The sequence below is a fragment of the Janthinobacterium sp. GW456P genome (genome assembly GCF_002127655.1).
Classification (GTDB): Bacteria; Pseudomonadota; Gammaproteobacteria; order Burkholderiales; family Burkholderiaceae_D; genus Janthinobacterium.
The window spans coordinates 152,509-209,014 of record NZ_NEHB01000013.1 but is presented as its reverse complement, the minus strand read 5'-3'; the positions used below and the strand labels follow the sequence as shown (position 1 = coordinate 209,014).

Sequence of the window (56,506 nt, the reverse complement as noted above, 5' to 3'; positions counted from 1 at the left end):
TTTCGGCGGCTGGAAGCGCAGCCTGTTCGGCGACCACCATGCGCACGGCCCGGAAGCGGTGCGCTTTTATACGAAACAAAAGGCCGTCACCCAGCGCTGGCCCGCTTCGACGGCGGCCGGGGCCGAGTTTGCCATGCCGACCCTTAAGTAACTGCTTTCCATAAAAAAAGCTGGTTCGCTTCTTGCTTGCTGCAATGGCTGTGTTTAGCCATTGCAGATCGCTCCCATGACGTCCAGCCGTACCCAGCCTTTGCGCATCGTCGTCGTCAATACCATCGTCGAGCACGGTGTGCACGCGGATGCGGCCTTGGCTGCCCAAGTGCAGCGTGGCAATGCCTTGCGCATCGGCTTGCTGGAATCGGGCTATGATATCGTCGCCTCCCTGCCAGCCGACCTCTACCTTCCCGAGCGCATCGCGCAGCTGCAGCCTGACCTCATCATCATCGACGCCGAATCGGATGCGCGCGACGTGCTCGAGCACATCGTCATCGCCACGCGCGACGAGCGCCGCCCCATCGTATTATTTACCGAAGACGGCGCCACGGCCAGCATCGACGCGGCCATGGCGGCCGGCGTCTCCGCCTACATCGTGGCCGGCTTGCATGCCGAGCGCATCTTGCCCGTGCTGAACGTGGCCCTCGCACGCTTTCGCCAGGAAGAAAAATTGCGCGCCGAATTGCACGACACCCGGCACAAGCTGCTTGAGCGCAAGGTGATCGAACGGGCCAAGGGCTTGTTGATGACGCATCACGGCTTGACGGAAGAGCAGGCCTACCAGCGCTTGCGCAGCATGGCCATGAACAAGAAACTTAAGCTGGCGGAAATCGCCCAGCGTATCCTCGACGTGGAGGACTTGCTGGGATGAATCGTCCATTTTCTGACACATGCTGGTGCAGTGCACCATTGCGGTGCGTTTCCAGCCGCCATGAACCGGGCAGGTACAGGCACGCTCCTTGCTGCGTGAAGGTGAGATCCTTGCCCACGGTGGCATGGCAAAATAGTACTTATCGGCAAGGAATGGTATGACAGAGAAAATGGCGGACAGTGCCCAGGTGATGCGCACCCTGCAGCCGGAAAAACAGACGATACGCATCGGCTACCTGCCGCTGACCGATTGCGCCTCGCTGGTGATGGCGTCGAAGCTGGGTCTCGATGAGAAATACGGCATCAAGATCGAACTGAGCCGGGAGATGTCGTGGGCCGGCGTGCGCGACAAATTGCATAACGGCGAACTCGACGCGGCCCATGTGTTGTACGGCCTCGTGTATGGCGTGCAGATGGGCATCGGCGGGCAGCAGCGCGACATGGCCGTGTTGATGAATCTCAATCACAGCGGCCAGGCTGTCACCTTGTCGGCGGCGCTGGCGCGCGAGGGCGCCCACGATGGTCCCACCCTGGCGCGGCATATGCGCGCCACGGCGCGGCCGTTTGCGTTTGCGCATACTTTCCCGACAGGCAACCATGCGATGCTGCTGCAATACTGGCTGGCCGCGCAGGGCATCGATCCGCTGCGCGACGCGCGCGTGATGACGGTGCCGCCGTCGCAGATGGTGGCCGCCTTGCGCGCGGGCCAGATGGATGGTTTTTGCGCCGGCGAGCCGTGGGGCTACAAGGCCATCGTCGAGGGCGTGGGCGTGACGGCCATCACCAGCGGACAGATCTGGCCCGGCCATCCGGGCAAGGTGCTGGGCACCAGCGCCGCGTTTGCGCAGCAGCATCCGAACAGCTGCCGCGCCCTGATCGCCGCCGTGCTCGAGGCGGGACGCTGGATCGACGCCAGTGACGCCAACCGGCTGGCCATGGCGGCCACCTTGGCCGAGCCCGCTTACCTGAACACGCCGCAGGAAACGCTGGCGCCGCGCATCCTCGGCCATTATCAGGATGGCCTGGGCAAGACCTGGGACGAGGCGCATGGCTTGCAATTTTATGGTGATGGCGCCGTCAATTTCCCGTATCTGTCCGACGGCATGTGGTTCATGACCCAGCACCGTCGCTGGGGCTTGCTGCGCGACGAACCCGATTACCTGGCGGTGGCAAGGCAAGTCAACCGCATCGACCTGTACCGACAGGCGGCGGAGCTGACGGCCACGCCCGTACCAAAATCCCCCATGCGCAGCTCGACCCTGTGCGACGGGGTCGTCTGGGACGGCAGCGCGCCGGAAGCGTACGCGGCGGCGTTTGCCATCGGCCATTTTTTCTGACTGGAGACTGCATCATGGCGCAATGTGGAAGCGTGACTTTGGTCGGTGCCGGTCCCGGCGATCCGGACCTGTTGACAGTAAAAGCCGTGAAGGCCATCGCCAGCGCCGACGTAGTGCTGATCGACGACCTCGTCAATCCGGCCGTCCTTGCCCATGCGGCACAGGGCGTGCGCGTGGTCGAGGTGGGCAAGCGGGGTGGCTGCGCCTCCACGCCGCAAGCGTTCATCGAGCGCCTGATGCTGGCCGAGGCGCGCGCCGGCTTGCACGTGGTGCGCCTGAAAGGGGGCGACCCGTATCTGTTCGGACGCGGCGGCGAAGAGCGCGCGTATTTGCGCAGCCACGGCGTGGCCGTCGAGGTGATACCCGGCATCAGCAGCGGCCTGGCCGCGCCGTCCGGCATCGGCGTGCCGCTGACGCACCGCGCCTGGAGCCAGGGCGCCATCTTCGTCACGGGCCACGGCAAGGATAGCGCCTCGGAGCCGAACTGGGCGGCCTTGGCGCAAAGCAAGCTCACCCTCGTCATCTACATGGGCGTGGCCAGGGTGGCGGCCATCCAGGCCGGCTTGCTGGCCGGCGGCATGGCGCCCGGCACGCCCGTGGCCGTGGTGCAATCGGCCAGCCTGCCGGGCCAGCGCCAGTTGCTGAGTACTTTGCAGGAGCTGCCCGCCGACTTGCTGGCAAGCGGCCTGGGCAGCCCCAGCATCATCGTCGTGGGCGAGGTGGTGCGTTGCGCCGATGCCTGGGATGACCATGGTGCCTGGCTGGCCGCCACCGTCTGAGCCTGCCCGCGTCTAGCGGATCGGCAGGGCCACGGGACGGATGGGCGCCGCGTCGCCGCCACGGAATTTCAGCGAGGCGCCGATGAAGGCGAACTGGTACACCTTGTCGCGCGACAGCGCTTCCAGGTCGACCAGTTCCAGGATGGGCGCGCCCTGCTGCGCCAGCAGATAGGTGTGCACGGGCAGGTAATTGTGCGCCACTTCGGACGGAAACGCCTCGAAACTGAGGTTGTCCGCACCCACTACCATGGCGCCGCCGTCTTCCACGAGGAATTTCGCCGCATCGAGCGACAGGCCAGGGGGATTGGCCATGTAGGCTGGCGCCTGCTCATAGTGCTGCATGCGACCCGTGCGTATCAGCACCACGTCGCCTTTTTCCAGCGTGATCTTCTGCTGCGCCAGCGCCGCGCGCAAGTCTTGCCGCGTGACCCGGTAATTGTCGGGCAGCTGCGATAAGCCCTTGGCCACCGCCACATCGATCAGCACGCCGCGCGCGACGATGGGCGGCAGTTTTTCCGCGCCCGTCACGGTCCAGCCCCGGTCGCCCAGGTACTGCTCTTCCGTAAAACCGTTCCAGATCTTGCCGTTCAGGCCGAAGTGGTTGAGCGCGTCGATATGCGTGCCCATGTGCGCATACATGGAGACGGCCGAGCCCGTGTAACTGACGTGGCGGTTCATGGCCTCGCCCACGTGCATGGAATCGGCCACCACGTTGCCCTTCGGCGTATGCGTCATCCACATCTGGTAGGGCGGGTCGCCGGCCGCCTGCCAGCTGGGCATGCCGACATAGAAATCGACGGCCAGGTCGTAGCTCTTGCCGCCGTCGATGCGCGCGAGGATGGCGGCGCGCGAGGCCGGCGTCATCAGGTTCAGGCGGCCGATCTCGTCTTTCGGACCCCAGGGGCTGATGCCCACGTCGGGCAGGGCGGCCTGCACTGGCCCTCCCAGCAGGGCCAGCAACAGGGCGGTCAGGGTGGTGGTTGGTTTGAACATGGAGCACTCCTCATGGCAGGTAAAGAAAGAAGTTGCCATCATATTGTTTTCCATTTCAATGATAATCAGCGATAAAATAATAAGATATTCAACCAGAAGGAAAGAATGATGGATGTCCTGGCGCACATGCGCGTATTTCGCGCGGTGGTCGAGCGCGACAGTTTCAGCAAGGCGGCGCTGGAACTGAACCAGTCGGCGGCGGCCGTCAGCAAGCAGGTGCGCCAGCTGGAAGAGCGGCTCGGCACCGTGCTGCTGGTGCGCACGACGCGGCGCATGAGCTTGTCGGACGGCGGGCGTGCCTACTATCTTGAATGCTGCCGCCTGCTCGACGAGGTCGATGCGCTGGAACTGGCCACGCGCGGCTGCGCCGGCAAGGTGGCGGGGCGGTTGCGCGTGAATGCGCCGTTGTCCTTCGGCCTGAAAGTGCTGTCGCCCCTGCTGCCCGCCTTCATGGCCCGCTACCCGGAAGTGAAGCTGGAGCTGACCTTGGACGACCGCCTGCGCGACGTGGTGGGCGAGGGCTATGACGTGTCGCTGCGCATCCGCGCCGTGCTGGCCGATTCGTCGCTGGTGGCGCGGCGCCTGGGCGACGTCGAGCAGATGATTTGCGCATCGCCGGCCTACCTGGCGCGGCGCGGCACGCCGGTGCGGGCACTGGACTTGCACGGCCACGATTGCCTCGCCTACCGCCTGGCCGACAGTCCCGGCGTCTGGCAGCTGGCCGGCCCGGAAGGGGCGAGCAGCATCGTGCTGCCCGTGCGCTTTTCCGCCGACAGCAGCCTGCTGCTGGCCGATATGCTGGTGGCGGGCATCGGCGTGGGGGCGCTGCCGTCGTTCGTCGCCGCGCCGCTGCTGGCCAGCGGCGCCCTGGTGCGCGTACTGCCGTCGCACGGCATGGCCAGGCGTGGCGTGTATGCCTTGACGCCCGATGGACGCCACGTGCAGGAAAAGGTGCGCGCCTTTTGCGACTTCCTGGCCGAGGCGCTGCAGCCGGCCCAGGCACCCGGTGTTTTCCAGGGCAACCATCGAGGGTAGCGATGGCACGCTTTTTTTCTTCCACAAGCGCGTCGGGCATGAGCTTTGATAGTATCCTCGTACTTGCTGGGCGGCCAGAGCGCCGCACATTCGAGGAAACCGGAATAAGCGATCGACAATGCACACTTTGAGCAAGGGCGGGGCGGTATCGGGCTTCAGGATATGGGCGGGTGGCCTGCTGCTGGCCCTGGCGGTGGGCGGTGCCCTGTATGCGGGCGCGGCGCGCACGGTCACTGACGACGCCGAACAGCGTTTCGACAATCTCACTCATGGCGCCCAGCATAGCCTGATCACGCGCGTAAAAAGCTATTCCGACCTGCTGCGCGGCCTTGAGGCCCTGTTCCGCACCAGCGAGCACCTGACGCGCCGCCAGTTCCACGATTACGTGGCCGGCCTCGATATCGCGCGCCAGTTCCCTGCCATCGAATCGGTCAACTACGCGGCGGCAGTCCCGTCAGCACAGCGCGCCGCCTTCATTGAGGCCGTGCGCCGTGACACCAGCCTGGCGCCGCGCGGCTATCCCGCTTTCACCATCCGGCCTGCGGGCGAGCGGCTTGAATACACGGTGCTCACCTACCTGGAGCCCGATTCCCTGCTGGCCGAACGCATGGGCGTCGATATCGGCGCCAACCCGCTGGTGGCGCAGTCGCTGGCGCAGGCGCGCGACAGCGGCCAGGTGAGCGCCTCGGGGCAGGTGATCATGATCAAGGGGCCGCCCGCGCATGTGGGCCTGGGCATGCGCCTGCCCGTGTACCGCAATGGCATGCCGCAGGGCAGCGTGGCCGAGCGCCGCGCCGCCTATCAGGGTTCCGTCGGCATCGGCTTTGGCGTGGCGCAGCTGGTGCACAGCGCGCTCGAACGCAGCGCCCTGGAACCGCTGCACCTGACCCTGTACAGCACCGCCGACCCGTTGCCGGCCCAGGGCGTGCTGCGCATCGCGCCGCAGGACCGACTGCTGTTCAACGATGACGGCGACCTGGCGGCGGCGCCGCCGCAGCCAGGCAGCGATGCCGACTATTTCGACCAGGTGCTGCCCGTCGCTTACCAGGGCGGCCTGTGGAAAGCCCATTTCCGCGTGCGCAAGGCGGAGCTGTACAGCCCCTTCGACCGCTATTTTCCATGGCTGGCGCTGGGCGTCGGCGTGGCCGGCACCCTGCTCATTTACGGCTATATCTTTACCCTGTACCGGTCGCGCCGCAACGCGGTGGCGCAGCGCACCCTGCTCGATACGGTGCTCGACAGCGTCGACGCCTACGTCTACATGAAGGATGCCGACCTGCGCTACCGCTACGTGAATGCGCGCACGGCAACCATTCTCGGCCGTCCCGCGGAGCAGCTGATCGGCCGCCAGGATGGCGAGTTGATGCTCGGCGATGCGGCCGCCGCCGCGCAGCTGACGGAGCGCCAGGTCTTCGACAGCGGCGCCAAGTTCGTCGGCGAGGAGCGCTTCATCGATGCGCAGGGCCAGGTGCATCACCTGTGGAGCGTGAAGGTGCCGCTGGGCTTGCCCGGTCCCGTCACGGGCCTGATCGGCCTGTCCACCGACGTGACGGAACTGCACCGCCTGAAAGAGCAGGCCGACGCGGCCAGCCAGGCCAAGAGCGACTTCCTGTCGAACATGAGCCATGAAATCCGCACGCCGATGAACAGCATCATCGGCATGGCGCACCTGGCGCTGAAATCGGTGGCCGACGCGCGCCAGCGCGACTATCTGCAGAAAATCTTCCATTCGGGTCAGCACTTGCTGGGCCTGATCAACGACATCCTCGATTTTTCCAAGATCGAGGCGGGCAAGCTGGAGCTGGAAGTGCTGGACTTCCGTCTCGATACCCTGCTGGCGAACATCGCCAGCCAGCTGGGCGACGCGGCCGCCGTCAAGGGCCTGGCGCTGCAGTTCGATATCGCGTCCGAGCTGCCGCAGCGCTGGCGCGGCGACCCGCTGCGCCTGGAGCAGGTCTTGCTGAACCTGACCAGCAATGCCATCAAGTTCTCCGACAATGGCAGTGTCTTCTTGCGCGTGCGCCAGTCCGAGGAGCGCGCCAGCCATGCCATGCTGCGCTTCGAGGTGCAGGACCGGGGCATCGGCATGAACCAGGAAGAGGTGGCGCAGCTGTTCCGCTCCTTCCACCAGGCCGACCCGTCGACCACGCGCAAGTATGGCGGCAGCGGCCTGGGGCTGGTGATCAGCAAGCAGCTGGTGGAACTCATGGGCGGCAAGGTGGGCGTGTACAGCCAGCCGGGCCTGGGCAGCACCTTCTGGTTCACGGCGCGCCTGGAAAAAAGCGCGCAGGGGGCCGACGAACGCATCGCCGAAGTGGAGCCGGAAGTACTGGGCGTGATACGCGGCGCCTCCATCCTGCTGGTGGAAGACAACATCTTCAGCCAGCAGGTGGGCTGCGAGCTGCTGGAAGACGCCGGCGCCACCGTCTGCGTCGCCAGCAATGGCCGCGAGGCGCTGGAATTGCTGGCCCGCCAGCGCTACGACTGCGTGCTGATGGACGTGCAGATGCCGGAGATGGACGGCTTCGAGGCGACGCGCCGCATCCGCGCCGACTCGAAACTTGCCGGCCTGCTGGTGATCGCCATGACGGCCAATGCGGGCAGCGAAGACCGTGCCCGCTGCCTGGAGGCGGGCATGGATGAATTCGTGACCAAGCCGATCGCCCCGAATCTGCTGTTTCACCTGCTGGCGAAATGGTTTCGCCTGCGTGGCGGCATTGGCGGCATCGGCCGCGACAGGCTGTCGGCGGCACCGACACCGCCGCCAGCGCCGCCATCGGACGCCGCGCTGGAATCGCGCGACACGGCCATCCTCGATCTGGCCACCCTGGCGCTCACGTTCAGCAATGACGCCGTGAAGATGCGCAAATACACCCAGCTGTTTCTCGACACGGCGCGCGACGGCATCGCCGAAATGGAGCAGGCCCTGGCGCTGGAAGACCTGGGCCGCCTGGCCGACCTGGGCCACCGCAGCAAATCGTCGGCGCTGGCCGTGGGCGCGCATGCTTTCGCCGCCCTGTGCCTATCGATCGAAGGCTTGCGCCTGGGCGGCGACATGCAGCAGGCGCGCGCCTTGCTGACGGCGCTCGGGCCGGCGCTGGCGCAGGTGGCGGAACAAATTTCCATGGAATTTGCCGCCAGCGACGCCCCTTGAGGCAGGCAGCGGCGATAATATGCGTTTGACGTCTCCGGTCACCCGGTCGGAGACGCGGCAACCCATCGGATCAGCATGCATACACCCGTCACGCCCGGCCTCCTCATCCTGCATGGCAACCAGCTGGAACAGCTGCGCGCCGCCGTCTTCCAGTGGCTGCGCCAGCATCCGCTGGCGCCGCTGGAAACGGACATCTTCCTGGTGCAGTCGAACGGCGTGGCCGAATGGCTGAAGATCGCCCTCGCCGAGGAGATGAAAGTGTGCGCCGCCACGCGCATTGCGCTGCCGGCGCGCCTGCTGTGGGAAAGCTACCGGGGCATGCTGGGCCGCGAGCGCGTCCCGCGCGTGTCGCCGTTCGATAAATCCCCGCTGACCTGGCGTTTGATGCGGCTGTTGCCGTCGCTGCTGGCCGATCCGGTGTTTGCGCCGCTGCGCTACTTCCTGGCCGATGGCGATTGCGAACGCCGGCTGCAGCTGGCCGAGCGCCTGGCCGACTTGTTCGACCAGTATCAGGTCTACCGCGCCGACTGGCTGGCCGACTGGGCGGCCGGGCGCAACCAGTTGCGCACGGCGCGCGGGGAAGCCATCGTCTTGAAGGAAGACCAGCGCTGGCAGGCGCAGTTGTGGCGCGCCGTGGGCCAGGACGTCGAGGCCTTGGAGCGCGACACGGGCCGCGCCGACATCCATGACGCCTTCCTGGCGGCGATCGCCGCCGGCGACGCGCCCGCCGGCAAGCTGCCGCGCAGGGTGGTGCTGTTCGGCGTGTCGGCCTTGCCCTACCAGACCTTGCAGGCGCTGGCCGCGCTGGCGCGCCACACGCAGGTGGTGCTGGCCGTGCCCAATCCCTGCCAGTTCTACTGGGGCGACATCATCGACGGGCGCGACCTGCTGCGCGCGGAAAACAAGCGCCAGCGGCAGCGCAACGGCACCGACCTGGCGCAAATTCCGCTGGAGGAATTGCATGCGCACAGCCATCCGCTGCTGGCCAGCTGGGGCAGGCAAGGGCGCGATTTCATCCGCATGCTCGACGAATTCGACGAACACGCGCAAGCCGAAGGACGCGACGACAGCCTGCGCATCGACCTGTTCGGCGAGGAAACGGGCGAAACCCTGCTGCAGCAGGTGCAGGTGGCCATCCGCGAACTGCGCCCGCTGGCCGAGCATGCGCAAACGCCGCCCGAGGCAGGCGACCGCTCGATCGAATTTCACGTGGCGCACAGCGTACAGCGCGAAGTGGAAGTGCTGCACGACCAGTTGCTGGCCATGTTCGCGCACAGCGCCGAGACGCTCTTGCGTCCGCGCGATGTGGTGGTGATGGTGCCCGACATCGACACGTTTACGGCCGCCATCCACGCCGTCTTCGACCAGTACCGGCGCAACGACGAGCGTTTCATTCCGTTCGAGATCGGCGACGTGAAGGACCGCAGCGTCAACCCGCTGCTCGTCGCGCTCGAGTGGCTGCTGCAGCTGCCGCAGCAGCGCTGCCGCCAGAGCGAAGTGCGCGACCTGCTCGACGTGCCGGCGCTGGCCACCCGCTTTGGCCTGCAGCCGGACGACCTGGCCACCCTGGGCGCCTGGATCGAAGGGGCGGGCGTGCGCTGGGGCCTGGACCAGGAACACCGCGCCGGCCTGGGGCTGGGCGCGGCCGGGGAACAGAATGCGTGGATCTTCGGCGTGCGGCGCATGCTGCTCGGCTATGCCAGCGGCAGTGGCGCCAGCTTCGGCGGCATCGAGCCGTATGCGGAAGTGGGCGGTCTCGATGCGGCGCTGGCAGGGTCTTTGGCGCAGCTGGTCGAGGCGCTGCTGCACTGGCGCACCGTGCTGGCCGGCGCGCGCACGCCGGCCGAGTGGGGCGCGCAGGCGCGCGCGCTGCTGGCCGCTTTTTTCGACGCCGACGACGAGGGCGACCGCCTGACCCTGGCGCAGCTCGAGGGCGCCTTGCAGGGCTGGCTGGAAACCTGCGGGCATGCGGGCTTTGTCGAGCCGGTGCCGCTGTCCGTGCTGCGCGTGGCGTGGCTGGGCGCGCTGGACGAACCGACCCTGAACCACCAATTCGTCTCCGGCGGCGTCACCTTCTGCACCCTGATGCCGATGCGCGCCGTGCCGTTCCGCGTCGTCTGCCTGCTGGGCATGAACGACGGCGATTTCCCGCGCCGCGCGCAGAAGGCCGATTTCGACCTGCTGGCGCTGCCCGGCATGGCGCGCCCGGGCGACCGTTCGCGCCGCGACGACGACCGCTACCTGATGCTCGAAGCCTTGCTGGCCGCGCGCGACAAGCTGTACGTGAGCTGGGTGGGGCGCAATGTGCGCGACAATTCCGAGCAGCCGCCGTCCGTGCTGGTGTCGCAGCTGCGCGACTACCTGGCCGCCGGCTGGTCGCTGGACCGGCACCTGGCGTCGCTCACCACCGAGCACGCGCTGCAGCCGTTCAGCCGCCGCTATTTCGAAGCCGATGGCTTGCTGACCTACGCGCGCGAATGGCGCGTGGCCCACGCCGACGCGCCGCAGGCGGACGACGCGCTGGCGCTGGGGCCGTACGAGCTCGATCCCGGCACGCGCCTGAAGCTGGGCGAGCTGGCCAGCTTCCTGCGCCAGCCCGTCAAGTACTTCTTCCGCCGCCGCTTGAGCGTGTATTTCGCCGATGCGGCCATGCTGGGCGAGGATGAAGAACCGTTCGGTCTGAATGCGCTCGAGCGCTACCTGCTGGAAGACACCATGCTGGACGACGGCGGCGCCGTGGAAGAGATCGACGACGTGCGCGCCAGCCTGGAAGCGCGCGCAGAAAAACTGGCGCGCGAGGGCGTGCTGCCCATCGGCCTGATTGGCCGGCAGGTGCAGGCGCAGCTGGTCGAGGCGCTGGTGCCTGTGCGCAGCGCGTGGCTGTCCTTGCGCGCCTCGTTCCCGCTGGCGGCCGACAAGCGCGCCATCAACTTGCCGTTCGGCGAGGTGCAGATCGACGACTGGCTCGACAGACTGTGCAGCAACGGGCAAGAGACGGCCTGGCTGATGCAGATTTCCTCGAAGGTGACGGACAAGGCCGGCCAGGCGCGCGGCGACAAGCTGATGCTGATGTGGCTGCGCCAGCTGGCCGCCGCCGCCCTCGGCTTTCCCGTCACCGGCTATCTGGTGGCGCACGACGCCATCGTCAGCATGGCGCCGCTCGATCCGGCCAGTTCGCGCGACGCGCTGGCCACCCTGCTGGCGCTGTGGCGCGAAGGCATGAACCATCCGCTGCCCACAGCCTGCAAGACGGGGCTGGCGCTGGTGCAGCAGGGCGACCCGCGCGCCGTGTATGACGGCGGCTTTGATATCTCGGGCGAGCGCGATGAACTGTGCCTGGCGCGCCTGTGGCCCGAGTTTTCCGCCCTGGCCGACGAAGAGGCCTGGGAAGACTGCACGCGCGAGCTGTATGGCCCGCTGGCCGACTGGCTGCAACAACACATCACGATCGACCCGATCAGCGCGCCCGATGACGGCGCGGGAGAAGAACCATGACGAGCCATCTGCTCAACCCCCTGGCGTTTCCGCTGCACGGCTCGCGCCTGATCGAGGCGTCCGCCGGCACGGGCAAGACCTGGACCATCGCCGCGCTGTATGTGCGGCTCGTGCTGGGACACGGCGACGATGACAGCCGATTCACGCGTCCCCTGCTGCCGGCCGACATTTTGGTGATGACGTTTACGCGCGCCGCCACGCGCGAATTGTCGAACCGCGTGCGCGAGCGCCTGATCGAGGCGGCCGCGTATTTTCGTCACGAATTTGGCATTGAATCCGGCGGCGGCGACCCGTTTCTCGACGCCTTGCTCGAATCCTACCCTGACGAGAGCGAGCGGCAAAAGGCTGCGCACCGGCTGATGCTGGCCGCCGAGACGATGGATGAAGCGGCCATCTTCACCATCGATGCCTGGTGCCAGCGCATGCTGCGCGAGCACGCGTTCGACAGCGGCAGCCTGTTCGACGAAGAACTGGTCAGCGACGAGCAGGCGCTGTTCGAGGATGCGGCCCACGATTACTGGCGCCAGCAAGTCTATCCCTTGCCGCCGCAGGCGCTCGACGTGCTGCTGGCATGCTGGCCTGACGTCGGCGCGCTGAAGAAGGGCGCGCGCGAGCTGGCGCGCCGCACCGACATCATGGGCATGGCGGACGAGGAACCGTTGTCCACCCTGATCGCACGCGAACAGCGGGCGCTGGCCGCGCAGCTGGCCACCCTGAAGGCGGGCTGGGTCGAGCGCGTGGACCTGATGGCCGCCTGGATCAACGACCACCGCGCCGCCAATCCCAAGTGTTTTAACGGCGTCAAGATGAAGCCGGAGAACCTGGCGAAGTGGTTCGACGGCTTGCGCCGCTGGGCGCAGGACCCGCTCCTGCTGCTCCCCGCCATCACGGCCAAGGCGTGGGAACGATTGACGACGTTCGGCATCGAGGATGCGTTCGCCAAGAGTTTCACGGCGCAGGTGCCCGAGTGCTTCGAACATACCGAGGCGCTGGGCCGCGCCCTGGCGGCCATCACGCCGCTGGCGCACAAGCTGCACCTGCATGCGGCGGCGGCCATCGCGCGGCGCATGGATCAATTAAAACGCCAGTCGCGCCAGTTCGGCTTTGCCGACATGCTGCAGCGCCTGCACGACGCGCTGGCCGGCGAGAATGGCCCGGCCCTGCGCCAGCGCATCATCGACCAGTACCCGCTGGCGATGGTCGATGAATTCCAGGATACGGCCCCAAGCCAGTACCAGATATTCAATTCTCTGTACCGCATTGCCGACAACGATCCGGCGCTGGGCCTGTTCCTGATCGGCGACCCGAAACAGTCGATCTACGGCTTTCGCGGCGCCGACATCCAGAGCTATCTGGCGGCGCGGCGCGCCACCACGGGGCGTCACTACCAGCTGGGCACCAACTACCGTTCGACGGCGCCGCTGGTGGCGGCCGTCAACCAGCTCTTCCTGCATGCCGAGCGCGCCGAGGTGCCGCTTGGGGCCTTCCGCTACCGCAAAAACGGCGAAAACCCGCTGCCGTTCGAGGCCGTCGACGCCAAGGGGCGCGACGAGTACCTGGTGAACGCCGGCGGCCCGCTGCCGGCCCTGCTGGCCGCCTGCGCCAGCGACGAAGGGCTGCGCGGCGACAGCTACCGCGAATACTTTGCCCAGCACTGCGCCGAGCACATCGTCGCCATGCTGGGCGATGCGCAAGCGGGTTTCGACGGTTCCGACGGATTTGTGCGCCTGCGGCCGGCCGATATCGCGGTGCTCGTGCGCGACCGCAAGGAGGCGGCGGCCATCCGCCGCGCGCTGGCGCGCCGCCGGGTCGCCAGCGTCTACCTGTCCGACAAGGATTCCGTCATCGACAGCGAGGAGGCGCAAGACGTGCTGCGCTGGCTGGCGGCGCTGGCCAACCCGCTCGACGGGGGACTGGCGCGCGCCGCGTTTGCCACGCGCACCATCGGCCTGTCGCTGGGCGAGCTGGCGCGCCTGTCGAGCGATGAGCTGGAATGGGAACGCCGGGTCGAGCAATTGAAGGCCCTGCACCTGATCTGGCAGCGCCAGGGCGTGCTGGCCATGCTGCGCCGCTTCATCCACGAGCTGCAATTGCCCGCCATGCTGCTGCAGCAGACGGGCGGCGAGCGGCGCCTGACGAATCTGTTGCACCTGGCCGAACTGCTGCAATCGGCCAGCCGCCAGCTCGATGGCGAGCAGGCGCTGATACGCTGGCTGGCCGAGCAGATCGCCGGCGAAGGCGAGGGCGGCGACGAGCGCGTGCTGCGCCTGGAAAGCGATGCGGAACTGGTCAAGGTCATCACCGTGCACAAGTCCAAGGGCCTCGAATATCCGCTCGTGTATCTGCCGTTCGCCGTCACGGCGCGCAAGGTCGATAAACGCAACCGCAGCTTCTTCGACTATGCGGATGAAAAAGGCGAGCGCCGCCTCGACCTGTCCTTGTCCGACGAGGCGATGGCGGCGGTCGAAGAGGCGCGCATCGAGGAAGACTTGCGCCTGCTGTACGTCGCCCTGACGCGCGCGCGCCACTTCCTGTGGCTGGGCGTGGCCGCCCAGGCGGCGCGCAAGGCGGGCGAGAACACCTTGCACGAATCGGCGCTCGGCTACCTGCTGACGGGCGGCGACAAGCTGCCGGCGGAGCAGCTGCTGCAGCGCTGGCAGCAGGTGGCGGGCAGCTGCGACGCCATTGATGTGCGTTCCCTGGCGCAGCCCGACGCCTGCACGGTGCTCGACCGCATCGAGCGCCGCCCCGAGCTGCGTCCCGCGCCCGTGTTCGCGGGCGAGTTCGAGCGCGACTGGTCGGTGGGCAGTTTTACGTCGCTGACGCGCCAGATCGGCGCCGTGGCGGCCGCGCACGTGCCGCAGCGGGCGCTGGAAGAGACCTTGCTGGAAGATGGCACGGCTGTGGCCGTGGCCGCGCCGACGCCCATGGGCGACGCGCCGTGGCACCGCTTCCCGCGCGGTTCCGTGCCTGGCAATTTTCTGCACGAGCAGCTCGAGTGGATGGGCGGCGAAGGCTTTGACAGCGTCCACGACGACAATTTCGACACGCGCCTGGCCGCGCGCTGCGAAAGGGCGGGCTGGGGCCACCGCCAGGAGGACGCCATCGCCTGGCTCAGGGAAATCGCCGTCACGCCGCTGCCGCGGCTCGATGCATCGCTGTCGCAGCTGGACAGCACCCTGTCCGAGATGGAGTTCTGGTTCCCCAGCGAGCATTTGTCCACCGAAGCGCTGGATAAACTGTGCACGCGCTTGCTGCTCGATGGCGCGCCGCGTCCCGCGCTGCCGCGGCGCCAGCTGCATGGCATGCTGAAAGGCTTTGCCGACCTGGTCATCGAACAGGATGGGCGCTACTGGGTGCTCGACTACAAGTCGAATGCGCTGGGTGCCAACGATGCCGCCTACCACACGGCCGCGCTGGCGGCCGGCATGGCGCAGCACCGCTACGATATCCAGGGCGCCATCTATATGCTGGCCCTGCACCGGCTGTTGAAAAGCCGGCTGGGCGACGCCTACGACCCGGCCGAACACCTGGGCGGCGCCATCTTCCTGTTCCTGCGCGGTATCGCGAATGCGGACACGCATGGCTGCTACTGGCTGGCGCCGCAAGCGGCGCTGCTGGACGGCCTCGATCAATTATTGTCAGAAGAAGCGGAACATCATGCAGCATAGTGAGCAAATGAATGCCTTGTTCAGCCACGTCGACGGCGTCGCCGGGGATGGCCATCTGCGCCGCCTGAGCGCCGCCTTTGCCCGCTTCATCGCCAGCCTGGACGAGGAGGCGCCGCATGCGCCCGCCGTGGCAGTGGCGTGCGTGGTGCTGTCCGAGCTGGAAGGGCGGGGCCACAGCTGTTTGATGCTGGCTGACCTGGCGGGCGAACCGTCGCAGCTGCTGGGCTGGAGCGAGGAATTGTGGCATGCCGTGCTGGCCGTTTCCGGCCCGCTGCCGGACCGCGTCGCCGGCTGGCGCGCGCTGCTGGCCGGCGCGCCGCAGGTGTGGCAGGTGGGGACAGCCGACGTGCGCCAGCCGCTGGTGCTCGATGGCGACCGCCTGTACCTGCGCCGCTACTGGCGCGACGAAACTCTGGTCGGTGAAAAGATCGCCGCGCGCGCGCAGGATTTGACTAATCCGCCGCTGGCGCAGGTGCGGCAATGGCTCGACATCCTGTTCGACCAGCCCACGCAGGACGGTGGCCCGGACTGGCAAAAGGTGGCGTGCGCCGTCGCCTTGCGCGGCAAGGTGGCCATCATCACGGGCGGCCCGGGCACGGGCAAGACGTACACGGTGGCCAGTTTGCTGACCTTGCTGTTCGCCGTCTCGCCGCAGCCGGAGCAGCTGCGCATCGCGCTGGCCGCGCCGACGGGCAAGGCGGCCGCGCGATTAAAACAGTCGATCGACAAGGCCTTGAGCGGCCTGGCGGAAAAGGTCGGGGAAGCCTTGCCCCTGCTGGAACTGGCGCGGCGCATGGGCGCGGCGCGCACCCTGCATAGCCTGCTGGGCGCGCGGCCCGATACGCGCGCCTTTGCCCACCATGCGGGCAATCCGCTCGACGTCGACGTGTTGATCGTCGATGAAGCGTCGATGGTGCACCTGGAGATGATGGCGTCCGTGCTCGACGCCTTGCCGCCCACGGCCATACTGATTCTGCTGGGCGACAAGGACCAGCTGGCGTCCGTGGAAGCGGGCGCCGTGCTGGGCGACTTGTGCCATGACGCGCAGGCGGGCGGCTACACGGGGGACACCATCGCGTATGCGCAGGCGGCCAGCGGCGTGGCCATTCCCGCGCAGTTTGCCGGCACCGCCGGCGCGCTGGCGCAGCAGACGGTGATGCTGCGCCACAGCCACCGCTTCAGCGGCCCGATCGGCGAACTGGCCTTGGCCGTGAATGCCGGCAGGCCCGATCTGGCCAAGGCGTGCTTCGCCGGAGACAGCGGCGGCCAACTGGCGTGGAGCGTGCCGGCGCAGCAGGAAGACGTGCTGCGCCTGGCCTTGCGCGGGCGCCTCGACGCGCCGGGCGGCTACCAGCCTTACCTGGCGCTGGTGCATGCCGGCGAAGCGGCGTACGCGCGGCATGACGACTGGGTGCGCGCCGTGCTGCACGCTTTTGAAGCGTTCCGCATCCTGTGCGCCGTGCGCGAGGGAGAATGGGGCGTGGCGGGCTTGAACACGGCCATCGAGCTGCGGCTGGAAAAGGACGGGCTGATACGCCGCAGCGAATGGTATGTGGGCCGTCCCGTGATGGTCACGCGCAACGACTACGGCACGGGCGTGTTCAATGGCGACATCGGCCTGACCCTGCGCGACCCGGCGCGGCCCGGCTCCCTGCGCGTATACTTCCTGGAAGGCGAGAACGTGCGCAGCGTGCTGGCCACGCGTTTGCGCCACGTGGAAACGGCGTTCGCGATGACGGTACACAAGTCGCAGGGCTCGGAATTTCGCCACACGGTGCTGGTGCTGCCGCAGGAAGGCGGCGCCATGCTGGCGCGCGAGCTGGTCTACACGGGCATCACGCGCGCGCGCGACTTCTTTACCCTTGTCTCGCCCACGCAGGCCGTGCTGTTCGACGCGATTTTGCGCCGCACGCAGCGCGCCAGCGGGCTGAGAAGGTTGATCGGTTGATGACTTGAGGGGGGAGGTGCATTTCCGCGTGGAAATATATGTGTTGTATTCCGAATATTGACGATAATTGTTCCGTTTTTTGTGTAAAAATGCTTGCATAGGTGAAGTAGTGCAAAAGCACTGTTCACGCCAATACAATCGAAACGAGGAGTCCATCATGTTGTCTTCCCTTCGCACGCGCCTGGTGCTCATTTGCGTGGCCATCGTCGTCCTGTCCATGCTGGCCTTGTCGGTCGCCAATTACGTCACCACGCGCAGCAGCATGCTGTCGTCGTCGGACCAGCAGATGCAGCAGCTGCTGCAAAGCCAGTCCGCCGTGCTGGCGCAATGGGTCGATGGCAAGAAGAAAGTCATGGCCTCCGTCGTCATGTCGGCCGAGACGCCTGATCCGCTGCGCGCCTTCCAGATCGCGGAAAAGGCCGGCGATTTTGCGGAAGTGTTCATCGGCTACGCGGACAAGCGTTCCGTGTTTACCCATCCGGGCCGCCCGGCCGATTTCGATCCGACGGCGCGCGCCTGGTACACGGACACCGTCAAGGCGGGCGTGCCGATGCTCACGCCGCCGTACGTGGACGCGGCCAGCCACAAGCTGGTGGTGTCGTTCACGGCGCCCGTCGGCCCGAAAGAGGCGCTGCGGGGTGTGGCGGGCGCGGACGTGCTGCTCGATACGGTGATTGCCAACGTGGTGGCAATCAAGCCGACGCCGCACAGCTTTGCCTTCCTGGTCGACCAGAGCGGCACCATCATCGCGCATGCGGACAAGGAACTGAGTCTGCAGCCGGTGGCGAAACTCGATGCCGCGCTGTCGGCGGCGCAGGTCAACCGCCTGGAAAGCGCGCGCGCGAGCGAGGCCGTGCGCCTCAATGAGCGCGACGGCAAGCTGTATGTCACGCGCGTGGCGGGCACCGACTGGCTGCTGGCCGTGGTGCTCGACCAGCAGGAAGCCATGCAAGCCTTGCAGACGATGCTGACGACGGCCACCGTCACGGCCGCGCTGCTGACGGGGCTGGCGGCGCTGCTGCTGTCGCTGCTGGTGTTCAAAATGCTCAAGCGCCTGGAACTGGTGCGCGACGCGCTCGACGACATTGCCTCGGGCGAAGGCGACCTGACGCGCCGCCTCGACGCTTCCGGCGTGGATGAACTGGCGCAGATCGCGGGCGCCTTCAACCGCTTCATCGACAAGATCGCCGCCGTGCTGGTGAAGATCCGCACGGCCAGCGAATCGGTCAAAGTATCGTCGTCGGAAATCGCCGCCGGCAACCAGGACCTGTCGTCGCGCACGGAACAGCAAGCGAGCTCGCTGGAAGAAACGGCCGCCTCGATGGAGGAGCTGACGTCCACCGTCAAGCAGAACGCGGACAATGCGCGCCAGGCCAACCAGATGGCGCAATCGGCGTCCGGCGTGGCCAGCAAGGGCGGTCAAGTGGTGGCGCAGGTGGTCGACACCATGGCCTCGATCAACGATTCGTCGAAGAAGATCGTCGACATTATTTCCGTCATCGACGGCATCGCCTTCCAGACGAATATCCTGGCCTTGAATGCGGCCGTGGAAGCGGCGCGCGCGGGTGAACAAGGACGCGGTTTTGCCGTCGTGGCGACGGAAGTGCGCAGTCTGGCCCAGCGCTCCGCTGGCGCAGCGAAGGAAATCAAGCTGCTGATCGACGATTCGGTGGGCAAGGTCGACTCGGGCGCGCGCCTGGTGGACGAGGCGGGGGCGACGATGCAGGAAATCGTCGACAGCGTGCGCCGCGTCACCGACATCATGGGCGAGATCACGGCCGCCAGCGCCGAGCAAAGCTCGGGCATCGAGCAGGTGAACCAGGCGATCGCGCAAATGGACCAGGTGACGCAGCAGAATGCAGCGCTGGTGGAGGAGGCGGCCGCCGCGGCCGAAAGCCTGCAGGACCAGGCCAGCACCCTGGCGCAAGTGGTGGGCGTGTTCAAGCTCGATGACGCTCCGGTCGCCGTGCAGCCGCCGGCCAGGCCCGTGGCGCGCGCGGCCGCCGCGCCGCGCATCGCCAGCCGCCCGGTAGCGAAGGCCGCCGCCAAGCCCGAGCGCAGCGAGGAGTGGGAAACGTTCTAAGCAGCGCTCAGGCGCGCCGCGGCGCCAGGGTCGGCGCCATCTGCTTCGCCACCTCGAAAAAAGCGTTGGTGGCCGGCGTGTTCTGGCGCCGGTCGCGCACGGCCAGACCCACCTTGCGGCTGACGGGCGGGTTCAAGGGCAGGGCGACCAGTTCCGGATACTGCTCGCGCAGGCGCTGCGGCAGGGCCAGTTCGGCGACGATGGACAGGCCGTCGCCACGGCTGACCATGTCGAGGATGGTGATGACCTGGCTGATGCGGTAGGGGACATGCGGCTGCAGCCCCGCGTTGGCGAACAGCGGCTCGATCAGGCAGGCGCAGCCTGCCTCGGACATGATGAACGGCCCTTCGCACAGCTGCGCCAGGGTGATGGCCGTTTCGCCGGCCAGCGGGTGGCTGCGCGGCACCAACGCCATCATCTGGTCTTCCACCAGCGGCGCCGTGTCGAAACGCTCGTCGGGCAGCACGACGAAACCCACATCCACGCGGCGTTCGCGTATCCACTGCACCACTTCATGGTCGGCGCCTTCGTCGATGCGCAGGGCGATGCCCGGATAGCGCAGGCGGAATTGCGCCGTGATGGCGGGCAGCAGGTTCAGCGACGACGTCGGGCCGAAGGAACCGATGCGCAGGCTGCCCTGGCGCTGGCCCAGCACGTCGGCCGCTTCCTGGCGCATCGCTTCCGACAAACCGAGGATTTCGCGCGCGCGCACCAGCAGCTGGCGGCCCACGTCCGTCAGTTCGGCCGACGCCTGGTGGCGCACGATGAGGTCCACGCCCATCTCCTTTTCCAGCGCTTTTAACGCATGCGAGACGGCCGACTGGCTGATGCCCAGCTGCGCGGCGGCGGCGGAAAAACCGTGCAGTTCGGCCACCAGGGTAAAGATTTCCAGTTGCGTGAAGGTCATCGTGTGGCTTCTTTTGTGTATGAGTATTTGCTCATTATTTCATGAGTTGATATTAGTATTAATATATAAGTGTACAGCACGTACGCCACCCGCCGCGCAAGCGGCTTTACAGGAACTCCCATGTCTTCTTCCGCCGTACCTTCAGCCGCCTTGCCTGCCGCGCAATCGCCGCTCGTCTATCTGAAACTGATCTGCGTCGCCCTGTTCTGGGGCGGGACCTTTATCGCGGGCCGCGTGCTGGCGCAGCAGATGCCGCCCATGACGGCCGCCAGCGGGCGCTTCGGCGTGGCCGTGCTGCTGCTCGTGGTGCTGGCGTGGAAGCTGGAAGGGGGCTTGCCGCGCCTGGACCGCAAGCAGCTGGCGACGACGGCCGCGCTGGGCCTGACGGGCATCTTTTTATATAACCTGTGCTTCCTGGCGGCCTTGTCGCGCATGCCGGCCGGACGCACGGCGCTGTTCGTGGCCCTGAATCCCATCGTCACGGCGCTGGCCTCGGCCATGCTGTTCCGCGAACGGCTCGGATCGTTCAAGTGGCTGGGCATCATGCTGGCGTTTTGCGGCACGGCCATCGTCATCACGCGCGGCGACCTGGCCGGCGTGCTGCACGGCACGGGCGGCGGCATCGGCATGGGCGAGGTGTTCATGTTTTGCGGCATTTCCAGCTGGGCCGCCTACACCCTGATCGGCCGGGTCGCGCTGAAGGGCTTGTCGCCGATCGCCGCCACCACGTATGCGGCCATGTGGGGCCTGGCTTTCCTGCTGGTGGGGGCGGCCGTGGAATTCCCGACGGTGCCGTGGCACAGCTTTGGCTGGCAAGTCTGGGCCGCCATCGGCTACCTGGGCGTGTTCGGCACGGTGATCGGCTTCGTCTGGTATTACGAGGGCGTCAAGGCGCTGGGCCCGTCGCGCACGGCCGTCTTCAACAACCTCGTGCCCGTGTTCGGCATCGTGCTGGCGGCGGGACTCTTGGGCGAGCCGGTGCTCGCCTCGATGCTGGTGGGTGGCGCGGTGACGATAGCCGGCGTGGTGATGACCAACCGGCAAGCGAAATAATTTTGGGGGCAGACCCGTCGGGTCTGACCCCGGCAGTGAATGGGCGTTTTCTCAGCCGTGCTTATTTCGCGCGGCGGCGTTTACCAGGCTTGGCTGGCGCCTTCTTGTGCCGGCTGACGGAAGCGCGCATCACTTTCGGCTCTTCGATGCCGTTCTCGGCCGCCAGCATGCGGCGGATGTTGACGGCGTCCATGGCGCGCACGGAATTGGCGCGCGCGTTGAGCAGGATCATGGTGGCGAACTTGCCGGCCGACTTGATGCGCATGATCAGGCAGCGGCCCGCTTCATTCGTGTAGCCCGTCTTCGACAGGCCGATGTCCCAGCCCTTGGCGCCCACCAGGCGGTTCGTGTTGTGGTATTCCACGTCGCGGCCCTTGATCTGGATGATGTCCTTCGAATCGGTGGTGATGCGGCTGATTTCCGGATAGCGCGAGGCGGCCACGGCCATCTTGACGAGGTCGGCCGCCGTCGACTGGTTGTTCGGCGACAAGCCCGTCGGCTCCTCGATCACGGTCTGGCGCATGCCCAGGGCCTTGATCTTGGCGTTGACGGCCACGGCGAACGCCGTCGGGCCGCCGGGAAAGGTGCGCGCCAGCGAGGCGGCGGCGCGGTTATCGGACGACATCAGCGCCAGCTGCAGCACGTCGTGGCGGCTCAGGGTGGCGCCCACGGGCACGCGCGAGGTGCTGTGCTTGAGGGTATCGACATCCTCGCGGTCGATGCTGATCTCTTCCTGCATATTCGCCTTGGAGTCAAGCACGACCATGGCCGTCATGAGTTTGGTCAGCGAGGCGATGGGCACCACCACGTTGGAATTTTTTTCAAGCAAGACTTTGCCTGTGCCGTCTTCGACCACCAGTATCGACTGGGAACCGAAGGGCACGGCGATGGCCGCTGTTGAAAGCGTCATCAGCACCGCGGCGAATATTTTTTTGAGCATGGGATTGTATGTGGGAAAGCAGTTTTGGGGCGCCATCGTGGGCGCTGCGCGCAAATCCGGAACGGGCCGCGTGGGAACGCAGCGTGTATCTCGGAGGCAATATTTGCCAAGCTTAAACAATACCATTAAAGATCAAGCGATGTCTACGGTACAAGCGCGCCACAGGCGGCGTTGCGGGCAATTTGACAAATAAATGGGACTATTCTTGCCGTAGTGAAAATTGTTACGCACTTATTGATTTCATCTTGGAAACTTCGTATGATTTCAGCAATATTGGCAGCGAAGTTCCGGCAGGCGCCGCGCGCTTCGTCGTTGATGCCTGCCGCTTCGTGCTTCGTCGCCCCGCGCTATGCCCCGCAACAGGGGCGCCGTAGACTGCGTTCATGCCTGAATCACAGACCACGGAGAACGCATCGTGTTAAAAAAATATACGGACTGGTACCGCAGTATCGATGAGGAATCGCTGCGGGTGCTGAAACACCCGGAGATAGCGGAGCAGGTCCAGGGACGGGTGCGCCGCTACGTCGCCATGAAGCTGGTGAAGCTGACGCCGATCGAACGCCAGCAACTGCACGATTTTCTGCTCAAGTACCGCGGCGCCGGTTTTTACATCGCCGCGTTCAAGCTGATGCTGCTGTTCAGCGCCATCGGCGTCGTCCTGCACCAGCTGCTGCCGGCCCGCTTCGAATTGCTCAAGGCCCTGGTCTTCAGCAACGGCCTGGGGTTTGCGCTGGCGTGGGGCCTGGTGGGCGTCTGGTTCAATTACCGCAGTTCCGTGCGCTACAAGTTCAGGAAACTCTTGCTGATCATGTCGACCTGCGCGGCCGGGGTCGCGGCCGGCGTGCTGCTGGCCGGCTTGAGCGATACCGGCTCCATGACCATGGCCTTCGAACGACTGCTGCGCGTGGGCGGCATCGCCTTGCTCGTGGCCGGCCTGTTCTACATGGTGCCGCTGGCGGTCGTGACCACCTGGCGCAACCGGCAGTACGAAGCGCTGACGGTGCAGCTGCAGCAGGATGCCGAGCGAGAGCGCCTGGCGCGCGAACTGAGCGAATCGCAGCTGCGCCTGCTGCGCGCCCAGATCGAGCCGCATTTCCTGTTCAATACCCTGGGCGCGGTGCAGCAACTGGCCGAGCAGGGCGCGCCCAGGGCTGCGGCGCTGACGGCCGACCTGATCGCCTTCCTGCGCGCCAGCCTGGCCGAGATGCGCAGCGAGCAAGTGCCCTTGCAAAGCGAGTTCGACATGGTGGCCGCGTATCTGCGCGTGATGCAGGCGCGCATGGGCCCGCGCCTGGGCTTCAGCCTGGACTTGCCGGCCGAGCTGGCGCAGGCGACGATACCGAGCATGATCTTGCTGACCCTGGCGGAAAATGCCATCAAGCATGGTATCGAACCATCGTTGCGCGGCGGCGAGATCCGCCTGTCGGCGTTGCGGGTGGACGGCATGCTGCTCTTGCGCGTGCAGGACACGGGCATGGGCCTGCCGGCCGGCGGCGCGGACAGCGTACAGGGAGGCGGCCTGGGCCTGGAAAACGTGCGCAGCCGGCTGTTGCTGTGCGATCCATCCGCCAGCCTGACCCTGCGCGATGCCGAAGAGGGTGGCGTGATCGCTGAAATAATGTTACCCATCCAAATTGTATCCAGCCTGAAAGTACCCGCCGCATGAACCCCACCATCCTGATCGCCGAAGATGAACCGCTGATGCGCGAGCGCCTGCAAATGCTGCTGGCGCAAGCCTGGCCCGAGGCGCAAGTCGTGCTGGTGGCGGAAAACGGCAACGATGCCTGGGACGGTTTCCTCGAGCATGAGCCGGACGTGGTCTTCCTCGACATCCGCATGCCGGGCATGTCGGGCCTGGAAGTGGCCGAGCGCATCGGCAAGCGCGCCCACGTGGTGTTCGTCACGGCCTACGACCAGTACGCGGTCGACGCCTTCGACGCGGGCGCCGTCGACTACCTGTTGAAACCCGTGCAGGCCGAGCGCTTGCAGCGGGCGCTGGCCCGCCTGCGCGACAAGCTGGACGCGCAGCCGGCCGACATGGCCAACTTATTGCAGTCGCTGCGCGCCGCCTTGCCGGCCGCACCGCGCGACAAGTTGAAATGGATCAGGGCCAGCGTGGGCAAGCAGATTCGCCTGATCGACATCGACGACGTGCTGTTCTTTCAGGCCGACACCAAGTACACGCGCGTGGTGCTGGCCGGTTCCGAAGCGCTGGTGCGCACGCCGCTGAAGGATTTATTGGGCGGCCTCGATCCGGACCAGTTCTGGCAAATCCACCGCGGTACCATGGTCAACGTGAAAGCCATCGAAGCGGCCGAACGCGTCGACGCCGAGCGCATGCAGGTGCTGGTGCGCGGCAGCACGGAAAAGCTGCCCGTCAGCCGGACGTTTACCTATCTGTTCCGCGACTAGCGCTGTGCAGGCACGCGCGCCGCGCATGGCGGGGCGCGTGGGCAACGAGGCAGTGCTTACTGGATCTTGGCGATCGATACTTCCGTCGACTTGACCAAGGCGATGACTTCGCTGCCGACCTTCAAGTCCAGGTCCTTGATCGAGCGCGACGTGATCACCGAGGTGACGATGCCGTGCGGCGTTTCCACGTCCACTTCCGAGACCACGGGGCCGAAGATGATTTCCTTGATCTTGCCGCGAAACTGATTGCGTACATTCACTTCCGAGATAGCCATGATGTTTCCTTTGTGCCCGTAATACGCCATGCGGCGCGACAGGGCCAGAGTACGGCGCGCGCGCAGTTTTGACCACGAATCGATGCGCATATCAATATGCGAAAGTGTTCCGATGCACGCTGTTTTCATTCTGTCATCTTCCTCATTGTTTTTCCATCCGGGTTCTCCAGGTTTTTCTTGATGGCTGCCTCGAATACCTTTGTACACAGCGTCGTCATGGCCTGAATCGGCGCGTCGCTGCGCTCCGGCTTGTGTTCTCGTATGGCACTCATGAAATTGATGCAGTTATCGGTCATGTGGCCTTTCTCCAGCACTGCTTTCACGATCTCGACGCTGGCCCTTGCCAGGTAGCGCGCCGTGGCAGGCGAGACATTGCTGTGGCTACGTCCACCCCATGACTGCGCCGTTCCCGTGGCCGATGCATTGCTGTCGGCAAGTGCCACATCAAGTTTTTTCTCCAGAGCGTCCCTTTCTTTCTCGGCCTTGTCTACGGCCACCTGGGTAGCGGCCAGACGCGCGTCGAGTTGAGCCAGCTTCAATTGGGCGGAACTCGCTGCCTCCTGCAAGGTCTTAATTTCGGCCGTGGTTTTTTTGGGATCGGCCTTGGTGGCATCCTGCAGCGCCTGTTGTGCGTGATCGCTTGCGCTGGCTTGGGCAATGTGCGCATTGCGGACATCGTCAAGGTCGCCTTCGCGTTCGGCGAGGCGTTTCTCCGCCTTGTCAAGCTGTGCCTGGGTTGCCAGCACGCCAGCCGATGCGGCGGACTGGCCTTGTCCCGTCAATGCTGCCTGGCGCGCCACGACCGCGCCCGTCAGTTGTTCGATGGCGAGCACGCCCATTGTCAGGTCTTGCGAGCGTTCCATCAGTAGCATGGTGTCGGCAGGGTTGATCGACTTGTTTTGCGCGAATTCGCAGATACGGAACAGATGTTCACGCATCAGGGTGATCGACTGCGAATGCAAGCCGACGCTGGCGGCATTGGCGCTCAGGGCAGTTGAAATGGAGGCGGCGTTCTGGCCACTGTTAACCCCGGCGCCGGCGGACGAGATGTACGCTTGCAGGGCATCGGGTGTCGGCTCCGCACAGGTGTGCCCCAGGGCGTCGGCATATACGAGGCGCTGCGGAGCATCCAGATGGATGGCCTTCCCATCACCCGGCAGTTCCGTCGTCCGGTTGATGGTGTGCAGGTTGGCGCAAGCCGAGAGCGACAGCAGCACGGCGCTGCCGAAGAGCAGGCGCCAACAGGAAGAAGAAATATGGGACGACACGGAACTGTCTGAAACGGTGTTGTATGTGGCAGGCATGATGTGGCTCCTTGTACGTTAAATGGGGATACTGATCGGCTGGCGACAGCGCCGCATGCAGCCGTCATTGACAACATCGTGCTTGCCGCGCCATCGCCGCGCATCCTTCGGATGAAGGATGCGGCGCTGTTAGGAGGAGGGATGGATCAAGAAGGCGCCGACCCGGTCATCGCCGCCTTTTACCGGGCAGCATTGGAACCGCTGCAGTGGAGCGTGGCGATGCGCGCGTTCGCCCGGCTGGCGGGCGGCGATGTCGCGTGCTGTTTCCTGAAAGCGGAAACGGGCGCGGTGCCGTCGCGCGGCTATGTGACCGGGCTGGACCAGGGGGCGTGGGAGGACGGTTACCGGCGCTACTACCACGCGCTCGATCCTGGCTATGCTGTCCTCGCGCGCGCGCCGCCCGGGCGCATGCATCTGATGCAGGATTATTTCAGCGAGCAGGTCGTGGCGCGCAGTGAATATTTCCAGGATTTCTATTTGCGCGCGGGTGTGCGTTATTCATGCAGCGGTATCGTGCGCGACAATGGCGCGCTGACCATCCTGTCCGCGCACCGCGCCGCCGGCCAGGGGCCGTATGACCAGAGCACGCACAGCCAGCTGCAGCGCGTGCTCGATCATCTGCCGAATGTGTTTCGCCTGCGAGATACGGCGCAGCAAGCCCAGGCCCAGGGCGCGCTGGCCTGGGAGGCGCTCGATGCCTCGCCGCGCGCCCTCCTGCTGGTACACGCTTGCCTGCGCCTGATCTTCATGAACATGGCGGCGCAGCGGCTGCTGGCCGCCACGTCGCCGCTCGCTGCCGTGCTCACCTTGCATGGCGGGAAGGTGCTTGTGCGCATGAGTCAGTTGCAGCAGCAACTGGCGCAGCGCGTGCGGCAGACCTGTGCCGGACTGGCGTGCCACCGTCCCGCTCCCTTGTATGCGAGTGACGCAGACGGCCGGCCGGCACTGGAAATCGGCATCCTGCCGCTGCCCTTGCGGCTGGGCCAGACAGGCGGAGAGGGGGCCAGCCTGGCCATGCTGTCCTTGCGGCCACTGTTCAGGAACGGGCGGCGGCACTGGCCCGGCACGACCGAGCGGCCGTGCGGCCTGACGGGCGCGGAGTGGTCGCTGGCGCTGGCCCTGGCCGACGGCATGGAGCCAGCCGAATACGCGCAGCGCAAGGGCGTGCGTATCAGCACCGTGCGCAGCCAGATCCAGGCCATCCTGGGCAAGACGGGCACGCGCCGCTGCAGCGAGATCGCCAGCCTGTTCAGCGCGCTGGAGTGGGACGCTGGCGCGCAGCCATAAAAAAACCGGGACAAGTCCCGGTTTTTTGTTGATGCAGATCAGATTACTTCTGATAAATCTTGTCGAATTCACCGCCATCGTCAAAGTGTTTCTTTTGTGCTTGTTTCCAGCCGCCAAACACCTCATCGATGGTGAACAGGCTGATCGGCTTGAAGCTGGCCGCGTATTTTTTCGCGACCGTGGCCGAACGGGGGCGCAGGTAGTGCTTGGCGACCAGTTCCTGGCCCGGTTCCGAGTACAGGTATTGCAGGTAGGCCGTGGCTTCCTTGCGGATGCCGCGGCGGTCGACCACCTTGTCGACGACGGCCACCGGCGACTCGGCCAGGATCGAGATACTTGGATACACCACCTCAAAGTTGTCGCCGAATTCGGCGCGCACCAGTTGCACTTCGTTTTCAAACGTCACCAGCACGTCGCCGATTTCGCGCTGCGTAAACGTGGTGGTGGCGCCGCGGCCGCCGCCGTCCAGCACGGGCACGTTCTTGAACAGCTTGGCCACCAGTTCGCGCGCCTGCGCTTCGCTGCCGCCTTTTTTCACGGCATAGCCCCAGGCTGCCAGGTAGGTGTAGCGGCCGTTGCCCGACGTTTTCGGGTTCGGCACGATGACCTTGATGCCGGGCTTGGCCAGATCGTCCCAATCCTTGATGTGTTTGGGGTTGCCTTTGCGCACCAGATATACCATCGTGGAATAGAACGGCGCCGCATTGTTCGGGAATTTCTTGGCCCAGTCGGCCACCACGAGGCCGCGGTCGACGAGGATATCGATGTCATTGGCCTGGTTCATGGTCACGACGGACGCTTCCAGGCCATCGGCCACGGAGCGCGCCTGCTTGCTCGAACCGCCGTGCGACTGCTTGATGGTGATGGTTTCGCCCGTTTTGGCTTTCCAGTCAGCAATAAATGCGGGATTCACATCCTTGAACAGTTCGCGCATCACGTCGTACGAGGCGTTCAGCAAGACCACGGGTTCGGCGGCGCTGGCTGCCATCGGCAGGCTCATGGCGGCGGCGGAAGCGGCCAGGGCGCTGGCCAGGAACCAGCGGCGCGAGCGTTGGGCGAGCGTCGCTGCGGTGGTCGGTACGGCGTTGGAATGGGTCATGTTGAACTCTTGTTGTGAGAATAGACAGACATAGTCTAAAATTCCGGCCGGAAAAGAAACGAATTTTTCGTAATATGCTTAGATACGATTCCCGTTTGCGCTAAAAAACAGATATCGATTTTTGGAAACATTCGTGGGCAAGGCGCGCACCAGCGCTTAGTCTGCAAGCATGGCGCCATAGGCAAAACCAGCGCGTGGCGTGCGGCAAAAAACCCGATTGCGCCGCTTGGTGTATAGTCGAATCGCGCGATACAGGGGTAAAACCGTCTGCATCGGCAACTGGAATATTTTGTGAGCGTACATGAGTCTTGAAATTCGTATTGCAACATCGACCGACGCTTTCGAGGCGTGCAACGTATTACGACGCTCCATCGTCGAATGCTGCAGCCTCGATCATCGGGACGATCCGGCCATCCTGGAAGCCTGGCTGGGCAATAAAACACCGCAGATGGTGGCGTGCTGGTTTGCGTCACCCACCAATTTTTCGCTGGTCGCAGTCGAGCAGGGCGCCGTCGTCGGCGTCGGCTTGCTGACGCGCGCCGGCAAGCTGGCCCTGTGCTATCTGCTGCCCGAGGCGCAAGGCCGCGGCGCTGGCAAGGCGCTGGTGGCTCAGCTGGAAGCGCAGGCGCGCGAGTGGGGCATCAAGGCCTTGCAACTGCACAGCACGGCCAGCAGCCAGGCCTTTTTCGTCAAGCAGGGCTACATCGAGGCGGGCAATGTGCGTTCGCCATATGGTGTGGAAACGATTTTTTGCTGGAAACAGATTGACCCCGCAGGCATCGCCAGCGGCGACCCCAAGCGCAAGCGCTTCTGCAACTGCAATTCGGCTTGACGGCCCGCCAGCCTTTCAGCCCGCCCATCCGGCGGCGGGCCTTTCCCTTCCTTTGAATATTTCCCTTCAGTAACTGATCTGGATATACACGCCGTGCGGCACCGCATCGTTTGCTGGCAGCAAGGTGCCGCCGGCAAACAGTTTCAGTTCGCCGGGTGCGAACGCCAGCCAGTCCTCGTTTTGCGTCAGCGGATGCGTGGCGATGACGGCGATGCGGTCGTCCAGATGGTTGTGCTGGCGAAAATCGATGCTGCGCTCGCAGTCGATCAGTTGCGCCACGGAAAACGGGTATTCGCGGATCACATAGTGCAGATGCGTGGAGCAGTGGGCAAACAGCAGCTCACCGTCCGACAGGATGAAATTGAAGGTGCCGTGCGCGGCGATGTCTTTGGCGACCTCGGCGATGGCGGCGCGCAGGGCGGCGCGCGCGGGCTCACCTGCGGGAAACTGTGTGCGCAAGCGGGCCAGCAGGTGGCAGAACGCCTGTTCGCTGTCCGTGTCGCCGCTGGCGTGGTAGTCGGCATTGGCGGGCGCGCGCCAGGTTTTCAGGTCGCCATTGTGCGCGAAGGACCAGGTCTTGCCCCACAGTTCGCGGGCGAACGGGTGGGTATTTTCGGGGGCGATGCGGCCCTGCGTGGCCTTGCGGATGTGCGCAACGATGTTTTTCGCCTTCACGGGATGTTGCTGCACCTGGGCCGCGAGCGGCGAATCGATGGCGGCCAGGTGATCGGTCAGCAAGGTGCAGCCGCTACCGGAATGATAGGCGATGCCCCAGCCGTCGCGGTGCTCGTCCGTGCGACCGCCCCGTTCGGCAAAGCCGGCAAAGGAAAATCCCAGCGCGGCCGGCTTGCTGCTGTTCATTGCGAGTAACTGGCACATGGCGGCCCTTCCTGGTGGTATCGGTACACGCCCACAGTAAAGGCCGGGGCGGGGCGCGGGAACGAATGTTTCCGACTATCGATATGCGCCGTCCGTTGTGTCGTCCATATTTGCTGCGCGCATATCAAATGGCGAAACCATTCGTTCTCCTTTGATTGGCGCAGCCTTACTCTGCACACTTTGGCGCCGTCGTCCCCATGCGGGATGCCGGCGCAGCCCGATGAAGGAGCACGTATGCCATTTCCCGTCCTGAAAAACTATCTGGCCCGCCTGTCGCACCAGACCCAGGCCGGCACCAGCGTCTGGCTCGACGGCGAAGGCAGGGCGCTGGGGCGCTTTTTCAATTGCACCATGACGAGCGCCTTCCAGCCGCTGCGCGAACTGGACAGCGGCAAGCTGGTGGCGTTCGAGGGGCTGGCGCGCAGCGTGTCGCAGGCCGATGAAGGCTTGTCGCTGTGGCGCCTGCTGGACCACGCGGCCAGCGACGACGAATCCGTGGAGCTGGACCGGCTGTGCCGCATGCTGCACGCCATTAATTTCTTCCGCCAGGGCGAAGCGGAGCAGTCCGACCTGTACCTGAACGTGCATGACCGCTTGCTCAGCGCCGTCAGCAGCAATCACGGCCACGCCTTCCAGCGCATCCTCGATGCGCTGGGCTTGCCCATAGCGCGCATCGTGCTGCAATTGCCGGCGGTGACGCCGAACCAGGGCTGGCTGCTCAACTACGTGGCCGACAATTACCGGCGCAACGGTTTCCGCCTGGCCATCAACGTGGCCAGCGTGCAGGAGGCAACGGGCATGCTGGAGCGTTTGCACCCGCATGCGTTCAAGCTGGACGCGGGCAACCTCAGCGACGAGCAAGCCGTCGCCAGCTTCATCACCGTATGCCATGCGGCGAAGATACGCGTCATTTTCAAGCGCCTCGACACGCCGGCCGCGCTGGCCGCGCTGCAGCGCGTGGCCGCCATCACGCGCTTGCCCATCGTCGCCCAGGGATATTTATTGGACAAGCCACTGACGGCGCTGGCGCAGGCAAATCGGGACGTTGCCGCCACCGCCTAGGGGGGCAGATGTCGAAATGAGGGCGGCACGATAGGTATTGAGGGTTTTTCTTCGCAGCACAATACGCTATAGTATTCCCATCGTTACATTGGACTGACTATGGCATCGCGCAGAAATTTTCTACATCACGGTATGGGCCTGGCCGCGCTGGGCCTGGTAGCCACCCCACTCATCGGCTGCGCCTCGCGCACGGCCGCTCCCGCCTCGGCTTCGGCCAGCGCCAAGCCGCGCGCACCGCGCACGGGCGTGCCGCCCCAGCCGACGCAACTGGCCAGCGTCGACCGCTCGATCACCTCGCAGTCGCGCCAGGCCATCACGGAACTGGAACCGCCACCGGACATCTTCGACGCGCAGGCGCTGGACCTGGAATTCTGGCTCAAGCCGCGCACCCTGGAAGTGGTGCGCCCGGCCAGCAATGAAAAAGCGAAACTGCTGTACTGGAAAGATGGCGAAGTCATCGATTCCGCCTACCAGGAACTGTGCCACTTGCTGCGCGACGTGAACGGCAAGAAGACGGCGCCCATCGACCCGAAACTGCTGGAAACCCTGTGGGGCACGCAAGCGTTCGTGGCCCGTTACGGCATCGAGCAGCCGCTGGAGATCCTGTCGGGCTACCGCACGGCCGAGTCGAACGGCAAGCTGCGCGAAGCGGGCGTGCCGGCCGCGCGCCAGTCGCTGCACATCTCGGGCCGCGCCGCCGATATCCGCGTGGCGAATCTGAACGCGGAAGTGCTCGGTTCGCTCGTGCGCAGCTTCAAGCAAGGCGGCGTGGGCTTTTATTACCGCTCGGGCCCCCGCGGCGGCTGGATCCATGCGGATACGGGCTTGCAGCGCACCTGGAAAGGCTAAGGCTTTTCAATCGTAGTGGTAGGGCGGCTCCGGCACGCTATCGGCTTGGATCAGTTCCAGTTCGCGCAGCTTGGCCGGGCGCTCCCACCAGATGCGCCAGCCGCGGCGCTGGTTTTCGCGCGCCTGGGGATGCGTTTGCAGGTAGTCGTCGATGAAGCGGGTAAATTCCGAGACGTAACCGCTGCGGCGGTACGCTAGTCGATGGCGCATGGGCGTCCTCCTGTGATGGACCGTTTGACCGCCCACGCACCAGAAAGTGCCGCACTTTTCACTTCCCCATGAAACTTTCCAGCCATAACATCGAACTGTTCCTGGCCGTCGTCGATGGCGGCTCGTTTTCGGCTGCCGCGCGCACCTTGCGCCGGGCGCCATCGGCCGTCAGCATGGCGATCGCCAATATCGAGGCGGAACTGGGCATCGCCCTGTTCGACCGGGGCGCGCGCGAAGCCGTGCCCACGCCGGCCGCGATGGCGCTGCTGCCCCACGCGCGCCTGATCGCCGAGCAGCTGAAGCAGTTGCACCTGCATGTGCGGGAATTGTCGCAGGGGCTGGAAAGCCGTATTTCGCTCGGTATCGCGGCCGAACTCGACCATGCACCTTTCCTTGCCGCCGTGCGCGCGCTGTCGCAGCGCCATCCGCTGCTCGACATCGAGGTGCTGACGGCGCCGCAGGATGACGTGCTCGACATGCTGCACCGGGGCCGCATCAGCGCCTGCATGGCTTTCGCCGGCGGGCGCATCAATCATGAGGAACAGTTCCAGCTGGTGGGCAGCGATGCCTTGCTGGCGATTATTTCCACCCAGCATCCGCCCGACGCGGCGGGCCGGCCCCTGTATATCGAGGAATTGGTGAATTTGCGCCAGATCATCGTGGCCAGCCGCGAACTCGATCTGGCCGATGCGCGCCCCGTGGTGGGGCTGTCCTACTGGCGCACGGACAGTTTGCCGATGGCGCTGGCGATGGTGGAGGCGGGACTGGGCTGGGGCAACTTTGCCGCCTCGGCCATCCAGCACTCGCTGGCGGCGGGGCGGGTGCGCTGCGTGGCGTTCAAGAATACGGGCAATGGCCTGGTCGTTCCCATCCACCTCGTGTGGATGAAGGACCGGCCGCTGGGCATGGCGGCACGGTCCTTTCTTCAGTTGCTCAGCGAAGCGGCCTGAGCATCATTGGGCTCTTCCTTCGGCTGCTGCGCCGACAGGGGCACGCCGAACAGGCCGTCGAAGAAGTAATTGAAGATGAAGCTGTAGCAGGGGATGATCAGCATCAGCGCGAAGTCCAGCACGAAGGCCTGCCAAAGGCTGATGTCGAGCCACCAGGCAATCAGCGGGATCAGGTAGATGACCAGCGTGATCTGGAAGCCGATCGCGTGCAGGATGCGGCGCCAGACGGTGCGCGTGCGCGACACTTGCCGGATTTCCCAGTATTCGAAGGCCGTGTTGTAGAGCAGGTTCCAGATCACGGCGATGGTGGTGATCATGATGGCCAGCGGGCCCGTGCTGGTGGGCGACTCGCCCGACAGCAGGGTCAGCCAGGCCGTGGAAATGGCCATGCCGATGATTTCAAAGGCGGTGACGTAGACGATTTTGCGTTTGATGCCTTGCATGTAAAACCTGTAAAGAAGAGATGGCGCGTATCTTAAGTCAGTCATGCTGATGTTAAAAGTCGATAGCTGTCAGTTTTTCTGATGAATATGGCGTGGAATTACCATGCTTGCCGCGAACGAGGGATAATGGCGCCTGGCGGGCAAACGCTCCCGCGCATCACCGCAGAACATCACCGCAGAAAAGGTCAACGAGCATGCAAGGCGCAGCAGACAGCAACATTCCCGATATCCCGGATTCCCCCGCCAGCGCGGAAGAGCGTCCCCGTTTCCGTCCCCGTCCGTGGGAGCACCTGGAAACGCCGTACGACGTGGAAGTGTGGATCGAGGAACATAATCGCAGCATGCAGGACAATATCCGCGCCACGGAAACGGGCGTGGGCATCTGCTTTACCCTGGCCGAAGGCGGCGACATCTATATGCAGACGAGCGCCGACGGCGCCGTCGTGCTCGACGTGACGCCGGACGCGGCATGGGTGTCTCCCCTGATCAGCGCCGCCACGGGCTGCGAGACACCCGCTTCGTCCTTGTGGATATTGCCTGACGATAAGCTGATCCAGCTGATCGTGGGGCTATCGAGCCTGGTGGCCAGCACCTTGCTGGTGGTGGGCCACGATTTCGGCTTGCGCCGTCACCGGATGGGCCGCTGAATCGGCCTTGTTGCAGAATCGTTATCTGTGGCGGGCATGGCTCGACACTGCGCGTGACGCGTGCTAGTCTCGCTACTGCACCCACCTGTTTGCCAGGCCGGCCGTGCAAAGGACAGCCATGGATACAGCACCGCAAGCGGTACCTGCTCTGGATTCCTCCCCGCTCGGCCACGACGGCGTGCCGCGGCATGTCGCGCCCCTGCTTGACGATGGCGTCTTCAGTCCGGAACGGATGAAGGCCGAACGCGAACAAGCTTATTTCAACGATTTATACCTGCTCGCGCCCGTCGCCTATTTCGTGCTCGGTCTCGATGGCGTGATCCTGCAGGTCAACCTGGTGGCGGCGGAACTGTTCGGCCTGGCGCGCGGGCATCCCGGCCACGTGCTGTTCCGTTCCTTTGTCCACGCGGCGTTCCGCCACGATTACGACCAGTTCGTGCAGCGCGTGCTCAACAGCAGTGAACCCGAGCGCATCCAGCTGCAGGTACAGCTGCCGCCGCCGCGTCCCGGCGCGCGCGAGGCCGGCTTGCCCGTCAGCCTGCTGGGCAGCGCCGATCCGAACGGCCAGGCGCTGCGCCTGGTGCTGGAGCAGGCCGAAGGCAAGCTGGCCGCGCTCGAACGCAGCGAAGAGCGTTTCCGGCGCATCGTGCACAGCGCCGAGGAGGGCATCTGGGAAATCGATGCGCAGGCGCTGACGAGCTTTGTCAATCCGAAGATGGCGCAGATGCTCGATTGCCAGATCGAGGATATGCTGGGCCAGCCGCTGGCGGCCTTCATGGATGAGGAGGGGCGCGCCATCCTGGAGCGCAACATTGCGCGGCGCCAGGACGGCATCGTCGAGCGCCACGAATTCAAGTTCCTGCGGCGTGACGGCAGCACCCTGTGGGCCACCCTGGCCACGAATCCCATCTTCGATGCCAGCGGCACCTACCTGGGCGCGCTGGCGCTGGTCAGCGACATCACGGCGCAGCGCGCGGCGTCCGAGCGCATCTGGCGGCAAGCCAATTTCGACCAGCTGACAGGCTTGCCGAACCGCCACATGTTTCTCGACCGCTTGCAGCACGAGGCGGCCCATGCCAAACGCGAAGGCGCTTGCCTTGCCCTGCTGTTCATCGACCTCGACCATTTCAAGCAGGTGAATGACCGCCTCGGTCACGAGAAGGGCGACATGCTGCTGCGCCAGGCGGCGCGCCGCATCAGCGAGCGCGTGCGCACCACCGATACGGTGGCGCGCCTGGGCGGCGACGAATTCACCGTCATCCTGGCCGGCGTGGGGCAGCTGGGCGGCATCGAGCGCGTGCTGCAGGAACTGACGGCCGCGCTGGCGCTGCCGTTCCTGCTCGACGGCGACACGGCGCAAGTGTCGGCCAGCATCGGCGTGGCCCTGTATCCGGCCGACGCCGAGGCGCCGGACGCCTTGCTGCGGCATGCCGACCAGGCCATGTACGCGGCCAAGAGTGCGGGGCGCAACGGCTACAGCTATTTCACGCCGGCCTTGCAGCAGGCGGCCGAATTGCGCCGCAGCACGGTGCGCGAGATGCGCCTGGCGCTGGCGCAGGACCAGTTCGAAGTGCATTACCAGCCCATCATCCGCCTGCGCGATGGCGCCATCGAGCGGGCCGAGGCGCTGTTGCGCTGGCGCCATCCGCTGCGCGGCTTGCTGGTGCCCGCCGATTTCATCGCCTTTGCCGAGGCGAACGGCCTGATCATCGATATCGGCGAGTGGGTCTTTCGCCAGGTCGTGCGCCAGGCGCGGAAGTGGCAGGACGAGCATGGCGCCCCGTTTCAGATCAGCATCAACAAGTCGGCCATGGAATTTCGCTGCGACGCCGCGCTGTACCAGGACTGGGGCGGGCATCTGGCGCGCCAGGGGCTGGCGCCGGGCGCCATCGTCATCGAGACGAGGGAAGCGGTGCTGCTCGACGAGGGGCGCCAGGTGGTCGACCGCCTGCGCCAGTTCCGCGCCATGGGCCTGGCCCTGGCGCTCGATGATTTCGGCAGCGGCCAGGTGTCGCTCGCGTGCATCAAGAAGGCCGACATCGATTTTCTCAAGATCGGCCGTGCCCTGGTCGGCGAGCTGGGGCGCGATGGCGACGGGCAGGGCCTGTGCGAGGCGATCATCGCGCTGGCGCAGCGGCTGGGGCTGAAAGTCGTGGCCGAAGGCGTGGAGACGGCGTCGCAGCGCGACCTGCTGCGCGCCGCCGGCTGCGACTATGCGCAAGGGTACTTTTTTTCGCGCGCGTTGCCGGCGGGGCAGATGGACCGCCTGCTGGCGTCTCAGCCGGCGGCCTGAAGCGTCTCCTGCGCCTGTCCGCCGCCTTCCATCAGCTCTTCCACGGCGGCCAGCGTCTCGGCGGCGCTGACCGAGGCCAGCGTCAGGCCCGGCGCCAGAATCACGCGGTAATGGCGGCTGGCAGGATAGAACCAGCGGTAGTTGTCGGTGCGGATGTAGTAGCCGACGATGTTCTTGTCGTATGCCGAGGCGATGTGGATCACCGACGTGTCGGGCGACAGCACCAGTTCGCAGCGGCGGATCAGGGCCGCCAGCTCCAGGATGTGGCCCGTGGGTGGCGCGCTCATCACGTTGGCATGGCCGGCGCCGCGCACGATTTCGGCGGCGCGCGCCTCGGTGCCCGGCGCGGCGATCACCAGCAGCGCATGGCGCGGATAGCGTGCCGCCAGGGCCGCGCAGCAGCGCTGGGCGTCGGCCACGCTGACCGTGCGCTGCGCATTGCTGCCCTGGAAATTGAGGCAGAACAAGCCTTCATGCGTGCGCAGCAAGGTGTCGCAGGCGGCGTCGACCTGGGCCGCGTGCGCGTCCACGCCGAACAGTTCATAGCGCATATCGATGTCGCGCAAGCCAAATTGTTCGAAGGTGGCGAAAAAGCTGTGCAGGATATGGCGGCTGCGGTCGCACGGCACCGTATGGTCGAACATGCCCAGCTTCGCCGTCGAGGTGCCGTACTTGGGAATGGCAAAGCCCGTCAGATAGCGCGCACCCAGCCATTTGATACGCAGCAGCAAGGGAATCGAAAAGCGGTTGTAGGGATTGAAGATGACGTCGTAGCGGCGCCGGCGCAGCGCGGCGATGGTGGTGCGCAAGTCGCGCAGCAGCGGCTGCTTGTCCCAGATCAGGATCTCGTTCACATGCGGGTTCTCGGCGATGACATCGCGGTTGGCGCTGCTGGCGGCCACGTCGATCTGCCAGTGCGGATAGTTTTTCTTCAGCTCGCGCAGCAGGGCCGAGGTGACGATCATGTCACCGATCTTGTCGTTGCGCAAAATCAGTACCTTGCGCACCTTGGCGATATCGAGGGGCTGCTTGCCGGATTTGCCCAGCAGGGCATAACTGATCAGCCGGGCGGCGGTTTTTATCAAGGAAACTCCGGAAGTAGATGGCGACAGCAGCATCTTACGGATTTCCACCGTCCTGAGCTAGGGGGCGTGTCCCATTATTGCCGCGTGCGCCAAGGCGGCGCACGCGCGGGCAGCGATTATTCGAGGCCCAGCAGGGCGACGACTCGCTCGCGGCTGATGCCGACCAATGCCGAGCTGATCGCCAGCAGCGATTCATAGCCGGGCTCGCTGGCCTTTTGCGTGAAGTTTTCCGCCAAGGTATCCATGCTGACGTGCACTTGCACTGGTTGCGCTCGGGCAACTCGTCCAGTGGCTTGCGCCAGGGCCAGGCCGACGGCGCTGCGCGCCGCCTGCAACTGCGCCAGCGCTTGCACCACTTGCTGCAAGGTGGCGCGCAGGGCTTCCACGTCGCCGGTATGCCATTCTTCCGGTGCGATGGCGGCCGGTTCCGCATCCGTGCGCACGCGGCTCATCTGGCCGGTCGGATAGCGGATGCCGCTGCCGCGCACGGACAGGCTGTCGCGCACGTTGGCCCAGGCCGCTTCCGACGTGCTGAACACCAGTTCGCCATTCTCGCCCAGTTTGACGCCGATACCCGATGGCATCAAGGCGCGGTCGAAGCGCGAGACGATTTCGTTCGCGCTCAGGCCAGGTTCGATATTGACCGAGCGCAAAGCCTGGTTCGCGCCGCCGACGGAAAACGCCAGCACTTCCTGCGGGCCTTCCTGCAGGCTGGCCATGGTCAGGCCGCGGATGCTGAAGTTTTGCTGTGCCGCGCGCGGGCTGGTATAGCTGAGCTGTGCGTCGAGCGTGCCGCCCGAGGCGCTGGCGCGCTGGCGCCAGGTATTGCTGAACTGGCGTACCCTTGCTTCGACTTGCCCTTCGCGGCCCTGGCGTGCGGCCAGCTTGGCCGCCAGCTCGCTTTTCAGCGCTTGCAACTGGCTGCTGCTGCGTTCCAGGTAGTCGAGCGTTTGTTGCGCGTTGGAAATCTCCCCCTGCAGCTGGTGATCCCAGTTGCTCAGGCCGCGTTGCAGGCTCGCCGTCGATCTCTTCGCTGCCGGCGCATCGCTGCGCGCGCTGGCGCTGCCGTTGATGGCGGCGGACGCGTCATCAACGACGCGGGCTGTGCCGGCGCCTTTGGCATTGACGCCGGAAGAGGAGGAGGTCTGAACGATTTGCATGATGGTCAGAGAAGATCAAACAGGGAAATGGTGCCAACCTTGGCGTATGCCTTGTAGGTTGCCTGCAGGGCTGTCTGGTAGCCGGTCAGTTCGATGGCCGCCGCACCCATGTCGGTCTTTTTCAGGTCCAGCAGGGCCGAATCGTTCGACAGCGAGACATTGGACAGGTTGCCGGACAAGGTGGACAGGATGTTCTGCGCGCCGCCGAAGATGGCGATCTTGCCCGAGAGCAGATCCATGCCGTCGTCCGTGCCATTCAGGCCTGCGCCCACCACGGCCCGCACGGCCGGGTCATTCGGGCTGACGCCCGGCGTGCCGAGGGTGGTGATGACCTGGTCGATCTTGTTGAGCCATACTTCCAGATTCTTCACGTCGACGTTGGCCGCCTGCGTCACGCCATTGCCCACTACCACGGTCTGCGTGTCGGTATTGCCGATGTAGCTGTAGCGCGAACCGGCAGCCGCTGTCGCGTCGTACTTGATCGCCGGCTGGTCGGTGGCGGTGCCGGAAAACATGTAGCGGCCTTCCTGGTCCTTCAGGTTGGCCGTGTACAGCACGCTGTCGCGCAAGGCGACCAGCGATTGCGTCATGGCATTCAGGTCGGCGGGGGCGTTGCTGCCGTCGGCCGCCCATACGAGCAGGTCGCGCGCCTGGCCCATGTCGGTAACCATGCTCGACAGGTAGTTTTCGTTTTTCAGCAGGCGCACTTTGACTGTGGCGATATTGTCCTGGTACTGCGTGACCATGGCTTGCTCGCGCGTCAGGCGCGAAATGCGCACGTTGCCGATCGGGTCATCCGACGGCAGCTGGATGCGCAAGCCCGAAGCCATCTGCTGCGTCAGGTAATTGATGCGTTCTTGATTTTGCTGAAGAGAAATATTAATCAGCGATTGGTACTGGCTACTGGCAACACGCATGATCTTCTCCTTAACCCATCATTTGCAAAGTGGCGTCAAACAAGGTATTCGCCACGGAAATGACTTTCATGTTTGCCTGGTACATATTCTGGAATTCGACCAGGTTCATCGCTTCTTCGTCCTTGTTCACGCCGCTTGTGGATTTCCAGTCGTCGATCGCTTGCGCGCGCACCGTGCTGGCCGTCTTCAGCAAGGCTTGATTCTGCTGGCTGTAGATCGCCAGCTTGCCGACCAGCTGCGTGTCCGCATCGCTCATCAGGACGGAACCCACCCAGCTGACGCTGATCGGTTGATTCTTGATGTCGATCAGTTTCTGCAAGTTGCCGCTGTCGCCGGCCTGGCCCGTCAGTGACAGGGCCAGGTCCTTGGCGTTGAAGCCAGGGGTAATGCTCAGCTTGCCATTCGCATAGGCCAGCAGGGGACCTCCGGCCGTGCCGGCCATGGTTGTTCCCAGCGCCAGTTGCGCGTTGACCTTGCTGGTCAACTGGGTGGCCATGTCTTGCAGCGACTGCTGCAGCGGTTTCAGGGTATTTTTTTCGAATTCGCCCAGACCGCCCATCTGGCCGCCGATGGCGACCAGATCGAGCGTGTACGAGGACTTGGCGAAATCGAGGCTCAGCGTCTGGTCGCCCGTGTTCGTCATGGTGCTGCTCAGGGTGCCGGCCAGGCTGCCGATGACCAGAGGCTGGCCCGACTTCAGCGAGACATTGCGCGAGCCGTCCGGCTGGTCGAGCACCTCGATGCCCATTTGCGAGGCCAGGCCATCGATCAGCTGGTCGCGCGCATCCATCAGCGACGACACGTTCGTGCCCGACGCCGTGGAGGTGCTGATACGCTGGTTCAACGCGGCGATATTGGCCAGGGTGGTATTGGCTTGCGGCACAATCGCTGCCCGTTGTTGCTGGACCGACAGCAACTGGTTGCCCATGACGGTGCTGATGCTGTTGAAGCGCTGCGCCATGGCGTCGGCGGAAGTGACGATCTGCTGGCGCAGCGGCGTCGACGTTGGGTCGACGGCGGCCGCGTTCAGGGCCTTGAAGAAACCGTCGATGCCATTGCTGATGCTCGACGCATCGTCGCCCATCACGCGCTCGAGCTGGGTCAGGTAAGGCTGGGTCTGCGAGCGGGCGCCCTGGTCGGACGCGGCACGCCACATTTGCTGGCTCTTATACGCATCGGCAAAACGCAGCAAGGCGGACACTTCCACGCCATTGCCGGCCGAACGCACGCCGGCGGTGGCGCCAAGCGATGCCAGCAGCACACCCTGGCGCGTATAGCCCGCCGTTTGCAGGTTGGCGATGTTCTGGCTGGCCGCATTGAGTGCGGCCTGGGCGGCGATGCTGCCTGACAATGCATTGCTGATGATGCTCATTGGGCAAGTTTCTTTCGTGAAGAGTGTGGCGCATGCGGGTGGGCAGGCATTGAATCGTTGTTACCTTGTACAGGCGACGCTTCAGACGGATTTATTAAGCGGCGCCGCAATATTGTCGGTTTTGACAGCGCCACGGGCTGTCACCGGGGCGCCGGCAGGCGGCAGCAGCTGGCGCAGGATGGCGTCGGCGATGCCGAAGGCGCGCTGGCCGGCCATCTTGTCGGCCACCAGGTTATCAGCCATTTCCAGCATGTCGCTGTTGATCGGGTCCTTGAAGACGCTGTCTTCGCCCGCCATCTCGCGCGTGCCCGAACGCATCTGGCGCAGCATGTGCGAGATGAAGAAGGCTTCGAACTTGACGGCCGCCTCGGTGGCCTTGGCCGCATAGCGGGGATCGGCCGGCGTGGCCGCGGCGGGCGTCTTGTCGTCGAGCGCCGAGGGCAGGGCGCCGCTGCTGTCGTTGATATTCATCATATGACCACCAGTTCACCTTCGATGGCCCCGGCTTGATCCAGGGCTTGCAGAATTGCCATGATGTCATCGGGCGAGGCGCCCAGGCTGTTGACCACGTCGATAATCGACTGCAACTTGGCACCGGCCGGCCATTTGAACATATTGCCATTACCCTGGTCGACGGACACTTTCGACTGCGGCGTGACGGTGGTCTGGCCGCGGCCGAACGGCGCCGGCTGGCTGACGGCCGAACTTTCGGAAATGACAACCTTGAGCGAGCCGTGCGTGACGGCGGCCGCCTTGACGCGCAAGCCTTCGGCGATGACCACGGTGCCGGTGCGCGAATTGAAGACCACTTTCGGCGTATCGACGCCGACATCGACGGACAGCGCTTCGAGCTTGGCCATGAAGGCCACGCGCTGGGTCGGGTTTTCCGGCGCCAGCACTTCCACGCTGGTGGCGTCGCGCGTGGTGGCGACGGCGCCAAAGCGGCGGTTGACGGCTTCGACGATATTGATGGCCGTTTCGAAATGCGGGTGGCGCAAGTTCAGGGTGACGGTCGGCTTGGTCGAGAAATCGCTGAGGATTTCGCGTTCGATGTTGGCGCCGTTGGGAATGCGGCCCGAGGTTGGCGTGTTGACGGTGACGGACGAGCCGCTCTTGCCGGTGGCGTTCAAGCCGCCGACGACGACGTTGCCTTGTGCCAGCGCATACGTTTCATTGTCGGCCGCGCGCAATTGCGTCAGCAACAAGGTGCCGCCGCGCAAGCTCTTCGCATCGCCCAGGGACGAGACGGTGACATCGATGGCCTGGCCACGGCGGTATCCTGGAGGAAACACGGCGCTGACCATGACGGTGGCGACGTTCTTGCTTTTTGCTTCGGCGCCGTCAGGCATCTTCACGCCGAATTGCTTGAGCATGTTGACCACGGACTGGCTGGAAAACTTCACCTGGGTGGTGTCGCCGCTGCCGTTCAGGCCCACGACGAGGCCGTAGCCGACCAGCGGGTTGTCGCGCACGCCCTCGATACTGACCAGGTTGCGCAGCACTTGCGCGGCGCTGGCGGGCAGGGCAAAGCCGGAGAGCGCGGCCAGCATGGCTGCCAGGGGCAGGGCGGAACGAAATTTCATGAGCTCACCTTAAAACGGCATCCATGGGCCGACGAAGAAGCGCGTCAGCCAGCCTGGTGTATTGGCTTCGGCCAGGGTGCCCTGGCCGGAATAGGCGATCTGTGCATTGGCGATGCGCAGGGACGAGACCTGGTTGTTCGAATCGATGTCGGCCGCGCGCAGGTAGCCGCGCAGGCGCACGAATTCCTCGCCCTGGTTCAGGGTCAGCGTTTTCTCGCCCTGCACGCGCAGCAAGCCGTTCGGCAGCACTTCCTGCACGATCACGGTGATGGCGCCGGACAGCGCATTTTGCTGCGTGCTGGTCGAGTCGCCGGCGAAGTTGCGGTCGGCCGACAGGTCGATGCCCGTCTTCGGGAAGGTCTTGCCGAGGATGTTGGCGGCATTCACGCCGACGGACGAACCCTTGTTGAACGAGGTGCCGGCTTTCTTGCTCGCTTGCGTGGTTTCCTGCAGGGCCACCGTGACGACATCGCCGACGCGGAAGGCGCGGCTGTCCGAGATCAGGTCCAGGCCGGCGTCGTGATTGAACACGCCGCCGCCCACGCCGCCGCGCGCAGCGCTGCGCGGCGCCACGGGCAGCGGCGTATCGGAAAAGCTGGGCACCACCGGCGCGGCCGGCCGGCTGGCGCAACCGGCCATCAACACCAGCAGCATGGCTGCCGTGGCTTTCATGGCGGCTGTCATCAGCGTGCCGCTTGCGCCAGGTATTGCAGCATATTGTCGGCGGCCGACAGCACCTTGGTGTTCATTTCATAGGTGCGCTGGGCAGCGATCATGTCGACCATCTCTTCGACCACCTGCACGTTCGAGCCTTCCAGCGCGAACTGTTTCAGTTTGCCCAGTGCGCCTTCGCCGGGACGGCCTTCGGTCGGCGTGCCGCTCGATGCCGTTTCCTGGAACAGGTTTTCGCCAAGTGCCAGCAAGCCCGTCGGGTTGACGAAGCTGGTCAGGTTCAGCTGGCCCAGCTGGGTGCCGTTGACATTGCCCGGCACGGTGGCCGTGACCATGCCGTTTTCGCCGATGGTGATCGCCGTCGCATTGTTCGGCACGGTGATCTGCGGCACCAGCGGCAAGCCCTGGGCGTTGACCATCACGCCGTTTTCATTGATGCCGAGCTGGCCGGCGCGCGTGTAGGCCGCTTCGCCGTTCGGGCGCAGCACCTGCAAAAAGCCGTTGCCGGTGATGGCGACGTCGAATTCGCGGCTCGTCGTTTGCAGGCTGCCGGTGGTAAACACCTTTTGCGTGCCGACCATGTGCGTACCGTTACCCAGCTGCACGCCCGATGGCGACAGGGTATTGTCGGCACGCTGCGTGCCCGGCTGCTGCTCGACCTGGTAAAACAGGTCTTCGAAGACGACGCGGTCGCGCTTGAAGCCGACGGTATTGACGTTGGCCAGGTTATTTGCGATGGCTTGCAGTTTGGCATCTTGTGCCTGCACGCCGGTCTTGCTGATCCACATTGCTGGATTCATGATTTACTCCTGGTAATTGGTTGGCGTTGGGCTTACGCGCCCAGCAGGCGGTTGCCTGATTCCGTCATGGAATCGCTGGCCTTGAAAACTTTCATTTGCATTTCGAAACTGCGGTTCAGACTCATGGTGGCGACCATTTCCTCGACGGCCGAGACGTTGCTGCCTTCCAGGTGGCGGTCGCGCAGACGCACCGCCGGATCGGCCTGCAAGTCTTCGCCGCTGCGTGCCACGATCAGACCCGCCTCGTTCTTCGTCAACTCGCCCGATTCCGCATTGACCAGCTTGAGCTTGTCGACGGTCTGCATTTGCGCCGTTCCTGGCACCTGAATGGAAATCGTGCCATCGGCGCCGATCGACAGACTGGTGTGCTCGGGAATCGTGATCGGGCCGCCTTCGCCCAGCACGGGCCGGCCGTTGATGGTCAGCGCGCCCGTTTCATCGAGGTCCATGGCGCCGGCGCGCGTGTAGGCTTCACCGTTTTGCCATTGCACAGCGAGAAAGCCGGGGCCCGTGACGGCCACGTCGAGTTCGCGTCCCGTTTCCTTGATCGTACCCGTGCGCGTGCCGACGGCGCTTGACTGCGTCTGCGTCATGTGGCGGTCGTCGTAGCCATAGCCGTTTTGCAGCGGCTGGGCGGTGGACACTTCCATGTTCGCGCGAAAGCCGCCCGTCTCGATATTGGCCAGGTTGTTGGCGTGTACCTGCTGTGCCCGCAGGGCACGGTCGGCCCCGCTCATGGCGGTATAAATCAGCGCATCCATTGCTTTTTACCTTTGCGTATCGTCGATTACAGCGCTTGCATCAGCGATTGCAGCATGGCGTTCTCGGTCGAGATGACCTTCGAGTTCGCCTGGTAGTTGCGCTGCGACGTCATCAGGCCCACCAGTTCGGAGGTGATGTCGACGTTCGACTGTTCCAGCGAGCTCGTCACCAGTTTGCCGGCCATGCCGACGCCCGGACGGTCATAGATGGCGGTGCCGGAGGTGGTCGAGGCGACCCAGCTGGTATCGTTGACGGCCGTCAGGCCGCCTTCGTCGGGGAAGGTGGCCAGGGCGATCACGCCGATGCTTTGCTTCTGGCCGTTCGTGTATTTCGCCACGACGGAGCCGTCGTCGGCCAATTCCACGCCCGTGTACGTGCCCGAGGCATAGCCGTCGGCGCGGTCGGTCGAGGTGGTCGCTTCGCCGGCGAACTGGGTCGTGCCCGTGTAGTCGATGGCGATCGACAGCGCTGCGGCGCCAGGCGGCGTCGGGAACACCGGCGTGGCGGTGGTTCCGGTCACCAGCTTGCCGTTCGTGTCGAAGGTCATGCTCGTCACCGGCGTCACATCGGCGTTGTCAAAGGTGTAGTGCACGTCCACGCCCGTCGCCGTCTTGACGAAGTACTGGCCCAGCGAGTGCTTGGCGCCCAGCGAATCGTAGACGATCGAGGACTTGGCGCTGTTGTAGCTCAGTTCGTTGGTCTTGTTGAAAGGCACAGCCTTGATGGTCCATTCGGACGACATGTTGGCGGCATAGGCCAGCTTGGTCGATGCCACGGCGGGAATCTGGCCCGTCGGAATGTTCATGTCGCCCATGGTGCCCAGGGTCGTGCTGCCTTTGACGGCGGCATAGCCCTGCACCAGGCGGCCGTTCGAGTCGATCAGCTTGCCATCACTGCTGGCCGAAAAGATGCCGACCCGGCTGTAGCTCATGGTGTTTTGCGCATCGCGCGCGACGAAAAAGCCGCGGCCGTCGATGGCCGCGTCGAGCGCGCGGCCCGTGTTCAGCACGCCGCCAGTGAGCGACATGCTTTGCGTGATCGAGCCGATTTCCGTACCCGTGGCGCGCGAACCGGCATACATGGCCGAAAAGTTGGCGCGGCTGCTCTTGAAGCCGTAGGTGCCGGCATTGGCGATATTGTTACTGGTGCTGTTCAACTGTTGGTTGATGGACTGGATACCGGACAGCGCGATGTCGAAACTCATGTTGACTTCCTTTAGTGAAGGACGAGATTAGTGTTCAGGAAACGAAGGGGCGAGCGGATCAGGCCGTCTTGCCGTTGAAGCCGGTGATCGCGCCAGGGTTGACTTCGCCCAGGTTCGACACGCTCAAAATCATGCTGCCGCCGGACGACAGGCGCACGCTGTTGAGCTTGCCCGCGATGTCGACCGATGGTTTTTCGGTGCCATTGGTGGTGACCGCCATGGTGTAAGTGCCTGCAGGCAAGCCCAAGGCGACGGGATCGATGGTGAACGGCACCGTGCCGGCCGACTTGGCGCCCAGTTCGATCTTGTATTCCTTGTCGTCAATGCCTTTCAGGGTCACGGTGGTCTTGGTGGTGCCGGCCGCCAGCGCGATGCTGCCGTTGACCTTGCTCTTGTCGAGCTGCACCGTTTCGCTGTTGACCATGACTTCGGAGCCTACCTGCGCGCCCAGGGCCAGCACCTGCATCGATTGCAGCACGCTGGCATTGGCGCTGGTCAGCGTCGACAGGTTTTGCATCGCTTCCGTCTGCGCCTGCTGCGTCAATTGATTGACGAACTGGCTCGGATCGGTCGGCGCCAGGGGATCCTGGTTCTTGATCTGCGCGACCAGCAACTTGGTGAACATATCCTGGGTGGCATTGTTTTGCGATTTGACGGCATTGTTGTTGCCGCCGCTGCCGCTGGTGTTGTTTGTAAAGAGATTGGTTTCCATGGATTATGCTTCACCTAATTTGAGGAGCGATTGCTGCATCGACTTGATGCGGCCCAGAACTTCGACATTGGTTTCAAACGCGCGCGAGGCCGACATCATGTCGGTCATCTCGGCTACCTGGTTGACGTTGGGGTAGAACACCATGCCGTCGGCATTGGCCATCGGGTGGCCCGGTTCATACACCTTGCGCAGCGGCTCATCGCTTTGCACCACGTCGAGCACCTGTACTCGTCCGCCGGCGCCGCTGGCACCCGGGCCATCCATCACGGCCGCAAACACGGGCTTGCGCGCGCGGTAGGTTTCGCCTTCGGAACCGGCCACGGAATCGGCATTGGCCAGGTTGCTGGCGATGGTATTGAGGCGCACGGTCTGCGCCGCCATCGCCGAACCGGCGATCTTGGAAATATCCTGGAAGCTCATGCTGATCCTTATTGTCCGGAAATGGCCTTGGACAGACCCTTCAGTTTCATGTTGACGAAAGTGAGGCTGGTCTGGAAGTCGGTGGCATTCTGCGAGAACGCCGCCTGCTCGACGCCGATTTCGACGGTATTGCCGTCGCGGCTGGGGTGGTAGGGTACGCGGTACAGGGCACTGGCATCGTCATCGGTCGACAGCAGGCCGGCCTCGTTATCCTGCAATTGTTGCAGGGCGCTGCCGAAATCCATGTCCATGGCCTGGAAGCCGGGCGTGTTTTCATTGGCGATGTTGGCCGCCAGCACGCGTGTACGGTCGGCACGCAGTGCGAGTGCATCGGCATGCACGCCCAGCGCATCCTTGAAATTAATCCCCATGGTCATCCTTTGTGTTGAATTCGATCGTGCTTTTTGCGGTTTGGTCCAGAAAATAAGTGGTGCAGAGGTAAAATCCCAGCCAAGTCATGTTGACGCATGGTAAGGTCATGCCGCTTCAGTATCTTTGATTAAGGTTAGCAATGATTTATTTTGAGAACTATTCCGTGATGTGGAACAAGGCGCAATGTCGTCGCATACTGCTGCCAAGCCTATTTTTACTGACCAGCCTATATAGTAGTGCAGGTCGCGCAGAATTGCCAGCCGACAATATATTTTCACGCGTGGAACAGTTAGCTCGCGAGCAATTGACACAGCAGGCGGCCACGGCGGGACTGCTGGAACCCCAGTTTCAGGTGACCGTCGTGAAAAGCACGCGCCCCATGCCGGCGTGCGCCGCGCCCGTTGCGCTGGAAACGGCGGACAGCCGCTCGGCGCAGCGCATGCGCTTTGTCGCAGTGTGTCCTGGAAGCAACGGATGGCGTTACGAAATGCTGGCGCGCGGCAGCATCACGGCGCAAGTGGCCGTCACCAGCGCCCCCGTCACGGCCAATACGCCGTTGCAATCGGGTGACGTGGTGCTGGCGCGGCGCGACGTGACGATGGTGCCGGACAGTATTTCTGCCTTGCCTGGCGCGATTGGCCTGTCGAGCCGGCGCAGCTTGCGTGCCGGCGAAGTGCTGCGCCAGGGGCAGCTGGCCTCGCCTGTGCTGATCAAGCGGGGCAGTGCGGTCAGCATCGTGGCGCGCAAGGAGCAGGTGGAAGTGAGCATGGCCGGCGAGGCGATGGATCCGGGCGCGCTTGGCGAGCTGATCCGCGTGCGCAACGCCACCAGCGGCACGGTGATACGTGCCAGGGTGGTCGATGCGGGCGTGGTGGAACCGGCCGATATGACGGGCCGTTAAGGCAAGTCAGTCCGCGGCCGCCGTGCGCTGCAGACGTGTCGCCAGCTGCGTCAGCTTGGCAGCATAGTTGGGGTCGGTGGCATAGCCGCCGCGCGCCAGGCCTTGCGCGAAGGCGCCCGCGTCGGCACCCGTGTTCAGGGCGGCGCGGTAGCGTGGATTGTCGAGCAGTACTTGCGCATAGTCGCGGAACGCGCTGGCCTGGTCCGGGTAGCTGCGGAAGCGCTCGGTTTTCTTCAGCGCCGTGCCGCTGCCGGCCTCGTATTCGGTCGTCAGGTTGCTGGCCACGTCGCCCTGCCATTTGCCGCCGGCCTTGATGCCGAACAGATTATTGGTGTCCGCGCCCGTGCCCTGGCGCAGCGGACGCTGGCCCCAGCCCGATTCCAGCGCCGCGTGGGCGGCGACGATTTCCGGTGCCACCCCCAGGCGCGCGCCCGTTTCTTCCGTCCATGGCTTGATCGAGGCGAGGAATTGCTGCTGCGTTTCGCCAATCTCGCCGCCCTGGCTGATGGCGCCCAGCACATTGACGGGCTGACTTTGCTCCAGGTAGGCGCGTCCTTGCGGGCTCAGGTTGGTGGCGTTGCCGCCGCCCTGTTCGATGAAGCGGGCCACTTCGCCCTGTACTTGCCGGAACACGCTGGCAAAGCTGCCGCTGGAGGCCGTGGATTCGGTGGCGCGCATATTGCTCTGCACGGCATGGGTCGCCGCCGTCGATGGCGTCGCCGCCGTGGCGCGGGTGGTCAGGAAATCAGCCTGGCGCATACGTATCTTCCTCGCCATGCAGCACGCGCTGCATGATGCTGTACTGCTCTGTTAATAAATCGCTGTTGCGGGCATTCAGGCGCTTGCATTCGAGTACCATCTGCTCCAGCGCGGCCCAGTCGCGCTGGGCGGTCGCACGCGCGTCTTCTTGCAACAGCGCAAAAAATTGGGGCATGTCGCCTTGCGGGCCCAGCAGGGCGGTGACGAGACTGACACGCTGGCGGCGGCGTGCGTCGAGTGGCTCGACGGCGGCGACGACCTGGTCGGCCAGCGCCGTCAGCCGGGTGCTCTGGTGGTGCAAGGTGGCCTGAAATTGCTCTTCCAGTAAGGTTTGCAGCGCGGCATAGCCGGCGCGGTCGTCCGTCATGCCCTGCAGCACGCGGCGCACGGCTTCCTGGCGCGTGATGCCCTTGCGCGGCGCGGTCACGATTCGCCGCCGTGGAAACGCTGGATCAGGCCCGCCAGTTTCGATGGATCGAACGGCAACTCGCCCTTGGCCAGCGCATCGCGCAGCATGGCCACGCGTTCATGGTCGATCTCGGGCATGGCGCGCAGGGCGGCCATGGCCGGCTGCAGCACGGCCGATTGCAGTTCCGCCCCGGCCGACGAGCCGCCCATGGCGCCTGCGGCGCCCGCGTTCTCGGCGATCGCCTCGGCCGGCGCGACGGCGCTGCTGCGCGTGGCAGCACCGGTGTTGCCGGAGGAGATTTTCATACGTTGTCCCTTGCCCTTAATTTGCATGCTCTTCCCGATCTTTCTTTGCGGGCAGGCCCAGTTTTTCGCGCAGGCGTTGCAGGGTGCCGGAGTCCGGTTCACCCACCTGCAGCTCGTCGCCTTGCGGCTTTTGTCCGGCCATGCCGAACATGGCGGCGATGCTGTCGGCCTGGCCACGCGTCAATATTAACAGTTCGATGCGGCGGTTGATGCCGGCGCTGGCATTTTTCACGTCCAGCGGCGCGCGGTCGGCCATGCCGACCACTTGCAGCACGCTGTCCGGACTCATGCTGCCGATCAGCAATTGCGCGCGCGCCGACATGGCGCGGTTGGCCGACAGGGTCCAGTTGGAAAAGCCTTCATAGCCGGTATTGGCGTATTGCATCGAGTCCGTATGGCCGACGATCAGCATCTGGTTGTCCATTTGCGCAAACACGGGGCCCATCTGGCGCAGCAGCTTGCGGAAGCGGTCGGTCGGCACGGCACTGCCGCGCACGAACATGCCTTGCTTGTCCGTATCGTGCAGCATGACGCGCAAGCCGTATGGCGTGATCACCGATTGCAGATTGCTCTTCAGTCCTGCTTCGTCGCTGAGCTTGTCGAGCGCGCGCGACAGGGACAGCAAGTCTTCCGGCGACTGGTAGCTGACCTTGGTCTGGTTTTGCGGCGCCGCGCCAGCCTTGCCGTCCTGCGTCTGCTTGCCTTCCGTGCGCGTGTCGCCGGTGCCCTTGCGGGGCATGGGGAAGCGCTCGATCAGGCTGCCGCGCGGGCCGCCTTTCTGTTCCGGCATGACGCCCTGGCCTTCGCCCTGGCGGCTGCCTGCCGATGCGTCCATCATGATTTCTTTCATCGCCTGCTGCTCGCGCGCGGCCATCAGCCACAGCACCAGGAACAGCGACAGCAGGGCCAGGCAAAAGTCGGCGAACGCTACTTTCCAGGCGCCGCCATGGCCATCGTCGTCATGCTTGCGTCCGGCACGCTTGATGATGGCCTGTTCATGTTTCTCATGCGGCTTTAGCACGGCGGCCTCCCCGGCCTTGGCCTTGCTCTTGTTCCGCGCCGCCATCTTCCAGCGCATTGATCCAGCTTTCCAGCTGGGCGAAGCTCGGCTTGATGTTCAGCTGCACCAGGCGGCGGCCCGCATCGATGGCCAGCAGCGGCGGTTTGCCCGCCACGTGCGTGACCAGCACGACTTTCACGCATTCCATGGTCGAGCCTTCCTCGCCCACCAGCTGTTTCATCATGTTGCACATCGGATCGAGCACGCCGTAGCAGAAGAAGATGCCGATGAAGGTACCGACCATGGCGGCGCCCACTTTTTCCGAAATCTCCGCCGCGTCGGCGCCGTCGGCCACGGAATTCATGGCCATCACGATGCCGAGCACGGCGGCCAGAATACCGAAGCCGGGCATGGCCTCGGCGATCTTGTGCAGCGACTTCGACGGCTGCAGCAATTCGTCGTGGATGGCTTCGAGTTCCTGCTCCAGCACGCCTTCGAGTTCATGCGCGTTGATCTTGCCCATCGCCATCAAACGGAAGTTGTCGACGATGAAGGCCAGCAGCTTCGGCTCTTCCAGCACCAGCGGATAGCGCTGGAACAGGGCGCTTTCGCGCGGCGCCTCGACGTGGGCGTCCAGCGCCTTCAGGCCGCCGGCGGCCGTTTGCAGCAGTTCATACATCAGCAGCAGCAACTGGCGCTGGAATTCCGAGCCTTGCTTCTTGTGCGTGACGATCTTGCGCATCTGGTGCAGCATTTCACCGAGTACATGCTTCGGGTTGCCCAGCACCAGGGCGCCGACGGCGGCGCCGATGATGATGATCAACTCGACCGGTTGCCAGATCGCGTGGACGGTGCCGCCCATCAGGGCGAAGCCTCCGAATACACACCCCATCACGATTAAGATACCGATAATTACCATGTCAACTGCCTTTCTGCGTCATTGTGCTGCGTCAATTTGATGGATAGTGCTGAAACTTATGCGTCTTGCAGCATGGCTTTCATCTTGCCCAGCGCCGTCTTGTTGAGCTGGCAGACGCGGGCGTCGCTCAGGTCCAGTACGGCGGCTATTTCTTTGTAGCTCAGTTCGAATTCGTAATACATCTGGATCACGCGCTGCTCGCGTTCGTCGAGCGCGCGCAGCGCCTGCTCCAGGCTGCGCCGCACCATCAATTGCTCTTCCGGACTCGGTGCGCTGTCGGCCTGTCCCAGGCTTTCCTGCAGCACTTCATCGAAACTGGCGATCAGCTCGGCGTTTTCCGCCAACTGGTATTCCTGGAAAGCTTCGGGGGTCAGCTTCAGCGCGGCCATGATTTCCGCGTCCAGCGGCTCGCGTCCGAGGCGGCGGGTCAGGGCGCGCACGCTGTCGCGCAGACGGTGGCTTTCCTGGCGCACGGCGCGCGGGCGCCAGTCCTGGCGTCGCAGTTCATCGAGGATGGCGCCACGGATGCGCAGGCTGGCATAGCTGCCGAAAGACTGGTCCGGCACGCCGTAGCGGCGCAAGGCTTCGAGCAGGCCCATCAGGCCGATCTGTTCCATGTCGTCGCGGTCGATGGCGCCCGACACCTGCGAATTGAGCTGGCGCACGATGCGTTTCACCAAAGGGGAGTACGCCACCAGATGTTGTTGCTCTTCGGCAATGCTGAGCACGGCCGCGCAAGCGCTGGCGGCGGCATATTCGCCGGCGCCATACGCTTCCTGGTATTGCTCTACATAGGCCAAGGGATCTCCCACTAGGTCGGCTGGCGTGTTGGCTTATTCAATGATCAGCTTGCCGACCATGACTTCGGTGAACGGTTTTTCCATCTGTTCACGCTCGTAGCTGACATTGAAGGCTTTGTTGATCTGCTCGGCATATTGTTCCACGGTCATGGTCTGCGCCTTGTCGAGCGGAAAACTCGACAGGGTGCTGACGGCGATCGAGCGCATCAGCGGCAAGTGATCCTTGGTCAGCTTTTCCTTTTCCTCGGTGGTGGCGATCACCAGGTCGGCCGACAGGTAATGCGTCTCGCCTTCGCCGGGGCCGCGGCGCAACATCACGATGACTTTGTCCAGCGTGAGGAACTTGCGCGCTTTCTTGCCCGTGGCGGGCGGTGGCGGGGCTTTCGCTTCGGCGACTTCGGCATGGCCGGCGACCGGCTTGGCCAAATACCAGATGGCGCCGCCAGCGGCGCCAGCGGCCAGCACGGCCACGCCGACAAAGCCGGCTATCAGTTTCATTTTCATATTCATCAGGCGGTCTCTCGCTCGTGGCTGGCGTATGTGGTGGCGGCGGTGCTGCCGTCGGACAGGGCGCGTCCCGGTTCGGCGTCGTCCTGCTGGCGGCCCGGCTGACGCTGGCCGCGCGCATCGCCTTCGGCGAACGCCTGGGCAGCGGGGCTGCGCGGGGTGGCGCTGATATTGACGGCCACGTCGGTGTACTGGCGCTGCGCCAGGTCGCTGCGCATGTTCTCGCCGATGCCTTGCAACTGGCGCAACACTTCCGAATTCGACGCCGTGACGTTCACCTGCAGCGCGCCGGCCGTATGGCGGATGGAAATTTCAATGCGACCCAGCATGGGCGGCTCGAGGCGGATCGTCGCGTGTTCGCTGTTGCGGCCGATCTGCGTCTGCAGGCGTTCGCCCAGCGCTTCGCGCAGCGGTTCCTGCCATTGCTGGGCTGGGCCGTTGAGCTTGATGGTGTCGCCGGCCGGGGCCGCTGTGGCCGTATTGCCGACCGCGCCCGCCAGACCCAGGTTGGGCGTGGCCGGTGCCGGCGTCGCGGCGCCACGTTCGCCTTCGCGCGCGGCAACGGCAGGCGCGGCGACGGCGCTTGCCGAAGCGCTTTGCTGCAGCAGCGATTCGAACGGCTGTGCCGGCACGCCGCCCTTGGCGGCCGTCGCCGGGTTGGCGGCGGCCAGCGGCTCGCGCGTGTCGCGGCCTGGCGCTGGCGCCGTTGCCGCCGCGTTCAGGGTGACCGCCGACGGATGCAGGCTGATGTTGAGTGCCGGATTGGCTTGCACCGCATTCGCCTGCACCTGTGTCTGCGCTTGTGTCTGTACTTGCGCCTGGGCGGCGGCACGCGCCTCGGCCGCGTCCGTTGGCGGCAGCATGGTCACCGGCAAGCCGATAACGGGGACGGCCATGGCCGGCAGGCTGCTGTCGGCCTGGCTGTCGCTGTCGCTCTCCTTCGCGGGAGCGGGCGTGTCGGCGTCGGCCGTTTCCACGCCGGTCACGTCAAGCACCTGCGCAAACAGGGGCAGGGCGGAGGGCACGGCGCCAGTAGCGGCATAGCCTGGTGTGCCGGGCAAGGCGGCGGCCTGTGACGGTGCCGCCGCCGGTGCTGGTGCAGATGCCGCAGGGGTCGCTGGTGCCGGAGCGGCCGGCGCCGTGTTGAAGTTCATGATCATGCTTGATTCCCGTCCGAGTCGTATTCGCCGAGCGCGGCGTAGGCGACCCAACCTTCCTTATTTGCCTGTAATGCACCCAGGTGTTGACCCAGGCGCTCTTTTTCCTCAGAGCAAATTTTAACCGCTTGCGCGTGATTTTTGCGCAATTGCAACAATTCTGTTTGTTCCAGCGCATTCCATGCGCCCCGTTCGGCCAGCAGGGGGATGTTTTTCGCCAGGCTGGCGGACAGTTTTCCCATTGCTTCCCAATCCGCTTGCGCGATGGCGGCGCTCAATTGCCGGTTCAGCTGTTGCAGGGCGCCGCGCCTAGGCATTGTTGGCCTGGACGCCCACCCAGCCGCGCTTGATGGTGGTCATCAGGGTCGTCACTTCGTCGATCAGGGTCGGGTCGAGCTTGATGCCGGCCGTGTACAGGCGCGCCACGCAATAGTCGTACAGGCGGGCCAGGTTGACGACCACTTCGCCGCCATTGTCGAAATCGAGCGAGCTCGACAAACCGTTGATGATTTGCGTGCATTTATCCAGGCTGATGGCCTTTTGCTCGTAGCGCTTGCCTACGATATGCCCGCGCGCGCGCGCCAGTTCTTCCAGCAGGCCGTCCGTCAGCACCAGTACCAGCTCGACCGGTGTGGCGCGGGCCGTCTGGGCATCCAGGTTGACGGCATGGTAGTTGCCGTAAGCTTCATTGTTCAACATTGTTGTCTTCTCGCTATGTTAACTGTGGCGGCGCAACGGGCGCATCCGCCTTAGGATTTATTGTTGCTAAACATGGCATCGAACATATCGGACGTCTTGCTCATTTGCTCCTGCAGTACTTGCAGGCGCGTAAATTGATCGAGGAAACGTTTGTATGCGGTGTCATATTGGGCCGTGAGGCGTTCGCCGCTCTTCACCAGACTTTTCTGCAACTTTTCCGTGGCGGCCTGGCGTTGGGTGATCTGGCCTTTGGTGATATTGCTCCACTGGCCGAGTACCTTGTCCAAGCTGCCGAGCACGCCTGCAGGGGCGGACAGGCTGTTGTTGCCAAAAAGCTTGTCTAGGCCTGTCGGGTTGTCGGCCAACTTGGCCGTAAGTTTGGCGGCGTTGAGGCTGATTGTGCCGTCGCGCTGGGCCGTAATGCCGTAGGACACCAGCGATACGCCGTTCACGTTCAGGCGCAGGGCGTCGCCCATGCTGCTGCGTAGGGCGTTCAGGCCTGAATCATGGGCGAAGATGCCCGCAGCAATACCCTTTTCCGGGTTGCCGGGACTGGACAGTCCATCCATCAGGCTTTTCAGTTTGTTGTAGGCATCGACGAATGCCTGCACGTTGGCGGCGGTGCCGGCACTATCTGTGGCGACAGTCAAGGTCACGGGCGCTTCGGCGGCGCTCATGGCGCGGGTGAACGTCACTTTCACATCTTGCACGTTGGTGAAGGTATTCGATGCCTGCGTGATGGCCGTGCCGCCGGGTTTGCCGCCCAGCCAGACGATGGCGTCGTCTGCCTTGACGACTTCCTTGATGTTGGCCGGAGCGATCAGCGCGCCTTTCAGCGCGACATTCGCGACACCATTGGCATCGAGCGTGGCGGCGTTGGCGATGCCCGTCGCATTCGACGTCAGTACCAGTTGCGCCTGGTTGTCGATGGTCACGATGGACGCAGTTACGCGCGAATTGTTCTTGCTGTTGCCATTGATGGCGGCAGCGATTTCCTGTGGTGTCAGCGTGCCGTTGCCATCCTTGTCGGCGGCGGCCAGATCAATGTCGAGCGTGTTGTCGCCCACACCGTCACCAATTTTCACTTTCAGCGTACCCGTGCCATCGGCGGTATTGACGCTGCTCAGGCCACCATACGACATCTGGCTGGCCGTGGCCAGTTTTTCAACAAAAAAGGAATAGGTGCCTGG

The 56,506-nt window shown here is 64.6% G+C and carries 53 protein-coding genes and 1 pseudogene (2 of these 54 running past the window's edge); 21 read left to right on the top strand and 33 right to left on the bottom strand.

Annotation, left to right across the window (positions count from 1 at the left end):
• From CBW66_RS14395 to cobA, 4 genes and pseudogenes are all read left to right on the top strand, one after another.
• Positions 1-151, top strand: a pseudogene (locus CBW66_RS14395) (CoA-acylating methylmalonate-semialdehyde dehydrogenase); its annotated part reaches 1,145 nt to the left of the window's first position; the annotation flags it as partial.
• A gap of 75 nt (positions 152-226) precedes the next feature.
• The gene (locus CBW66_RS14390) at positions 227-865 is read left to right on the top strand and encodes an ANTAR domain-containing response regulator (protein ID WP_086140627.1); all 639 of its coding nucleotides are present in this window, start codon (positions 227-229) and stop codon (positions 863-865) included.
• A gap of 157 nt (positions 866-1,022) precedes the next feature.
• Positions 1,023-2,201 (top strand): CmpA/NrtA family ABC transporter substrate-binding protein, encoded by a 1,179-nt coding sequence (locus CBW66_RS14385; RefSeq protein ID WP_086140626.1) that lies wholly within the window; start codon positions 1,023-1,025, stop codon positions 2,199-2,201.
• Between the two features lie 14 nt (positions 2,202-2,215).
• The gene (gene cobA, locus CBW66_RS14380; protein WP_086140625.1) at positions 2,216-2,980 is read left to right on the top strand and encodes a uroporphyrinogen-III C-methyltransferase; all 765 of its coding nucleotides are present in this window, start codon (positions 2,216-2,218) and stop codon (positions 2,978-2,980) included.
• Between the two features lie 12 nt (positions 2,981-2,992).
• Here the strand turns inward: cobA and CBW66_RS14375 are convergent, their stop codons facing one another.
• A complete protein-coding gene (locus CBW66_RS14375) occupies positions 2,993-3,973 on the bottom strand; it encodes a cyclase family protein (protein WP_086140624.1) in 981 nt (326 codons plus the stop codon).
• A gap of 108 nt (positions 3,974-4,081) precedes the next feature.
• On the opposite strand from CBW66_RS14375, the gene CBW66_RS14370 reads away from it, so the two are divergent.
• The 6 genes from CBW66_RS14370 to CBW66_RS14345 all read left to right on the top strand — a co-directional run bounded on the left by CBW66_RS14370 (position 4,082) and on the right by CBW66_RS14345 (position 19,359).
• The gene (locus CBW66_RS14370; RefSeq protein ID WP_086140623.1) at positions 4,082-5,008 is read left to right on the top strand and encodes a LysR family transcriptional regulator; all 927 of its coding nucleotides are present in this window, start codon (positions 4,082-4,084) and stop codon (positions 5,006-5,008) included.
• Positions 5,009-5,126: 118 nt separating this feature from the next.
• Positions 5,127-8,162 (top strand): CHASE domain-containing protein, encoded by a 3,036-nt coding sequence (locus CBW66_RS14365; RefSeq protein WP_086140622.1) that lies wholly within the window; start codon positions 5,127-5,129, stop codon positions 8,160-8,162.
• Between the two features lie 75 nt (positions 8,163-8,237).
• Positions 8,238-11,657, top strand: a complete 3,420-nt coding sequence (gene recC / locus CBW66_RS14360; protein ID WP_086140621.1) for an exodeoxyribonuclease V subunit gamma — start codon at positions 8,238-8,240, stop codon at positions 11,655-11,657.
• Positions 11,654-15,328 carry an exodeoxyribonuclease V subunit beta gene (gene recB / locus CBW66_RS14355; protein ID WP_086140620.1) on the top strand — a complete coding sequence of 1,225 codons (3,675 nt, stop codon included), beginning with the start codon at positions 11,654-11,656 and terminating at the stop codon, positions 15,326-15,328. Before recC ends, recB begins: the two co-directional genes overlap by 4 nt.
• Complete coding sequence (gene recD / locus CBW66_RS14350; RefSeq protein ID WP_086140619.1) at positions 15,318-17,276, top strand: exodeoxyribonuclease V subunit alpha; 1,959 nt, start codon at positions 15,318-15,320, stop codon at positions 17,274-17,276. Before recB ends, recD begins: the two co-directional genes overlap by 11 nt.
• Positions 17,277-17,433: 157 nt before the next feature.
• On the top strand, positions 17,434-19,359 hold the full coding sequence (locus tag CBW66_RS14345; RefSeq protein WP_086148666.1) for a methyl-accepting chemotaxis protein: 1,926 nt from the start codon (positions 17,434-17,436) through the stop codon (positions 19,357-19,359).
• A gap of 7 nt (positions 19,360-19,366) precedes the next feature.
• Here CBW66_RS14345 and CBW66_RS14340 read toward each other — a convergent pair whose 3' ends face one another.
• Positions 19,367-20,266, bottom strand: coding sequence for a LysR family transcriptional regulator (locus tag CBW66_RS14340; protein WP_086137653.1), 900 nt, complete (start codon positions 20,264-20,266; stop codon positions 19,367-19,369).
• 120 nt (positions 20,267-20,386) lie between these two features.
• On the opposite strand from CBW66_RS14340, the gene CBW66_RS14335 reads away from it, so the two are divergent.
• Positions 20,387-21,319 (top strand): DMT family transporter, encoded by a 933-nt coding sequence (locus tag CBW66_RS14335; protein WP_086137654.1) that lies wholly within the window; start codon positions 20,387-20,389, stop codon positions 21,317-21,319.
• 61 nt (positions 21,320-21,380) lie between these two features.
• Here the strand turns inward: CBW66_RS14335 and CBW66_RS14330 are convergent, their stop codons facing one another.
• On the bottom strand, positions 21,381-22,259 hold the full coding sequence (locus tag CBW66_RS14330; protein ID WP_086137776.1) for a serine hydrolase: 879 nt from the start codon (positions 22,257-22,259) through the stop codon (positions 21,381-21,383).
• 415 nt (positions 22,260-22,674) lie between these two features.
• Between CBW66_RS14330 and CBW66_RS14325 the strand changes: the two genes are divergently transcribed.
• The gene (locus tag CBW66_RS14325) at positions 22,675-23,925 is read left to right on the top strand and encodes a sensor histidine kinase (protein WP_086142865.1); all 1,251 of its coding nucleotides are present in this window, start codon (positions 22,675-22,677) and stop codon (positions 23,923-23,925) included.
• Positions 23,922-24,671: a LytTR family DNA-binding domain-containing protein gene (locus CBW66_RS14320; protein WP_086137656.1), complete on the top strand. Its 750-nt coding sequence runs from the start codon at positions 23,922-23,924 to the stop codon at positions 24,669-24,671. Before CBW66_RS14325 ends, CBW66_RS14320 begins: the two co-directional genes overlap by 4 nt.
• 56 nt (positions 24,672-24,727) lie before the next feature.
• Here the strand turns inward: CBW66_RS14320 and CBW66_RS14315 are convergent, their stop codons facing one another.
• Positions 24,728-24,946 carry a molybdopterin-binding protein gene (locus CBW66_RS14315; RefSeq protein WP_034757699.1) on the bottom strand — a complete coding sequence of 73 codons (219 nt, stop codon included), beginning with the start codon at positions 24,944-24,946 and terminating at the stop codon, positions 24,728-24,730.
• 125 nt (positions 24,947-25,071) lie between these two features.
• The gene (locus CBW66_RS14310; protein ID WP_086137657.1) at positions 25,072-26,250 is read right to left on the bottom strand and encodes a hypothetical protein; all 1,179 of its coding nucleotides are present in this window, start codon (positions 26,248-26,250) and stop codon (positions 25,072-25,074) included.
• 141 nt (positions 26,251-26,391) lie between these two features.
• Between CBW66_RS14310 and CBW66_RS14305 the strand changes: the two genes are divergently transcribed.
• Positions 26,392-27,537, top strand: a complete 1,146-nt coding sequence (locus CBW66_RS14305) for a hypothetical protein (RefSeq protein ID WP_086137658.1) — start codon at positions 26,392-26,394, stop codon at positions 27,535-27,537.
• A 43-nt stretch (positions 27,538-27,580) separates the two neighbouring features.
• On the opposite strand, the gene CBW66_RS14300 is transcribed toward CBW66_RS14305, so the two are convergent.
• A complete protein-coding gene (locus tag CBW66_RS14300; RefSeq protein ID WP_086137659.1) occupies positions 27,581-28,636 on the bottom strand; it encodes a sulfate ABC transporter substrate-binding protein in 1,056 nt (351 codons plus the stop codon).
• A gap of 301 nt (positions 28,637-28,937) precedes the next feature.
• Between CBW66_RS14300 and CBW66_RS14295 the strand changes: the two genes are divergently transcribed.
• The gene (locus CBW66_RS14295) at positions 28,938-29,468 is read left to right on the top strand and encodes a GNAT family N-acetyltransferase (RefSeq protein ID WP_086137660.1); all 531 of its coding nucleotides are present in this window, start codon (positions 28,938-28,940) and stop codon (positions 29,466-29,468) included.
• Positions 29,469-29,534: 66 nt separating this feature from the next.
• Here CBW66_RS14295 and CBW66_RS14290 read toward each other — a convergent pair whose 3' ends face one another.
• Positions 29,535-30,347, bottom strand: a complete 813-nt coding sequence (locus CBW66_RS14290; RefSeq protein WP_086137661.1) for a class II glutamine amidotransferase — start codon at positions 30,345-30,347, stop codon at positions 29,535-29,537.
• A gap of 234 nt (positions 30,348-30,581) precedes the next feature.
• On the opposite strand from CBW66_RS14290, the gene CBW66_RS14285 reads away from it, so the two are divergent.
• A complete protein-coding gene (locus tag CBW66_RS14285; RefSeq protein ID WP_086137662.1) occupies positions 30,582-31,409 on the top strand; it encodes an EAL domain-containing protein in 828 nt (275 codons plus the stop codon).
• Between the two features lie 132 nt (positions 31,410-31,541).
• Positions 31,542-32,258, top strand: a complete 717-nt coding sequence (locus CBW66_RS14280) for a DUF882 domain-containing protein (protein ID WP_086137663.1) — start codon at positions 31,542-31,544, stop codon at positions 32,256-32,258.
• Between the two features lie 6 nt (positions 32,259-32,264).
• Here CBW66_RS14280 and CBW66_RS14275 read toward each other — a convergent pair whose 3' ends face one another.
• A complete protein-coding gene (locus CBW66_RS14275) occupies positions 32,265-32,468 on the bottom strand; it encodes a DUF3460 family protein (protein ID WP_086137664.1) in 204 nt (67 codons plus the stop codon).
• Between the two features lie 68 nt (positions 32,469-32,536).
• On the opposite strand from CBW66_RS14275, the gene CBW66_RS14270 reads away from it, so the two are divergent.
• On the top strand, positions 32,537-33,418 hold the full coding sequence (locus CBW66_RS14270; protein ID WP_086137665.1) for a LysR family transcriptional regulator: 882 nt from the start codon (positions 32,537-32,539) through the stop codon (positions 33,416-33,418).
• Here the strand turns inward: CBW66_RS14270 and CBW66_RS14265 are convergent.
• Positions 33,394-33,861, bottom strand: coding sequence for a PACE efflux transporter (locus CBW66_RS14265; RefSeq protein ID WP_070224839.1), 468 nt, complete (start codon positions 33,859-33,861; stop codon positions 33,394-33,396). The two genes, CBW66_RS14270 and CBW66_RS14265, sit on opposite strands and share 25 nt — an antisense overlap.
• A gap of 194 nt (positions 33,862-34,055) precedes the next feature.
• On the opposite strand from CBW66_RS14265, the gene CBW66_RS14260 reads away from it, so the two are divergent.
• Together CBW66_RS14260 and CBW66_RS14255 are read left to right on the top strand one after the other, a co-directional pair.
• Positions 34,056-34,508 (top strand): hypothetical protein, encoded by a 453-nt coding sequence (locus CBW66_RS14260; RefSeq protein ID WP_086137666.1) that lies wholly within the window; start codon positions 34,056-34,058, stop codon positions 34,506-34,508.
• 118 nt (positions 34,509-34,626) lie between these two features.
• Positions 34,627-36,801: an EAL domain-containing protein gene (locus CBW66_RS14255; protein WP_329957618.1), complete on the top strand. Its 2,175-nt coding sequence runs from the start codon at positions 34,627-34,629 to the stop codon at positions 36,799-36,801.
• On the opposite strand, the gene CBW66_RS14250 is transcribed toward CBW66_RS14255, so the two are convergent.
• From CBW66_RS14250 to flgB, 13 genes are all read right to left on the bottom strand, one after another.
• Positions 36,786-37,886: a glycosyltransferase family 9 protein gene (locus tag CBW66_RS14250; protein ID WP_170933037.1), complete on the bottom strand. Its 1,101-nt coding sequence runs from the start codon at positions 37,884-37,886 to the stop codon at positions 36,786-36,788. The genes CBW66_RS14255 and CBW66_RS14250 overlap by 16 nt on opposite strands.
• A gap of 116 nt (positions 37,887-38,002) precedes the next feature.
• Positions 38,003-39,046 (bottom strand): hypothetical protein, encoded by a 1,044-nt coding sequence (locus tag CBW66_RS14245; RefSeq protein WP_230492250.1) that lies wholly within the window; start codon positions 39,044-39,046, stop codon positions 38,003-38,005.
• Positions 39,047-39,051: 5 nt separating this feature from the next.
• Positions 39,052-39,963, bottom strand: coding sequence for a flagellar hook-associated protein FlgL (gene flgL, locus CBW66_RS14240; protein WP_086137669.1), 912 nt, complete (start codon positions 39,961-39,963; stop codon positions 39,052-39,054).
• Positions 39,964-39,973: 10 nt separating this feature from the next.
• Positions 39,974-41,335: a flagellar hook-associated protein FlgK gene (gene flgK, locus CBW66_RS14235; RefSeq protein ID WP_086137670.1), complete on the bottom strand. Its 1,362-nt coding sequence runs from the start codon at positions 41,333-41,335 to the stop codon at positions 39,974-39,976.
• Positions 41,336-41,416: 81 nt separating this feature from the next.
• On the bottom strand, positions 41,417-41,806 hold the full coding sequence (locus CBW66_RS14230) for a rod-binding protein (protein WP_086137778.1): 390 nt from the start codon (positions 41,804-41,806) through the stop codon (positions 41,417-41,419).
• The gene (locus CBW66_RS14225) at positions 41,806-42,918 is read right to left on the bottom strand and encodes a flagellar basal body P-ring protein FlgI (protein WP_070219890.1); all 1,113 of its coding nucleotides are present in this window, start codon (positions 42,916-42,918) and stop codon (positions 41,806-41,808) included. The genes CBW66_RS14230 and CBW66_RS14225 overlap by 1 nt, the downstream gene beginning before the upstream one ends.
• Positions 42,919-42,927: 9 nt before the next feature.
• Positions 42,928-43,590: a flagellar basal body L-ring protein FlgH gene (flgH, locus tag CBW66_RS14220; RefSeq protein ID WP_086137779.1), complete on the bottom strand. Its 663-nt coding sequence runs from the start codon at positions 43,588-43,590 to the stop codon at positions 42,928-42,930.
• 11 nt (positions 43,591-43,601) lie between these two features.
• A complete protein-coding gene (gene flgG, locus CBW66_RS14215) occupies positions 43,602-44,390 on the bottom strand; it encodes a flagellar basal-body rod protein FlgG (protein ID WP_170909686.1) in 789 nt (262 codons plus the stop codon).
• Positions 44,391-44,422: 32 nt separating this feature from the next.
• Positions 44,423-45,151 (bottom strand): flagellar basal body rod protein FlgF, encoded by a 729-nt coding sequence (locus CBW66_RS14210; protein WP_086137671.1) that lies wholly within the window; start codon positions 45,149-45,151, stop codon positions 44,423-44,425.
• A gap of 26 nt (positions 45,152-45,177) precedes the next feature.
• Positions 45,178-46,356 carry a flagellar hook protein FlgE gene (locus tag CBW66_RS14205; protein WP_070310097.1) on the bottom strand — a complete coding sequence of 393 codons (1,179 nt, stop codon included), beginning with the start codon at positions 46,354-46,356 and terminating at the stop codon, positions 45,178-45,180.
• 58 nt (positions 46,357-46,414) lie between these two features.
• Complete coding sequence (locus CBW66_RS14200; protein WP_086137672.1) at positions 46,415-47,068, bottom strand: flagellar hook capping FlgD N-terminal domain-containing protein; 654 nt, start codon at positions 47,066-47,068, stop codon at positions 46,415-46,417.
• A gap of 3 nt (positions 47,069-47,071) precedes the next feature.
• A complete protein-coding gene (gene flgC / locus CBW66_RS14195; RefSeq protein WP_034757795.1) occupies positions 47,072-47,488 on the bottom strand; it encodes a flagellar basal body rod protein FlgC in 417 nt (138 codons plus the stop codon).
• Positions 47,489-47,496: 8 nt separating this feature from the next.
• Positions 47,497-47,859, bottom strand: coding sequence for a flagellar basal body rod protein FlgB (gene flgB / locus CBW66_RS14190; RefSeq protein ID WP_034758109.1), 363 nt, complete (start codon positions 47,857-47,859; stop codon positions 47,497-47,499).
• A 281-nt stretch (positions 47,860-48,140) separates the two neighbouring features.
• Between flgB and flgA the strand changes: the two genes are divergently transcribed.
• Positions 48,141-48,761, top strand: a complete 621-nt coding sequence (gene flgA, locus CBW66_RS14185) for a flagellar basal body P-ring formation chaperone FlgA (protein ID WP_230492251.1) — start codon at positions 48,141-48,143, stop codon at positions 48,759-48,761.
• 6 nt (positions 48,762-48,767) lie between these two features.
• Here flgA and CBW66_RS14180 read toward each other — a convergent pair whose 3' ends face one another.
• The 11 genes in view from CBW66_RS14180 to fliD are tightly spaced (at most 56 nt apart) and all read right to left on the bottom strand, a layout consistent with a single transcriptional unit that may run on beyond the window.
• The gene (locus CBW66_RS14180; RefSeq protein WP_086137674.1) at positions 48,768-49,520 is read right to left on the bottom strand and encodes a glycoside hydrolase family 73 protein; all 753 of its coding nucleotides are present in this window, start codon (positions 49,518-49,520) and stop codon (positions 48,768-48,770) included.
• Entirely contained in the window at positions 49,507-49,947 is a 441-nt protein-coding gene (gene flgN / locus CBW66_RS14175) for a flagellar export chaperone FlgN (protein ID WP_086137675.1), read from the bottom strand. Before flgN ends, CBW66_RS14180 begins: the two co-directional genes overlap by 14 nt.
• Positions 49,944-50,234: a flagellar biosynthesis anti-sigma factor FlgM gene (gene flgM / locus CBW66_RS14170; protein ID WP_086137676.1), complete on the bottom strand. Its 291-nt coding sequence runs from the start codon at positions 50,232-50,234 to the stop codon at positions 49,944-49,946. Before flgM ends, flgN begins: the two co-directional genes overlap by 4 nt.
• Positions 50,235-50,250: 16 nt before the next feature.
• Complete coding sequence (locus CBW66_RS14165) at positions 50,251-51,255, bottom strand: flagellar motor protein MotB (RefSeq protein ID WP_230492252.1); 1,005 nt, start codon at positions 51,253-51,255, stop codon at positions 50,251-50,253.
• A complete protein-coding gene (motA, locus tag CBW66_RS14160) occupies positions 51,239-52,153 on the bottom strand; it encodes a flagellar motor stator protein MotA (RefSeq protein ID WP_034757817.1) in 915 nt (304 codons plus the stop codon). The genes CBW66_RS14165 and motA overlap by 17 nt, the downstream gene beginning before the upstream one ends.
• 56 nt (positions 52,154-52,209) lie before the next feature.
• Entirely contained in the window at positions 52,210-52,953 is a 744-nt protein-coding gene (locus tag CBW66_RS14155) for a FliA/WhiG family RNA polymerase sigma factor (RefSeq protein ID WP_086137678.1), read from the bottom strand.
• Between the two features lie 33 nt (positions 52,954-52,986).
• On the bottom strand, positions 52,987-53,451 hold the full coding sequence (locus CBW66_RS14150) for a flagellar basal body-associated FliL family protein (RefSeq protein WP_329957619.1): 465 nt from the start codon (positions 53,449-53,451) through the stop codon (positions 52,987-52,989).
• Between the two features lie 11 nt (positions 53,452-53,462).
• Positions 53,463-54,620, bottom strand: coding sequence for a flagellar hook-length control protein FliK (locus CBW66_RS14145; protein ID WP_086137679.1), 1,158 nt, complete (start codon positions 54,618-54,620; stop codon positions 53,463-53,465).
• Positions 54,617-54,895, bottom strand: coding sequence for a hypothetical protein (locus CBW66_RS14140; RefSeq protein WP_230492253.1), 279 nt, complete (start codon positions 54,893-54,895; stop codon positions 54,617-54,619). The genes CBW66_RS14145 and CBW66_RS14140 overlap by 4 nt, the downstream gene beginning before the upstream one ends.
• Before the next feature lie 31 nt (positions 54,896-54,926).
• Positions 54,927-55,316, bottom strand: a complete 390-nt coding sequence (gene fliS / locus CBW66_RS14135) for a flagellar export chaperone FliS (protein ID WP_070219791.1) — start codon at positions 55,314-55,316, stop codon at positions 54,927-54,929.
• Positions 55,317-55,366: 50 nt separating this feature from the next.
• Positions 55,367-56,506: the 3' portion of a flagellar filament capping protein FliD gene (gene fliD, locus CBW66_RS14130; protein WP_086137681.1), read on the bottom strand. 270 nt of this gene lie beyond the right edge of the window; 1,140 of the gene's 1,410 nt are visible here — the last part of the coding sequence; its start codon lies beyond the right edge, outside the window — the gene reads right to left on this strand; the stop codon is at positions 55,367-55,369.

Bases quoted from the DNA above. Each gene is read 5' to 3' on its own strand.
- CBW66_RS14390 (WP_086140627.1), top strand. From the start codon at position 227: ATGACGTCCAGCCGTACCCAGCCTTTGCGCATCGTCGTCGTCAATACC.
- CBW66_RS14385 (WP_086140626.1), top strand. From the start codon at position 1,023: ATGACAGAGAAAATGGCGGACAGTGCCCAGGTGATGCGCACCCTGCAG.
- cobA (WP_086140625.1), top strand. From the start codon at position 2,216: ATGGCGCAATGTGGAAGCGTGACTTTGGTCGGTGCCGGTCCCGGCGAT.
- CBW66_RS14375 (WP_086140624.1), bottom strand. From the start codon at position 3,973: ATGTTCAAACCAACCACCACCCTGACCGCCCTGTTGCTGGCCCTGCTG.
- CBW66_RS14370 (WP_086140623.1), top strand. From the start codon at position 4,082: ATGGATGTCCTGGCGCACATGCGCGTATTTCGCGCGGTGGTCGAGCGC.
- CBW66_RS14365 (WP_086140622.1), top strand. From the start codon at position 5,127: ATGCACACTTTGAGCAAGGGCGGGGCGGTATCGGGCTTCAGGATATGG.
- recC (WP_086140621.1), top strand. From the start codon at position 8,238: ATGCATACACCCGTCACGCCCGGCCTCCTCATCCTGCATGGCAACCAG.
- recB (WP_086140620.1), top strand. From the start codon at position 11,654: ATGACGAGCCATCTGCTCAACCCCCTGGCGTTTCCGCTGCACGGCTCG.
- recD (WP_086140619.1), top strand. From the start codon at position 15,318: ATGCAGCATAGTGAGCAAATGAATGCCTTGTTCAGCCACGTCGACGGC.
- CBW66_RS14345 (WP_086148666.1), top strand. From the start codon at position 17,434: ATGTTGTCTTCCCTTCGCACGCGCCTGGTGCTCATTTGCGTGGCCATC.
- CBW66_RS14340 (WP_086137653.1), bottom strand. From the start codon at position 20,266: ATGACCTTCACGCAACTGGAAATCTTTACCCTGGTGGCCGAACTGCAC.
- CBW66_RS14335 (WP_086137654.1), top strand. From the start codon at position 20,387: ATGTCTTCTTCCGCCGTACCTTCAGCCGCCTTGCCTGCCGCGCAATCG.
- CBW66_RS14330 (WP_086137776.1), bottom strand. From the start codon at position 22,259: ATGCTCAAAAAAATATTCGCCGCGGTGCTGATGACGCTTTCAACAGCG.
- CBW66_RS14320 (WP_086137656.1), top strand. From the start codon at position 23,922: ATGAACCCCACCATCCTGATCGCCGAAGATGAACCGCTGATGCGCGAG.
- CBW66_RS14315 (WP_034757699.1), bottom strand. From the start codon at position 24,946: ATGGCTATCTCGGAAGTGAATGTACGCAATCAGTTTCGCGGCAAGATC.
- CBW66_RS14310 (WP_086137657.1), bottom strand. From the start codon at position 26,250: ATGCCTGCCACATACAACACCGTTTCAGACAGTTCCGTGTCGTCCCAT.
- CBW66_RS14305 (WP_086137658.1), top strand. From the start codon at position 26,392: ATGGATCAAGAAGGCGCCGACCCGGTCATCGCCGCCTTTTACCGGGCA.
- CBW66_RS14300 (WP_086137659.1), bottom strand. From the start codon at position 28,636: ATGACCCATTCCAACGCCGTACCGACCACCGCAGCGACGCTCGCCCAA.
- CBW66_RS14295 (WP_086137660.1), top strand. From the start codon at position 28,938: ATGAGTCTTGAAATTCGTATTGCAACATCGACCGACGCTTTCGAGGCG.
- CBW66_RS14290 (WP_086137661.1), bottom strand. From the start codon at position 30,347: ATGTGCCAGTTACTCGCAATGAACAGCAGCAAGCCGGCCGCGCTGGGA.
- CBW66_RS14285 (WP_086137662.1), top strand. From the start codon at position 30,582: ATGCCATTTCCCGTCCTGAAAAACTATCTGGCCCGCCTGTCGCACCAG.
- CBW66_RS14280 (WP_086137663.1), top strand. From the start codon at position 31,542: ATGGGCCTGGCCGCGCTGGGCCTGGTAGCCACCCCACTCATCGGCTGC.
- CBW66_RS14275 (WP_086137664.1), bottom strand. From the start codon at position 32,468: ATGCGCCATCGACTAGCGTACCGCCGCAGCGGTTACGTCTCGGAATTT.
- CBW66_RS14270 (WP_086137665.1), top strand. From the start codon at position 32,537: ATGAAACTTTCCAGCCATAACATCGAACTGTTCCTGGCCGTCGTCGAT.
- CBW66_RS14265 (WP_070224839.1), bottom strand. From the start codon at position 33,861: ATGCAAGGCATCAAACGCAAAATCGTCTACGTCACCGCCTTTGAAATC.
- CBW66_RS14260 (WP_086137666.1), top strand. From the start codon at position 34,056: ATGCAAGGCGCAGCAGACAGCAACATTCCCGATATCCCGGATTCCCCC.
- CBW66_RS14255 (WP_329957618.1), top strand. From the start codon at position 34,627: ATGGATACAGCACCGCAAGCGGTACCTGCTCTGGATTCCTCCCCGCTC.
- CBW66_RS14245 (WP_230492250.1), bottom strand. From the start codon at position 39,046: ATGCAAATCGTTCAGACCTCCTCCTCTTCCGGCGTCAATGCCAAAGGC.
- flgL (WP_086137669.1), bottom strand. From the start codon at position 39,963: ATGCGTGTTGCCAGTAGCCAGTACCAATCGCTGATTAATATTTCTCTT.
- flgK (WP_086137670.1), bottom strand. From the start codon at position 41,335: ATGAGCATCATCAGCAATGCATTGTCAGGCAGCATCGCCGCCCAGGCC.
- CBW66_RS14230 (WP_086137778.1), bottom strand. From the start codon at position 41,806: ATGAATATCAACGACAGCAGCGGCGCCCTGCCCTCGGCGCTCGACGAC.
- CBW66_RS14225 (WP_070219890.1), bottom strand. From the start codon at position 42,918: ATGAAATTTCGTTCCGCCCTGCCCCTGGCAGCCATGCTGGCCGCGCTC.
- flgH (WP_086137779.1), bottom strand. From the start codon at position 43,590: ATGAAAGCCACGGCAGCCATGCTGCTGGTGTTGATGGCCGGTTGCGCC.
- flgG (WP_170909686.1), bottom strand. From the start codon at position 44,390: ATGAATCCAGCAATGTGGATCAGCAAGACCGGCGTGCAGGCACAAGAT.
- CBW66_RS14210 (WP_086137671.1), bottom strand. From the start codon at position 45,151: ATGGATGCGCTGATTTATACCGCCATGAGCGGGGCCGACCGTGCCCTG.
- CBW66_RS14205 (WP_070310097.1), bottom strand. From the start codon at position 46,356: ATGAGTTTCGACATCGCGCTGTCCGGTATCCAGTCCATCAACCAACAG.
- CBW66_RS14200 (WP_086137672.1), bottom strand. From the start codon at position 47,068: ATGGAAACCAATCTCTTTACAAACAACACCAGCGGCAGCGGCGGCAAC.
- flgC (WP_034757795.1), bottom strand. From the start codon at position 47,488: ATGAGCTTCCAGGATATTTCCAAGATCGCCGGTTCGGCGATGGCGGCG.
- flgB (WP_034758109.1), bottom strand. From the start codon at position 47,859: ATGGGGATTAATTTCAAGGATGCGCTGGGCGTGCATGCCGATGCACTC.
- CBW66_RS14180 (WP_086137674.1), bottom strand. From the start codon at position 49,520: ATGCGCCAGGCTGATTTCCTGACCACCCGCGCCACGGCGGCGACGCCA.
- flgM (WP_086137676.1), bottom strand. From the start codon at position 50,234: ATGAAAATCTCCTCCGGCAACACCGGTGCTGCCACGCGCAGCAGCGCC.
- motA (WP_034757817.1), bottom strand. From the start codon at position 52,153: ATGGTAATTATCGGTATCTTAATCGTGATGGGGTGTGTATTCGGAGGC.
- CBW66_RS14150 (WP_329957619.1), bottom strand. From the start codon at position 53,451: ATGAAACTGATAGCCGGCTTTGTCGGCGTGGCCGTGCTGGCCGCTGGC.
- CBW66_RS14145 (WP_086137679.1), bottom strand. From the start codon at position 54,620: ATGATCATGAACTTCAACACGGCGCCGGCCGCTCCGGCACCAGCGACC.
- fliS (WP_070219791.1), bottom strand. From the start codon at position 55,316: ATGTTGAACAATGAAGCTTACGGCAACTACCATGCCGTCAACCTGGAT.